Genomic DNA, 57,671 nt, shown 5'->3' with positions numbered 1-57,671 from the left:
CAATGGGATCTTAAAGTTATAGATAACGGGAAACGCTTCATGAATACGAAAGAATGAAAAAATAACGAACAGCGTGACAAGCCAAAACGTTTGGTTGAGAACGAATAGTAAAGCAAGTGGGGCGAAACATAGTGCGACAATCAAAATAGGGTGAGGCATAACAATCCAAAGCAGGCCGATACAGACGGTAATCGTCAGCGCTGCGATGGACTGCTTTCTTCTCACCTTGGTTTCAGTCATAACGAGTATCTCTTCACCTGTCCACGCCACTTCACCATGTATCGAGTGAGCGCATTTAGCGTCTCTTTACTCATATAGCGAGTGGCTATCCCTGCCAGCAAAGTGCATGTCAAAATGCAAATTGCGATGGCGATGCCTATTGATTGTGAAGAGTGAAGCAGGAACAGTGCCACACCGGAGATAATCTGCAATAAAACCATCAGACTTAGGTGAAAAGGCAACGGCATGCATTGTTGGCCTATCACATAAGTAAGGCCAAGCTTACACAGTTGAGCGTAATAAAGCGCAATGAAAACTCCATAGATACCCAGGGACGATAGGCCAAACAGCAAAGCAATTGCAACGCATGCTGAGACGACATTAATACCCAGTAACCAGCGAGTACGACGCTTGTACAAAATGGAAATATTAATGAGCTCGCTCCACTCTTTTAGCATAGCGATAGGCAGTAAGAACAAGCTGAACAGTACCGCCTCATGATAGGTTTCTGGTAACAGGTAAGTGATCATCACCATTGCTAATGTGCCGACTGCAACACTTAAACCTGTAATGTAAATCATGCCTAGATGAGTGATGCGCACAGCTTCTGTACTCTTACGCGCTTCTAGGTAATTAAATCGACGTGGCATCCACCACATGCCAAATGGCTGAACTAAAATACACATGCCAACCGCAAATTTTACGGCTATCGCGTAAATCCCTAATGTCGCAAGTGAGGCGTTCGCGCCGATGAACCAGCGTTCAGCGCCATTGAGACAAAACGCAACCAATCCAGCCATCATCATTGGCAGACAGTAGTTTAGGTATTGTTTCGCCACTGTCAGATTTGGCAGAGTCATGCTGTAGCGGTTAATGATGTGCAGCCAGAAAAACTGAGTAATAGCAGCCAACAAGCCACCCCATAAAACAGAAATAACATGTGGGTGAACAGACAGAGCCGTGATGATGAAAATGACCTGAAAAACAGTGGTAGTCACCATGACGTTAAGTAGGGTTCTTGCTTTGTCGTCCTGTGTTCTCAACCAAGCTGTGCCGATTGCGATACTGCCTTCTAGAACGATAGCAAACATAACAATAGCAAACTCGACTCGCGTAAAAGGTGCAGGAATAGGCGCGAGCATAATGATAGCGAGTAGGCATAAAGCCACGATGCCAGCGATGAACAAAGCAAGTGAGTACAGCTGGTTTAGAAGGCTTGTGCGCGTATTTTGATCCTTTTCAACCCCTACGAATCGATACAGCGCTTCATGCAAAGCGAAACTGACGAATAAGGTTGTGACAACGCCAAAGGTGGTAAGCAGTTCAAGCTTGCCCATTTGTTCTGGTGAGAGAAAGTGGGGCAATACAGGCAGCATGATTAAGCTGATGCTTTTGTTTATCACTAACGCGATAGCGAACAGCGACATATTGGTCATTGCTTTAGACATGGTCATATCCTTTGATGTATCGCGGTGTTTTGAGTTTACAATCGCCATTCGGTGCGGATTCTGCTGCAAGATGCTGAGCGATTGGCAGATAACAACGTTCGGCCGTATAAAGTTGAGAAACGTTGAGTGCTTCGATACCCATTGTCACTTTCATCCATGGAGACTCATTCAAAAGGCGAATTGCGTTATGTAACGACGCCACATTGTTTGGTGTGTACTTGATGCAATTGCGGCCATGCGTCAATACGCGATCCCAGTAGCTATCATCATGTGGGATGACGATGCACATGCCGGCTGCGAGAGCTTCTAAAATGGATAACCCAAAAGGTTCGTTAACACTGGTGGAAACAAACACACCACACTGAGAGCGTAGGTCATCTAGGTTATCTGGGCACTCATGCCATTCAACACCTTTTGTGGTGAAGTCTGGTGTTGAATATTCCACACCTGCCACATTTGGTTTGATGTAACACACGGTAGATTTGATCTCTTTTGTCTTATCAAGTGTTAAAGCATCAAGAAAAAGATCGATGTTCTTCCATTTTAGTAAGCTAGCTGCCCAGAAGACGCGGTTTGAAATCGGATTTGCTTGTTTTGGCCAGCGGTCTCTCGATAGTCCGTTAACAAACGTAGACGCATTCAAACCACACCAATAGCGTTCAGTGGCTGGCTTCTCTGTTTTGAGGTAGACCTGTAAGGCCTCTAGCATCGATTCTCGGGTGTTTGCCAAGTAATAAATTGCGGATGCTTTTACCAAGCAGTAGCCGGAAGATCTTGAACGACCAATTGGACCATGAACCATTTGTACCACAGGCTTTTTGCTGATTAATCTTAGTAAGTACAAAGGCATATCATTACTTGGGCAAGATAGACCTAAAAAGCTATCTATCTTTGGTAGTTTCATGCACGCAAAAATCAGTTGGATAAAGTAATACGCGTTCATTAACCAGTAAGTGAGGCCATGAGTGGAGCTCAATGGTGATGGTTTGATTTTGATAATCTGCACACGAGGCGTATCGCTAAGTAGTGACTCCCAATGCTCTGGATTCGTGGTCAGCAGGTAACCAATTACGTTCAGTTTATCGCACTGTTTGAGGAGCTCTGCATTCGCAATTTTAGAACCACCTTGCATTGGGATTGCGTCGAACATTAATACACGTTTCATGACTGGCCTCCTCAATTGATGCTCAACCAGCGTGAAAGAGGCTTCATGCAGTGAGTCATTGGCATTGGTGTAATACTGTTGTTCTCAAGCTCACCTTCATAAATACCTTCAATGGCGCTTATGGATGCTGCAGTCGTGAGGTTTTGGCTAGCATGAAGATAGGCGTTTTCAGCTAGCTTGTTTCTTAGCGCTGCATCTTGCATGACTTGTTGGATAGCGTTTAATAAGCTTGCCATTCCGCGATTCTGGTACAGTAGTGCAGAGTGATTGTGCTCGAACAACTCAGGGATGCCTCCTGTTTTAGGAGCCACGATAGGCAGTTGAGCTAAAGCCGCTTCCCCGAGCACGAGACCAAAGGCCTCTTCATAGGCGCCGCTAATAAAAGCGTCTGCATTCCCAGACATCCATGCACCAGCATTGCTTTTTTCCCCGACAAAGTGGACTCTGTCTTGGATACCGAGATCCGAAGCAAGTTGTTGCAATGTTTCTCTTTCCTCGCCATCGCCAACGATAACAAGATGAGGATTATCGTGATGGTAATTGTGCATGCGCATAGCGTGAATAAGGCGGTCGAATCCTTTTCTTTTAATCAACGAACCTACCGAGAGAAAGGTAAACGCTTGTGGAGGTATTCCGAGGTGAGCCTTGATATCAATGGGCGTATCAGAGTCCAGAAGCGATACACCGTTGTGCACAACATAAAGCTGGTCTTCTGGGTAACCATCCTGAATAATTTCACGACCGACATCTTTACTAACGCAAATCAATTTTGGGGAGAGGTGTAGCCCAAGAGAGAAGCGATCTCGCAATGTATAGTGACAATGAAGTTGGGTGACAAGCGGGATGTGATTCATGCGTGCAGCCAAACACATCCATTGACAAGGACCACCGCTATTAACGTGTACCAAGTCGATATTGTGTTTTTCGATCAGTGCTGAGCCCTGTTTGATAAGGCTATTCCATCCGCTAATATCCCAGCGAGGTACACTCCAGCCACCAACGAGATTGAAAACAGAATGTTCCGCTTCAATTCCGAGCGATTGACACTTATCGATTAGTGGCTGGCAATTTGACCACACGAATGGCTCAAACTTATCACGGTCAATCCCTGAGATGAGATCCAGAAGTACCACTTCACTGCCGCGAATCCAGTTATCACCATAATGAACATATAGAATGCGTTTTGGAGTAATCATAAGTCACCTCTGTCTCCTCATTAACTTGTGTTAACTGCTGAGTTGCAACAGAGATGCCAAAATATGCCATTAGTTTATGTGTTTGAATATTATTAGATATTTGTGCTTGGACTTAAGGGGAGAAGCAATATTCTCATATTGAGAACCAATATGGCTTATTGCTCCGTTTCAATTTGATATTTTCGTAGCAATACAGGAATAACGCTTTGCGCCGAGAAATCATCAATAATGGTCTGCCGAGCGTTTTGACGAATGAGAGATTGCTGCGCTTCATCAAGAGACATCCAATGTTTAAGGCATTGAGCGAGAGATGGGACGTCATCGACAATAAAGCCATTTTCGCCAGTTTGGATAATATCGGGCAAGCGACCCACGCGTAGGCTCATCACGACTATTCCTCTAGCCATTGCTTCAAGCGCCGCCATAGGCAGGCCTTCATAGCGAGAAGAAATTACCAGCACGCCAATGTTTTTCCAAACGGTCTCCATTTCAGTTTGATGACCGAAAAATGTCACATTTGAAGGGGCAATGTGGGGGAGTGATTCTCTTTCTGGTCCATCACCGTAAACACTAAAATGCAGTGTTGGGCAGAGCTTAGCTATTTCGATAAATTGGTCAGCCCCTTTTTCTTGGCTCAATCGGCCGACGAAAGCGATTTCTTGATAGTTGAGATTACGATCGGGAATCGACACAAAGTTATTCAGCAGTTCCGAAGGGAAAATGACTTTACGCTGAATGCTTGGGCTGACAGAAAAGCAGTGGTTAGAGAGGTAGCCTGAACTTCTATCAAGCCAATCATAGAGCCACAGTTTGCCCGAGGATGATTCTCCTGCATGATAAGTTGAAATCAAGCGAGGAAATGTGCGCGTGAGTAGCTTGGCACAGCGCGCTAAGATTGACGCTTTGTAACCGTGGGAGTGAATGACCGATGGTTGGTGATTGGCGACTGCGCTTGTTAGGTGTTTGATCTTTAATGCCTTATGTGGCTCATCAGACAAATGGTTCAAGTAACTCACAGGGATGGTAGATTCTTCTGCTTTTTCTACAATCTGTGCTGGTGGCGAGTACTCAGTCGTTAAGACAACACGTGCTTTGTGCCCAAATGTCATTAATCCACGGGCAAGCTCTATGACGTGACTTTCGATACCGCCAAACAGGCGGCTATCAAGAAAAATCCAAATTTCACCAACGGCAGGTTTCTCAAGATTGTTCGAGATTAATTTCATCCGCTTCCCACGCTTGTTTTTTTCGGTAAACCGTAGATGGGCTTAGCTCCAGCATTACGGCGGCATTGAGTACGTTGCCATCACAGTATGCGATTGCGTTTTGAATCGCCTCACGCTCCACTTGCCACATAGGGCGAATGGTTCCATCAGAGTTAAAGTACGGCGAGGCAGCCGCTGAGGATTGTATGTTAGGTTCCGGTGTCGGTATTGACGGTTCTCTAGCGGGGGCCGATTGTTCCTCAACATACACTGGTCGGGATGTTATTGTTGGAGGGGTTGCTGGCTCTTGAGTTACATGTGCGGGAGTGGATGTTCTCACTGTTTTAGACTTTCTAGTCAGTTGAGCGGGTAGGTGATTCACCGTGACTTTCTCGTCATTATTAAGCACCACAATGTTACGTATGATGTTTTGTAATTGCCTTACATTACCCGGCCATTCGTAGTGCTTGATGATATGTTGAGCTTCGTTGTCGATTGTTGAGAATTTCTTTTTGTCCTGTTTGGCATAAGTGGTCAAAAAGTGCTTGGCTAGCGTGACGATGTCACTTCCTCGCTCGCGCAGAGGGGGCATATCGATAGGTATTACGTGTACGCGGTAATACAAATCTTCACGAAAACGACCTTCTTCCACTTCTGTTAATGGATCTCGGTTGGTGGCGCAAATGATTCGGACATCCACCTTCATCTCTCGAGTGCCACCAAGCGGTGTGTAGGTTCCTGTTTGAAGAAAACGGAGCAACTTCTTTTGCATCTCAAGTTCCATTTCACACAGTTCATCGAGAAAAAGCGTTCCACCGTGAGCCAGCGTCGCAGCACCTTTTCGGTCTGTTGTGGCTCCGGTAAATGCGCCTTTAACGTGGCCAAAAATCTCACTTTCCATTAAATCTCGGGGGATGGCCCCGCAGTTAATAGCAATAAAAGGCTTGTCTTTACGATCGCTCTGACGGTGCACGGCTTCAGCACAGACTTCTTTACCTGTGCCGCTTTCACCCACAATAAAGACACTGGCAGATGTTGGAGCAACGGCATCAATGGTTTTATATACCGCCTGCATTGAGAGACTTGAACCGATAAATCCGTGATAGTTATGGCGATCAAACTTGGACTGAATGTTTTCTACTAAATCTTCCAGTTTGGCGCGTTTGAGGTGCAATGCAACAGAAGTTTTTAGGCGATCAGCGTTAATAGGTTTTTCTAAGAAATCTTCCGCGCCTTTTTGAATTAGGTTAACGGCTAAGTCTACGCTGCCATGCGCTGTAGCAATAATAACGGAGGTAGGAATGTCATTCTGGTTGATCCAATCCAACACGTCTTCACCAGACATATCGGGCAGTTTCAAATCGAGAATGATGAGCTGAGGTTTGCTTCTTTCAATAAATTGAATTGCTTCGCGACCTGTTTCGACATGAAAAATGTCATAAGGTTCGTCTTTGACATACTGCTTATAAAGTATGGCTAGTGAAGTAGAGTCTTCTACCAGTAACACCCTTGGTCTCATAGTCCTATCCCAACGTAGTTCGTTTCACTTTTATGATTTTTGTCAGCACTATTATTTGTATTTGGCGTGATGAGCGAGTTATATGGCTTAGTGCTCTCTAGTGCTGAATATTCTCAATTTGAGAAAAGCGTTATCTAAGTATTAGCACAAGGTGGGAAATTTGCGAAAAATCCATACTTTTTAATTGATTAAGTTAAATTGTAAATGTCTTAGATGATATCGGCATCGCACTTTAATAAGTGCGATGATTCATAAGATAATTTATTATTGAAACGGTTACTCGAACCCCTGATCTTTTCGCTTTTCTAGCGCGTCAAACGATTCAATTGCCAGCTGGGAAAGAGACTCACAGAGAGCCAATGCTTCTAGTGTTTTTCCTTCCACACAATATTTCTCAATCATTCTTGCTTGTCTGGAAAGCGTTCGGTTACCTAAAGCAAGGGCAGAGCTGCCGAGTGTATGAACTTCGAACTCTAATGTTTGGAGGTCTTTCGCGCTTAATGCTTGCTCTATTTTCTCCATGCGCTCTCGTGACTCTTCAATATAGTGTTCAATCAGCGTAGGGATGATTTCGGCGCACGTATCTTTGATCATTTGCTGGAGAATGTGTTCATCCACCAATTCTTGTTCGATAGTCGGTGTGTTATTTGCAGTCATATTGGCGCTCCCTATAACATAAACAGTTCACTTTTCTTAATTTGTTGAGATATCTTTTCTTTCCACTTTTTGGGTAAAAAGCGTAGCTTGGAAACTTGTCGGATCAACTCATCTTTCAGGCTAGGTGTATGCTTCATATTCAGCACGGACCCAATCAAATTCGCATCGCTAGCATCAAGTAGTTTTTTGGCTTGTTCGAGTTGGGTTGCCGTCGTAGAGCCATAATGTGCGACTAATAAGGTGGCATCACATACGCCCGCAATCACTTGAGGGGCAATATTGCTTCGGTTGACACTCAGAAGTGGAGATGTGTCTATCACGACGCGCTCGTACTGCGTTAACCACTCTGCAATATTGCGCTTCAGCATCGTCGGGTCTCGGTACGCCAATTGAGTGCTGGCGAGAGATGGAGCAGGGAGACCGACTAAGGTTTGATGCGTATTTTCTCTTGTGATCAGGTGTCCAACTTTTTCTGTATCATCAAACTCGTGAATGGTGCGATAAGCGGGCTTGAACAAGTTAAGATCCACATACAAAGTATTGTGTCCAGCTAAAACCAGACGCTCTGCTAGAGATGAAGCCACGGAAGTGACGCCGTCTTCAGACTTACAACCCACGACACAAATTGTTTTGTGGCCTTTCTGTTCACTCTGAAGATAAATTTGCTCAATCTCAGCGTGAGTGGCAGGAATAGTCATTACAACGCTCCTATTAACACGATGGTTGTGGTGATTTGTAAAATATCTCTTAATCCGGCTCTTGCTTTTTCAGCAAAGCTTTCGTCTTTATGTGGAATGTAAATAGTGTCACCTGCACGGATGACTGGTAAATCATAAATGTTGGCGGTTTTGCTAAAGTTCACCAAATCAAATGTTCGAGCTTGGCCCTGACAGCAAGACATGTTGACCACACTGATTTTTTCAAGATACGCATTGTTAGTCGGGCCTCCTGCTTCGGCCAGCAGGTCAAGTACCGTCATGTTGTCATTAAATACATAGCGCCCTGGGTCTCTTACTTCACCTAATACGCGCACGGTGGATTCTTTGGAGCGATCCAACCAGTTTTTGTTTTTTTCCGGAATGTAAATGGTATCGCCGGGACGAACGTGGGGCAGAATAGACTCATCGCCCGTTTCAAAGTACATCGACAAATTCAATTTACTCACTTTGGCATAGCCTAGGCCACGGTGCGTCACACGAATATTGTGAATATCGGCATCCATTGTTGGTCCATCGGCGGCAGATAAAATATCCAGAAAGTGCATCTCTTCGGTAAAGCGATAGCGGCCTGGGGCATTGATTTGACCGAAAACATATATCGAGGCATCAGAGCTCTGGCTTACCCATTGCGATTTGTTGTCTGATGGATCGTCAGGTAATGCATGGACTCTTACTACCGTACCAGCTGAAACTCGGGGCAGATTCGGTGTTGGTGAGCCATCTAAAATGTATTGATCTAAATCGAACTGTGTCATTTGACCATTATTGGCGACTTCAATTTTGGTTGTGTCAGCTCTACGTGTTGGGCCGCCAACATGCGCAAGCAGATCAATTAAATCCATTTCGTCTGACCATTCAATACGTCCCGGGCGCACGACTTCTCCCATCACAGCGACCGCTCGACTTGGCGCCACTTTTAGCCATGACTTCTCGTTGAAATCGGTTTTCTCAGGGACGAAAATCGCGTCTCCAGGTCCGACATTCGGCGGTCTAACCGAAGACAGCCCCTCGGTATGCGCGGTTAGGTCGAATTTGATGACCTTACCATCGGCTTTTATGACACGAATTTGGCGAGATTCTGCATAGCGAGTAGGCCCGCCTGCATTGGCGAGAATATCCATGAAGCTAGCGTCTTGCTTTCCTTCATACGCGCCAGGGTGGGCAACTTCACCCATGACATAAACCACATTTGCACCCGCTTTGATTTCTTCTTCCTGTTTTGGAACAAAAATGGTGGCACCCGGTAGGATTTCTGGTAGTAAGCTTTGATCACCCGTATCCAGATACTTTTTCAGATTAAACATGGTTGGGTTGTTATTTGTGATCACGCGAATTTGCTCAACACTGGCATATCGTGTTACGCCGCCAGCTCTCATCACGACATCAACGAGCGTGGTGTTCGGTTTGTAAGAGAATGAGCCGGGTGCATTCACTTCACCAAAGACTTTGATAGCACGAGCGGAGTCTGCGCTGTCGCCTGAGTTCGCGAGTTTTGCTGCATCAAATTCTTGCTCAATATTTCCAACGAGTGGAGATGCTGGAACAAACAGTACGTCCAGCGATTCCAATTTCGGGAGCTGGCTATTATCACCAGTATCAAGGAAACGTTTGTAGTCAAACTCGATGTTTTTGTCGCCGCGTTTAACGATCATTTTATCGAGCTGAGCACCAGCGCGAAGGCCGCCAGCTTCGTATACAAACATTTGAATGTTGGAACCTGAAGGTAAGGTATATTCCCCGGGTTTGACCACGTAGCCTTGGACCGACACTAATAACTGTTGTTGTTTGATAAAGACTCGGGCGTTGTTTACGTCACGATACACGGTTTTTAGCGTTTCGATAATCACGTCTTGGAGCTGTTGCTCATTATATCCAGCAACAAATACAGGGCCGACTTCCGGTAAGTTAATACGCCCACGGCGATCGACTTGAAACCCTTTATTTAAAGAAGCTTCTCCAGGTAGGTTAATCTGAATTAAATCGCCGACCTTAACAGTATTGTTTTCATCAGCTGACGAAGTAGGTATCCAAGCGACCAAGCACAAAAGAACTAAGGTGATAAATGGTTTCATCGTGTTCATAGCGCACCCCCTACAGATAGATTGCGATTTACTGAGGTATCGCTATCTGAATTAGGGCTAATAACCTCGATGCTTACGCGGCGATTGGTTAAACGCACGGCAGGTGTTTCACCCTCGTAAAGCGGCAGGCTATCTCCCACAGATTTGGTGGTTACGCGTTCTGATGTGATGCCAAATACAGTCAGGTAACGCTTCACTTGTTCTGCACGCGCTTGAGCGAGTTTCTGGTTGTAATCTGGTGAGCCAGTGACATCGGCATGCCCAGTCACCACAAGAGTTAGGTTAGGGTGGTCACGTAAAATGTAGGCAGCTTCTGCCAAATGTCCCATGTACTTTGGATTAATTTCTGCTGAATCGACAGCAAATTGATTATCAATATTGAGGAGTGCATAAATTTCAGCGACGACGTTCAAATCGCTACGCAATGCTTCAATATCATCGGGTGGCGTACAAGTGGTTTGGCTTAATACATAGTCGAGTTGCTGTTCAAGTTGGTTTAAACGTCGACGTTGAATCACCAGATCGTTAGCTGCATCGAGTAGAAGTCCGCCTTCTAGCTCACGTGCGATTCTGTTTTGCTTCTCAAGCGCTTGCACTACTGCTGCAGGAAAGCACCAGCGTGCGCCTTCTTGAATCAACGCGTCTAGGTGTAGCTTGGTGAGTTGCCAATCAAACCTCAACCCATGCTCTGGACCTAACGGTTCATCGGGCATGACTGGGGAAAACTGATAATTTTCAATTGAGATATCTTGATAGTTTTCCGCCAAGCCACCTTTTCCGTGGTCTGGGTAGTCAAACGACGAACAACCAAACATGCCGACAACAAGACCGCTTACTACATATCGTCGTATAAGATTTACCATGCCAACCTCCGTTTAAACCGGTATTTTTAGTGTCCTTTTGAGTTAACGGGAATAGCATGGTTAATACGAAGCAAGCTCATGATTTCTAAAGGTTGGCCTGATACGTTTTCAATACTCATGCTTCTTTCACGTTCAACTAGACGCTTATATAAGTAAACAATGGCACCAATCCCTGAAGAATCAAGAAATTGGACGTGCTGTAGGTTAATTTCGACTTCTTTGTGATGATTGTCGTGAATTACTTCATCAATGTGATGTTGTGCTTGTCGACAGCCACTTGCATCTAAGTCACCAAAAAACTCAATGGCTAATTTGTCTTGATTAATTTCTAGTTTGCGTAATTCCATGACTCTATCTCCGTTTGTTTTCTCTACTTGGATATAGAGCAGGTAACGTGCCAAATTTAAATGCAAATAAAATCAAATGGTTATGATTTTTGATTGATGTCATTCAAATTGAGAAGGAATAGGTTCTCAATTTGAGAATCAAAAACGCATAGACGAACGGCTTGTTCAGGAGAGATATCGAATTAATATCGAGCGCTAAAGCAAGAGTCTCATCGAGATTAGATTGCGACTTGATTTGAGACTCACTCATCTTATTGTGAACAATGTGTAAATATTAAATGCAAAATCTGTCTAAAGTTTATGATTGTCCTTGCAAATCATTACTTAAGTTGATTGTTCTGAGTCGAAGAATGACTAGTAACAAATAGGTCATCGAGAGGAGTTACGGTTCAATAAAGGCGCTTTTTTGTACAAGGTCTTCTTATGCCATTAAAAATGACATTAATCGCGCTGGCTGTTATGACAGCGTCTTCACAGCTTCAAGCTGATACTTCTCTCACGCCTCCAGTTTCTCTTGCTCAAAGCTATCAAGATGGTATCGATGTATCTGAATATTGGTATAGCGAAAAACTCGACGGCATTCGCGCCTATTGGACAGGACAACATCTCGTGACGAGAAATGGTAACCGAATCTACGCTCCAGATTGGTTTATCGATTCACTACCTGACTATCCGTTAGATGGTGAGCTATGGGCGGGACGAGGCAATTTTCATCTCGTACAACAAACGGTTTTGGATAAAACGCCTGTGGAGTCAGCTTGGCGAAACATTGATTTTATGATCTTTGATATGCCGTATTCTGCTGGTGATTACCGGAAGCGTTATTACAACATCAAAGACTTAGTGCTCGAAGTAGACCAACCTCATATCAAATATGTCGAACACCGAGCGATCCAAAATGAAGCTCACCTGTTTGCGCAATTGGATAAGATTTCAATATCCGATGGTGAAGGGGTGATGCTACGTAAGGTATCAAGCCGTTATCAAGCTGGACGTGGTAGTGATTTACTTAAACTGAAACGATACGCGGATGATGAAGCGCTAGTCGTGGGCTATAAGCCAGGCACGGGGCGTTTATTGGGTATGATGGGGGCGATGTTAGTTCGCTTACCAGATGGTACAGAGTTTTACATTGGTAGTGGGTTTACCGATGAAGTGCGTCGTCAGCCTCCGAAAATAGGTTCAACCGTCACGTTCAGGTACAATGGTTTTACTCATACTGGTAAACCACGTTTTGCCCGATTTTTGCGTGAGAGGCTGAAGGAATAGAACGCTCTGCACTTACTAGTTGCCAACGGTTACGCCGCACCGCTTGAAGAGACCCTGCCAAAACTGAACGTGGTTTAGGGTTTCTTGTCTAAAGGTTTTGTGTGCTTCTTTTATACCATATTGATGACCATGAAGTTGCATACGCTTTTCTATCAAGGTGGCGCCATCATGAAGTTGCTGATAGGTACTGTCTAAATAGGCTAAGTAAGGTTGCACTTCTTCAACGTAAATGGATTGAAAGACATTTCTTAGGTAGCGGAACTGGGTGGTGTCTCTGTTCGGCCCGCACAATACATTGCTCTGATTCTGCTCAAGTAACTGAGTCGTAGCTTTTAGCCAGTGAGAAGCGTTTATTATCGAATAGTAAAGTCGTCCGATTAAACGAGATTTCTCTAGCTCTTCTTGATATTGCACAACCTCAATATCGGGTAGACGTGAAATGGCGCGATGAGGCAAGCCGTACATTTCACTGAAAAGGCGATAGACGTCGTTAATACGTGCAACATCATTTGCTGTTTCTTGAGATAGCCAATCCGACGCCGTTAGCTGCTTTTGCATTGCATCACTCGCGAGTAGCAAGTTGTCAAGATGAGTACCTAAATGTTGCCACTTAGTCGAATAAAGCTCTGTCAATGTAGCGCGTTCTTCATCGCTGAGCTGAAATTCGGATAAACATCGATTCATAACTCGTAACAGTGAAGTTTGGTAATCAAAATCATGAAAGGCATCCTGCACCTTACCAAGCTGTGAGTTTTTTTCGGCAAGTAGATTGAATAATCCACACTGGCGTAATTGGTAGCTTTCTAGTAAACCAATCGATAGCCTTGGAAGTGGCTCGAATAAGTCACGCTTTGCAGGTATGGTCACCGTAGATTGCGACTCGATTGGAAGAGTAGGAGCGTCCAACACATTGGCGACACGTTGGTGATACTTGTCAAACATTGCGCTTTCTGGGTTGAACCAGTTATCGCAACCGTTAAGAAACAAGACTAGAAACAATAAAATAGACCGCACAAATATCCTTTTTATAACTTCGCATTCGTCACCAAAAGAGCAGGCTGAACTGGCTCACAAGTTTGTTATAAGTATACTCAACAGCGTTATTATTCGATCAAAAAAGCCAGCGTGTGCTGGCTTTTTCTTATTATCACTGAACTGAAAAGTTCAATTGCACCTCTGGTTCTTGGCGGTGCATCCAGCGCATTCTTACCCCTAACATAAGTGCGGCAGAAGAAAGGCCGATGATAAAGCCTAGCCAGAAACCTTGCGCTCCCATTGGCTCGACGATCCAGTCTGTGCGGCCAAGGACGTAACCCATTGGTAAACCAAGAATCCAGTAGGCGATAAAAGTACGATTGAAGATGGCTCGCATATCTTTATAGCCACGCAGTGCACCTGCCGCGATTACCTGAACTGCGTCCGTACATTGATAAACAGCAGCAAATACGAGCAGTTGCATCGCTAGAGTGATGACCTCTGGGTTGCTAGTGTAAAGTTCGGCGATCCATTCACGAGACAATACGGTTAATATCGCTGTAAGAACAGATAAACCTAGACCAACCATTATGCCCACTCGTGAAGCAACGCGAGCGCCATCTACGTTTTCTTCGCCAAGTCGATGGCCGACACGAATGCTCACTGCGGCACCGATACTCATTGGAAGCATAAATACCAACGAAGAGAAGTTAATCGCAACCTGATGCGCAGCAACGATGATTGGTCCTAATGGTGATACCAATAATGCAACGACAGCAAATAGTGTCACTTCAAAGAACAACGCTGCTGCAACAGGAAAGCCGAGTCTGAACAGACGAACTTGCGCTTTCCATTGTGGTCGATGCCATTCACCAAATAAGTTGATGCTTTTAAGTCGATCTGATGTCATTACATAAAGCAATAGTAGGGCAAACATGACCCAGTAAACAATCGTGGTTGCAACACCACAGCCAACACCGCCTAATTCAGGTGCGCCAAACTTGCCATACACGAAAATCCAGTTTAGAGGAATGTTGAGCAGTAAACCGATAAAGCCAATGACCATTGCTGGTTTCGTCAATGACATACCATCCGTAAAGCTTCTAAGCGTTTGAAAAAGCAAGAAAGCAGGGACTGCTAAGATAACAGCATGAATGTACCCCACTGTTTTTTCTGCCATCAGCGTTTCAACATCCATAAATCCGAGAATAAATTGGGTTTGAAGCAGCACTGCAATAATCGGCACACTGATCAACAATGCCAAAACGACGCCTTGTTGAATTTCAAACGGGATTTTTACTCGACGACCAGAGCCATTTAACTGTGCGACAACAGGGACTAACGCCATTAACAAACCCACACCAAATAAAATGGATGGAAGCCAAATACTTGAAGCGACAGAAACCGCAGCCATGTCGGTGGCACTAACGCCTCCGGCCATAACGGTATCAACAAACCCCATACCAGTTTGAGCAACAGATGCGATCAATACCGGGGTCGCCAATTTGATGAGACTTGATGCTTCTTCTTTATAGCGATGCACGAAAAATACTCCAGAGCGGAACAATAAGTTGAAAGAATGAGAGCGCTCGAGGACAAAAGATGTGGTGAACTGATCTGATGGTTGATTTTAGTCACGATAAGGTGAAAAAATGCCTCGGAGAAACTCCGCGCAAATGATAAACAATTGTATGTTTATATTCCATAGTTAGGTTGCGAATAGTGGATAACACTAACTTAATGCTTGCTAAGCTCAGGATACGCTAATACTGAGAGCTGTAATAAATCATGTTAATGTTAGAGGCATGTATGAGAACAAGGCTCCATTTTTCAATAGGTCGTTGCTCTATAATCTACAGGTTTTATCTCGATACACAGTGCTGTGCTTAAAGTTCTGTCATCGATTGCTGCTTGTATGAAATCAATAGGTAAAAAGAATGTTTACAGGAATAGTTCAGGGTACGGCGAAGGTCGTTAAAATTGATAAAAAAGAACGCTTTCAAACGCACGTTGTCGAGTTAAGCGATGAGCTTTGTAAAGGATTAGAAATAGGGGCATCTGTCGCTCACAATGGCTGCTGCCTGACCGTGACCAATATTAATGACAACCTTATCAGCTTTGATTTAATGCAAGCGACATTGGCTCTCACCAACTTAGGCGAGCTAGTTGAAGGTGACAGCGTAAACATTGAGCGAGCTGCCAAGTTTGGTGATGAAATTGGCGGACACAGCATGTCTGGCCATATTAGTTTGATGGCTGACATTGTCGAGATCATCGATACGCCTAATAACCGCACGATTTGGTTCCAACTGCCGCAAGAATCAATGAAATATGTATTAGCGAAAGGTTATATCGGCTTGGATGGTTGTTCTTTGACGATTGGTGAGGTTGAAGCGTGTCGTTTTTCAGTACACCTAATTCCAGAAACCTTGCAACGAACACTCTTTGGAGTAAGACAAGTAGGGGACCGCGTTAATATTGAGTTTGACCCTCAGACTCAAGCCATAGTTGATACTGTTGAGCGAGTTCTCACAGCAAAACAGCTTTAGAATGATAAAAAGGAGCCAAGCGCTCCTTTTTAATTCAAGTGACTTTGTGTTTCCAACGCTTACACGCTCGAGTTGTTATTCGTAATTGTCATCGATAAACAGTTCGACTTTATCTTGCAGCTCATCTACTCGCATATTTAAGTGAATGGCATGGCAACAAGCTGGGCAATCATCATAAAACTCTTGGTCACCATTACTTGCATCTAGTGTAATGCCGATTGAATGTCCACAATGGGGGCATTTGACATGCCTTTCGGTATAATTTTTCATACAACAACTCCTAATATCGCAGGGCTTTTAAACACTCTATTCTTTAAGGAAGTACAGCCCTTCACTTACTTTGCCTACAAGGAAAATAGGCACAATCCAAAGTTAAGTCTCCTTTGATATTAGGTGGAGTTGTTGCTAATTGAGTCGAAATAAGTATAAAACTTGACCCCAAACTCAACCTTGAGCTTAGGGTCATTTTCTGTAGTGATGTGCCTCGAGGTTTTACATCTTGAAATATGCAGTGGCTTCCAAATTAATAAGAAATAATTTTATTAATAACTTGTTGAGCCTGCTCCAAGTAATGGCCGCCAAATAAATTGCAATGGTTGAGAACATGGTAAAGGTTATAGATATCTTTACGCTCTTGATAACCAGCAGAAAGTGGCATAACAGATTCATAACCTTGATAAAATTCCGGTTGAAATCCACCAAAAAGCTCAGTCATCGCAATATCACACTCCCTGTCACCCCAGTAGCAGGCGGGGTCGTAACAGATAGGGCCACATGCCGTGAGAGCCGCATTCCCATTCCATAAATCGCCATGCAGCAAGGAAGGCTCTGGAGCATGGTTTGCTAGCAGTTGTTTTACGACATCTATAAAGTCGTCGATATCAACTAAAGTGACGCCTTTTTCTTTAAGGAGCTGTAATTGCCATCCTATGCGTTGTTCAGCAAAGAAGACACACCACTTCTTGTGCCACTTATTGGGTTGTAGAGTGGACCCGAGATAGTTATCCGTATCAAAACCAAATTCCTTTTGCTCGCCCCATTGATGAAGGTGAGCTAATTGCTGTCCTAATTTAAAGCTGTTTGGGCCATCTTCTAATGGCTTTGTTGGAAGGTAGTTAAGAATTAGGAATGAGGCATTTTTGGTTTTACCAACCAACACAACCTCTGGAACAAATAGGGTAGATGTCTCACGCAAAAGATGCAGACTTTCTGCCTCAACTTCAAACTTAGACAAAAACTCGCGATCGTTAATTTTCACGAAATAGCGCTGTTCGCCGTCATTGATCATGTAGCTTTCACTGATATCCCCGCCAGACAGTCTTACTTTTTCCGTGATCTGGTACTCGAATAATAAAGTATCAGAAAGCTGTTGCGATATTGCTTGCCACATACAAAACCTCGCGAATCTATTTGACCACCAACAGTTTAGGATAAAAAGCAAGGTGTTGGCGCTACGTTGAGCATACTTCGTAAAGAAACCTTCCTCTCAGTGTAGTCAATTTGTATAAATGTGAATCAAATCGCTTATAAGCCTCTGATTTGTCGGCATAGCATATGGAGATGAACGTATACAACAGGTATTATTATTTTTTTGACGTTAGTTCCATTGGTGACATGAAAATACTGATATGTGATGACTCGGCGGTTGCAAGAAAGCTCATTGCGCGCTCCATCGTACAAGATACATCATTGCACCTGATCGAAGCTCAAGATGGGTATGAGGCGCTAAATATTCTTGCGGAGCAAAATATCGATATTTTGTTTCTCGATTTAACGATGCCGATCATGGACGGTTTTGAAGTCCTCGAGTCATTACCTGTTAGTCATTACCAGACTAAAATCGTCATTATTTCTGGAGATGTTCAACAAGAGGCAAAACAGCGCTGCATAGAGCTAGGTGCTCAAGCTTTTATCGCTAAGCCTCTGACAGAAGAGCAGGTGATACCGCTCTATGAACAATTGGGGCTGCACTATGCGTTCAAGCCTAGCCATTCGATTGATCCTAAAAGCCAGATTTGCGAGGAGTTCTCCTCATTAGCCAAATTCCGCGAGATTGCAAACATTGCACTTGGTAAAGGGGCTGCGATTATGGCAGACCACTTACACGAGTTCATCCAACTTCCTGTTCCACATGTTGGTCCGTTATCCTATGGCGAACTTCATATGACGCTTGTCGACGTTGTTGGGCGTGATGGCTCCGTCGCGGTTGCGCAGAGGTTTGTTGGTGGCGGTATTCATGGTGAAGCTCTGGTGTGTCTACGAGGTAGAGACATCAATCAAATTGGCGAGAAGTTAGGCTATCTGCTTGAGTTTACACCTCATAATGAAATCATTTTGAATATCTCGAACTTACTGGTTTCGTCATTTCTCACATCGTTAGGGGATCAGCTCGACAAGCAATTCTCACTTCGTCAGCCAGGCATTGTGGATACGTTAACGCCTTATTGTGAAGAGCAAGGTGAGTTGGGTGAGCTGTTTACTATCGAATACACCTACATGGCAGAAGCGCTCGATTTTGAGTGTGAGGTACTGTTTTTAATTGATAAACCATCCGTAGAAATTATTTATGAAATCATGGAGCTAATCTAATGTCCGATATTACGCTGGACATAGCAGACTTTCATTGGGTCACACAAATTCTCGATACGATGGATTCAGGGCTTATCGTGTTGGATCAAGAGTATAAGGTCTGTGTGTGGAACAGTTTTATGCAGTCATACAGTGGCGTTCTGTCACAAGAAATCCTTGGCCAATGTTTATTTGATCATTTTGAAGAGCTGCCAAAAACTTGGCTAGAAACCAAGATAAAAACCGCCGCCGATCTGGAAACTCGTTCCTTCTCTAGCTGGGAAAACCGACCGTACCTTTTTAAATTCAACAATTTTTCTCCGGTTTCAAACAGCAGTGATTTCATGTATCAAGACATCGTAATCACCCCGTTAATCGGGCTCTCAGGAGAGGTCAGCCACATTGCTATTCAAGTGAATGATGTCTCTGAAACGGCAAGAAATCGCATTCATTTGAAAGAAACAAATCAACATTTGTCTGAAATCAGTCGCAAAGATGGTTTAACAGGTTTATTTAATCGTGCTTATTGGGAGCAATCGCTGAAAGAAGAGTTTGCTCACCTAAAAGTTATCGACGGACCATGCTCATTAGTAATATTTGATATCGACCACTTTAAAAAAGTGAATGATACCTATGGTCACCCGACGGGAGATGAAGTCATTCGTCGTACTTCTTCGTTATTAAGAAAGACAGCAAGAAGCAGTGATGTGTGCGGTCGTTTTGGCGGAGAAGAGTTTACGGTATTGCTTCCTCATACGAATCAAGAACAAGCTTGCTATTTCGCGGAGCGTTTACGTAAAAGAATTGAGCAAGAGATCGTGAAAGTGGAAGATTTTTTGATTAATTACACGATAAGTATTGGTGTTTGCGAGTATAAACCTTATTTTGAAACTCACACTCAATGGTTAAAGAGTGCCGATGCTGCGTTGTATCGTGCAAAAGAAAACGGTCGTAACCAAACTTGTTTGCATGAAAATGACTGAAATACAAAAAGGTTTGAAGAAACCCTGTATCCGAACGCAGTGAGGCAAAGCGCAATTGTTTGAAAAACATCCAGTTGGTTCGTGAATGTTTGTTAATATGAAATAAGTTAATGAAATTTTCTCGGCATGTCTTACTATTGAAACTATTCCGCTTTCAGCTTCGAAGGCTTGCAATAAACGGAGAAAAACAGTGGTTTTAGAAACCGATGGATATCTCGCTCTTATCGAGCACTTGTCGCTAAATCTAGATATTTTCACGACTGAAATTGGCGACACTGGATCCGAAAGCATCGAAGATGTCGTCACCGATATGGTGGCTTCAAACATCATGGCGATCTTTGAGCAAAACCCAGAGCTTCACTCAAGCGTACGCTTCAAATTACTAAAAGAAGCGGATGCGGTTGTTGAAGATCTTGGTGAGATATTGGCTGGTGTATGGCATAAAAAAGCGACTAATGAACAGATCACGTTCCTTGATGAATACATCGCTTTGGTTAAAAACCTATTCGATACTGCCGTTGCTACTTACGATTGATATTGTTTGATACCAGTCATCTCCAATTCTAAAAGTAAGAAGAGTTACATTGTAACTCTTCTTACTTGCCAAAACTTAGATGCCCAGTATGGGTTGTCGATTCTTGAAATGATCACACCTTTAGACGTTGACGCATGCATGAACTGCTTGTTACCCAAGTAAATCCCTACATGATAGGTCGTCCGTCTTGTCTTAAAAAACACCAAATCTCCTTGTTTGGCGTCCGTCCAATTTAATTCCACACCTTGTTTCGATTGTTGTCTCGTTGTCCTGGGTAACGATAGCTGATAAGCCTCGACAAAGGCTTTTTGCACAAATGCCGAGCAATCAATACCAGATTTTTGTGTGCCGCCTAAGCGATAAGGTGTGCCATGCCATTCTGTATAAAACTGGAACAAGTCAGGGTTATTGTCCAATAACTGATTTGTAGGTGTTGTCACTTGCACTTGCTCGCTAGGTTCAGGCCCAGAAGAGCAGGCGCTTAGTAGCACACTGATTATCAAAGGAAAATATACTCGACGCAAATCACCACCTGTCATCTCTACGACTCACAACTGAAATATTAGTGTCATAACCAATCCATAGTATGGGCTGCAAATCACGGTTTTGTCTCACAAATGTGACGGAATCACTACAAAACCGATTCAACCTTAAGAAAGAATAAAAATTGATTATGGCAAAGCGAAAACGCTCACGCACATCACTTTCACTGATTCAGGCTGTTAGTGCAACATTTTTAACTATCATAGCTCTTGTTATAGCCCTTTCTGTCTCAAGTTTCAAAGGAATGGAACAGGTAGGAGAGCAATTTGAAGACTTGTCGCAAAAAGCGTTACCAATCGCGATGGCGAACGCAAAGTTAACCAGGAATGTATTGGAGATGGTTAAGCTACTCAACCATGGTATGCAAATTACTGAGCCAAAAGAGTTGCCTCTAATAAAAGAGCAAATCGATTCACTTGCGACTCAAAGTAAAAGTTTGGTTGGAGAAGCTTCTGGTGTTGCTGAGCAACTCTCTGAGGAGTTAGATACAAATTTAGCGCGTTTACATAACATCACGCAGTCCATTTTACTGAAGCAATCTTCAGTGATAAAAATTCAAATGGATATTGATGCAGGAGTTGGCGGGTTCCGCTATGGACTCAGCTCTATCGGCCCGGAAATGAATCGAATTAGCTCGTTTCTTAGTGCCGAAAATCCTGAATCGAGTGATGCCGCCAACCGATTTATTGCCTCAGCGAGCTCAATGGAAAGCACGTTCTTAGTAATGATGATGCATTCTGAGCTGAGCAAAGCCGAAAAAGAATACCGAGAAATGCGTAACCGTATTGCAGGTATTAATCTCGCCTATGAAGATTTCCAGTCTTTACATCCAGAAGTAAGCGAATACGCAAGCCTAACGGCACCGTACGAGATGGTGAAGCAAGGCTTTAGTGAAAAGGGCGTGCTGCGTTTGATCCTCGCCAAACTAGAACAAGGGGAACTGCAACGTTCAGAGTTTAAACAGGCTTCGATTCTTGCGGATGAAACCATGCGGTTGCTTGATCAAATATCACAAGCTGCTGGTGAGTTGATTGCGGATAAAGAGAGTGTGGTCAATGACACTATTCAGTCAGTGAGTGTTATGATCGTTTTTGCAGCGTGTGTGATTTCTTTCATTATTCTGATCACTTGGTTCAGTCTGAAGTCATGGACAAACCGAGGGTTAAGGAATGTACTAACGCGTCTTTCTGCACTTACCGAGCATGACTTCCGTGACAATGCACAAGAGGTTGGTCCTTATGAACTAAAAGAAGTGGCACGAAAACTAAACCAAGTGATTGATTCAACAAACAACTCTATCCAAACAGTTACACGTAACTGTGAGACGCTTTATCAGACAGCCGAAGTAAGCCACAGTGCAGCTGAACAAACGAGCGATGGGTTGACGACACAAAATGAAGCGTTGGCGAGCATGATCACGACCATTACGCAACTTGAAGCCTCCATTCGTGAAATAGCAACAGTGACAAATGCCTCGTCACAGGACTCGATGCTTGCTACCAAGCACACTGAAAAAGGCGTTCAAGTTGTGGAACAAAACCGTGAACGTTTGGAATCACTTGAACGCTCTTTGGATATGAATGAGCAATCTATGTTAGAGCTAGACCAACGTGTTAAGCAGATTCGTGAAATGGTCGACATGATCAGTGGTATTGCTGACAACACAAACTTGCTTGCTCTCAACGCAGCAATAGAAGCCGCTCGAGCTGGTGAACAAGGGCGTGGGTTTGCAGTTGTCGCGGATGAAGTCCGCAAACTAGCAAGTGATACTTCTCAACAAACAACGAATATCCGAGCAATGATGAGTGAGCTTATTACCGCAGCAGAGCGTTCTCGCCAAGCGGTAAGTGATTCAAGAGAAGAAATGGCCCATGCGCTGCATTCCAGCAATGAAGTGAAATCGACATTCTCTGATATCAACCTTGCGGTTAAGCATATTCAAGAGCGTGTTGAGCAAATCTCTGTTGCCACGGAAGAGCAAGAACGTGCGACGGCGGATGTGTCTCAATCCATCAATAATATTTCCGAGCTTGGAGAGCGTACAAAGCTACAACTTGAATCCATGGTTGAAAGCTCTGAACAAGTGGCAGAAATTGCAGGGCATCAACAAGCGATGTTGCATAAATACGAGCTACATCAGTCCGCATAAGTGACATGTTTTCATCTTCTAAAAGCAGAACTTCGGTTCTGCTTTTTTGTTGCTTCTACGCCCCCTCTGATTGCTATTCAAATCGCAAAAGTGAGTTATATCGCATCTTGCTCATTTCTTAAGGGCTGAGTTATCACTACGTGGTGTTAATGGTATCTCGGTGAAACAAGATGACTAGAATGTTGTCCGAATTCAAAGGAATGAATCATGCAATTATTACAAAGAGCTAGCCTTATACTGGTTAATCATCAGCAAGAACTTTTGCTTATTCAGCGTTTTCAAAACGATAGACACTATTGGGTTTTCCCCGGTGGCAGTGTTGAGGTAGGAGAGCAGCCTGTTGAAGCCGCGAAAAGAGAAGCGCTGGAAGAAACCTCATTGAAACTCAATTGGGTTGAGAAGGCTTTTGAACTCGAAAATCAAGGGCGCTTAGAAACCTATTTTCTCTCTTATGTCGGGAACTCAAAAGTGAAACTGGGGGCTGGGCCAGAGCAAATCAGAAAATCAGATGTTAATCAGTACCATTTAAAGTGGGTGCGTGTAGAGCAACTTCATGCGATTCCTTTATATCCAGAACAAGCCAAAGCTTTCTGCTTAAACAACGAGGAGTGGTTTTGTGATCGATAAAGTTTGTCCCGTCGTTCTGCGTAAGCAAAACCAAGAGCTCCTACTTTTTAAACATCCGTTGGCGGGTATTCAGCTCGTCAAGGGCGCTATTGAGACGTTTGATGAAAGTTACATCACGGCTGCAAAGCGGGAGCTTGCTGAAGAATCTGGAATTACGCACGTTATCTCCGCTCGGTATTTATGCTCCTGGGACAGTGGCTTTCAAAATCAAGTATGGCACTTTGTTTTGTGCGAGTGTGCTGATTTAGCGGATTCATGGACGTTTCATACGCAAGACGATGGCGGACATGATTTTTCGTTCTTTTGGCACCATATAGGGAGCGATATTTCCTCACAAGCGCATACCGTTTTTCAGAACGCACTGGAAAAAGTTCGAAAACTGATAGACCAAGGAGCGGTGTAAGTGAAGTTGCGAGTTGGAGGTTTAACAAAGACGAATTTGTTAAAGCGCCTGAGTCAAAAGGGTGTTCAATTGAATGCCTTCGCCCAACAGCTATTCGATGATGACAAAGTCGAGTGCTCAGATGAGATTCAATCGTTCTTTTTAACGATAAAAACACCGTCTGACTTCGGACTTTATTTTGGCGCGACCCTTGGAGAAATGATTGAAGCGGCGTCGACACAAAATCTATCACCTTGTCCTTTAGCTGTTGCGCCATACCTCCGTTTGCAAGAAATTGATTTGGCGAAGGAAGAGTACCTTACTGTGGTGTCTTGCCTGCTTTCGAATGACAAATCTTATCCACGTGGTTTGTATCTAAGGGAGCTCGACGACGGATTCTGGCTACGAGGCTTTAGATGCTCGGAAGATTGTATCTTTCCGCCGTCGAAAAAGTTTGTTTTTGTGTCTGAAATAGTGAAGGAGAGTAGAGTGTGACAGACCTTTATCATCGCGCGCCTGACAACCTTTCTCACCTTATCACTTGGGAAAACTAGCGGATTTGAGCGAAATGCCAAAGCTAACACTATGCTTCTATCAGGAGCGAAAAAATTTCTTTCGCACGCCTCACGTACTGTTTAAAGGCACTGTCGATCTCAAAAATGGCTATGAGATTACAAATGTTTAACTGACTTCTATATGCTTTGCGCATTCATTCAGATAAGGAAACGATAATGGATAAATTCGTCGTGTTTCTCTTATGCCTTTTTATGACAGTTGGCGGTGTGGTTCATCTTTATGACAACATTGCTAACGGTTTTTTGCCTTATGATTTTGCGCCACGCTGGTTGAATATTTATTGGAGCGCATTGGGGCTGTTAGACTTACTAGCGGTGTATCTGTTGGTGAAGCACCGTCGTTCCGGATTAGTACTTATGCTATTGATTCTGACGACCAATGTTATTTTTAGCTCGCACGCTCACTATGCATTAGAAATATTGGACAACAATGCCGCACTTCAAATGAAAACACTCTTTTTAGGTTTTTCATTCGGCGTATCTATCTGGTTATGGAACGCGCGTAAACATCGACAATCACGCCAGATATTTCGTTAACTTTCACTTTTCATCACTCAATTAAGGATAGTAAACAGGGATTCGTTATGAACGATTTTAAAGACTTGGCCAGTTTCGCTGGTTTCAGCGTACTGACAGGTTTAAGCTTTGGTACCACTTTCTTCAGTCTGGCTTTTCTATACAGCTCAATAGAAGCACAACAAGTAATGAATACTAATGCTTTGGTGTGCACGGTGCTTGGTGTGGTTGGTTTATTTGTTGGTATTACTCAGTTAAACAAAAAACGTCAACTAACGGAGAGTGAATCCATTAGCTAGCATCGTAAGGATGAAGTGGTGTTTAACTGGTTGGTGTTTAGGTTTAGTCTATTCGCTTTGTTTACGCACTTCATCCACAAAAACTTTTCTTCAACTGTTGCGTCTTCTTCGGTTATAGCGAAAAGGTTGCGTTAACAGCTTGTCTAATCGTTGTTCTGCTTCATTCCTAATTTCCGGTATACCAATTACGACATCATCATGGCCAAGCTCAGGCTGAGCTCGATATGTCCCAAAAAGTCGATCCCAAACAGAAAGGAAGAAACCGAAATTCGAGTTGGTTTCTTTTGCTATCACGGAATGATGAACGCGATGCATGTCTGGCGTTACTATGACGTTTCGCAGTTTCTGATCCGCTAATAAAGCCAGTTTTGCATTACTGTGATTAAACATCGCACTGGCATTGAGCACTATTTCGAATACCACGATAGCGATAGGAGAAACGCCTAAGATAAATACGGTGGCAATTTTGACACCCATCGAGATGATGATTTCGATAGGATGAAAACGTGCGCCAGTGGTGACATCAATGTCGAGATCGGCATGGTGCATTCGATGAAGCTTCCACAGTGGCTTTACATAGTGAAAGACCACATGCTGAACGTAAATGACGAAATCAAGCAGAATAACCGCTAGAAGCACGTTTAACCAAGCGGGCAGGGAGAGCAAATTAAATAGTGCCCATTGTTGCTCCTGAGCGATAATTGCAGCTTGAAAGGCCGCGATAGGCATGACTAACGCAACAATCAAGCTATTCACAGCAACCAGTGATAAGTTATTGACCCAGCGAAACCCACGTGAAGCGGTAAGTGTTTTTCTCGGCAGTTTGTTTTCCCAAAGGGCACAAAGTAATAATACGCCGAGAAAAAAGCCTAATCTTATCCACGAGGGATCTTGAAACGTCGTTTCTGTCACTGTCATTTCCTTATTTATTACTTTATCTATGACCGAGGTAAGGGTGAAATTATTTCAACAAACAGTAAGGTGCTTTGAAGGGCTTATCTTGAGGCGAAACCATAATGTCAGTAGAATCGCGCTCTACTTTTTACTTGGCATTACTTACCATGAGAATTCACGCTTTCCACCGTTTATATCAGTACCGACAATCTATCTCAACCAAGCCTTTCAACGCGCGTGGATGTAAAGTGGTTCGTTGCCAATATTGCCAGGTTTCTGAGCAACACTGTTTGTGCGATCTTCAGCCAAACATCAAGGCTAATATTGCATGTATGTTGATTGTTTCTGAAAACGAAGTATTTAAGCCAAGTAATACCGGTCGTCTAATTGCTGATACGATTCAAGAGACTTACGTGTATCAATGGAACCGAACAGAACCGTCTGAGGAGATGCTGGAGCTACTACAGGATGACAACTACCAACCAGTGATTGTATTTCCTGCAGACTATGTGGATGACCCATCTCGTTTAATTGAAGATCTGGAGCCTGCGCGATTAGTAAACGAAGAGGCTCAGAACAAAAAATGGTTGCTGATCTTTATTGATGGTAGCTGGCGTGAGGCACGAAAGATATTCCGTCGTTCTGACTTTCTTAAATCTTTGCTTGTGCTTTCTATTGAGCCAGAATCTCTGTCTGAATACATCATGCGCCGTTCTGAGAATGAGCAGCATCTTTCAACCGCCGAAGTCGCGACGTTAGTTTTGAAACAAGCCGGTGAGAATAAAGCATCGGAATGCCTTCAGTTGTGGTTTGAAGCCTTTAGAGAAACCTACATGTTGACCAAGACCCGAGTCAAAAACGATCCCAACCGACCGCATTTAAAACGTTTCAAAGAGTGGGTGAAAACCGAGAGCTGACTCTAAGGAATGAACTTTTGTTGATGGCATGTTGTTCAACTGGCTGCGGTGAGGGGATAAATCTGCATTCGGTCACGGTTTGCAGGCGTACAGATATGGATAATGCCACTAGTTTATACTTTTGACTCCAGCCATTTTTGGAGTCGTTTAAGCATTTTTTAGGAGAGAAATACATGTATTACGGCTTTGATGTCGGTGGCACTAAAATTGAATTTGGTGCATTTAACGAGAAGCTTGAGCGTGTAGCGACGGAACGTGTACCTACACCAACAGACAACTACGAGCTGCTGGTTGATACCATTGCGGAATTGGTTAACAAATACGATGCAGAGTTTGGTTGCGAAGGCACAATTGGTCTTGGCCTACCAGGCATGGAAGACGCAGACGATGCAACGGTATTAACGGTTAACGTTCCTGCGGCGAAAGGCAAACCACTGCGCGCGGACCTGGAAGCGAAAATCGGTCGCAGCGTAAAGATTGAGAACGATGCGAACTGTTTTGCGCTATCAGAAGCATGGGACGAAGAGCTTCAAGATGAGCCTTCCGTACTTGGTTTGATCCTAGGTACTGGCTTTGGTGGCGGTTTTATCTACGATGGTAAAGTTTTCTCTGGCCGTAACCACGTAGCAGGTGAGGTGGGCCATACTCGTTTACCTATCGATGCTTGGTTCCACTTAGGCGAAAACGCACCTCTGTTGGGGTGTGGTTGTGACAAGAAGGGGTGTTTAGACAGTTACCTTTCTGGTCGAGGCTTCGAGCTTCTGTATGCCCATTACTACGGTGAAGAGAAGAAAGCGATCGAAATCATTAAAGCGCACGCAGAAGGTGAAGCGAAAGCCGTCGAGCACGTTGAGCGTTTTATGGAGTTGCTGGCTATCTGTTTTGCAAACATCTTTACAGCGACTGACCCACATGTTGTTGTGCTGGGTGGTGGTCTTTCAAACTTCGAATTGATTTATGAAGAGATGCCAAAACGCATCCCTAAACACTTATTGTCTGTGGCTAAGTGTCCTAAGATCATCAAAGCAAAACACGGTGATTCAGGCGGTGTACGCGGTGCTGCGTTCCTAAACATCAAGTAGTGACTGAAACCTTACTCGATATAAAGTAAGAAGAAATCTAAAGCCCCGTTTAGACCATCAAGGTAAAACGGGGCTTTTTACTTATATATCGAAGTAACTCATATACCCAAGTAACTTCTATATGCTGGGTATAGAGCACGAACAAAAATAGCATGTATAAAAAAACTCGCGACGAATCGCGAGTTTTCTGTTTACAGCTAAGCTTATTTGTTCTTTTTGCCTACGCCTAGGTTTTCTTTTTGAGCTAGGGTGACTTTACTAAAGCCTAATTTTCTGAAGTAGTTATCGCGGTAGTTTCGCACCGCTTTAGTGTCAGACACTGCTTCAATTTGTTGCTCCATCTTTAGGAACTCAGTGATATCGATACCTTCTGCTTCTGCAACCGCTTCTTGAATGTTGCGGTGCTGCTGGTATGAGAACGTCAGTTCTTTGTCTTGGTCTTTGTAAGTGTAAAGAATGGTGCGAGCCATAGCTGTCTCTCTGAAAAGGTTTCTGTATTAAACAAAAAGGCCAGACTCGCTGACCTTTGAATTTCTAGTTTGGGCTAGATTCTGCCTTGAAGTGGGATAATTGTCACGCTTTCTCCCGCTTTTACTGTATCAATAGCTGGGGAGATTTCGATTAAACAGTTTGCTTCACTCATTGAGCGCAAAATACCAGAGCCTTGCTTGCCTGTTGTACGAACGGTTAAACGGCCAGTGTCATCCAGTTCATAGATTCCTCGACTAAACTCGGTACGACCTTGTCGAGAGCGAAGATTCTCAGTTGCGATGGCATTCACTTTCAGAGGCTTCCAGCCTTGTTCGCCTTGCATCTTACGCAGTGCAGGCTCAACAAAATTAATGAAAGAGACCATCACGGCAACAGGGTTGCCCGGCAGACCAAAGAACGGCTTGTTGTTGATTTGACCAAACGCGAGTGGACGTCCCGGACGCATGTTGATTCGCCAAAAATCGATTTGACCAAGTTTATCCAAGGCAAGTTTGATGTAATCCGCATCACCAACGGATACGCCACCAGAAGTCATAACCACGTCCGCTTGCGCCGATGCGTTTTCCAACGCTTCAATCATTAACTGTTCGTTGTCTTCCAGAATACCGAAATCCAAGATCTCGCAGCCGAACTTTTCAAGCATGCCCATGATGGTAAAACGGTTGGAATCGTAGATAGAATTCGCTTTTTGCTCTGTTCCCGGCGCTTGTACTTCGTCACCGGTGGAGAACACGGCAACTTTCAATTTGCGGAACACATTCGCTTCACCAAAACCGAGAGAAGCGATCATGCCCATTTCTGGAGAGGCTAGGCGAGTGCCTGCGGTAAAGACGTCACTGCCGATAGCGAGATCTTCACCTGCTTGACGAACGTTTTGGCCTGCTTTGATATTCGCACCATTAAAGGTGACCTTGTCACCTTCTTGAGAGGCTTGCTCACGCATGACCACTGTGTCGCCGTTAAGTGGTGTTGGTGCGCCGGTCATGATCTTCACCGCTTGACCAACTTCCAGAGGCTGATCGTAAGCATGGCCCGCCATCACTTCAGCAACCACTTGGTAGCTATCGCGCTCAATATCATCACTGCGGATGGCATAACCGTCCATCGCGGAGTTGGTGTATTGCGGCACACTTACTGGTGAAATGATATGTTCCGCGAGAACGCGGCCATAGGCGTTTTCAATCTTGCATGCTTCTATTTCCGAAACCGTGTTCACCAAAGAAAGGATTTTTTCTTGGCCTTGAACCACAGAAAGGAAAGCAGGAGAAAGTGTGTCGCAACATGCGGCGTCTTTCTCTTTAGATTTTGGTGCTTTTGCATCTTGAACGTATTGGAGAACAAATTGAGCGATGGCATTCAAATCATTGATGTTCATTTGTGGCAGTTCAGAGTCCAACTCCGCACTGTCGGAAGCGATAGCAATGATGTTTTCATCGTGAGGGTAAAGCCAAGGCTTACCCACTTCTTCACGGTGCAATTCAATTTTAGGAAACGCGATGTTTTTACAGCCTTCGACCAAAACTACATCGAGGTTGTCTTCATCAAAACGTGTTAATAGGTATTCAAACTCTGCTTCGGCTTCTGGCGTTTCTGTCATTAACGCAAAACGGTTGCGAGAAGCAATCAGCATTTGAGACGCGCCAGCTTTGCGTAAACGGTAGCTGTCTTTACCCGGCTTATCGACATCGAAGTTGTGGTGCGCATGTTTTAGCATGCCAATGCGTAAACCTGCTTCAGTCAGCTTTGGCAATAGGGCTTCAAGTAGCGTGGTTTTGCCTGTGCCTGAATAAGCTGCAAAACCAAGAATAGGAATGTTTAGCGTGTGTTTCATGATTCTAATTGTCCAAATTGCGCCAGTTCTTCCGGGGTGTTCAAGTTGACGAAACAGTTTGGTGAGTCGCTAAAGTCAACGTAACTGGTGTTGCACTCTTTGTAGAGCAGAATGATTTTGCGGTCGCCACGTTCTAAAAATGCGGTGAGTTTTGGCAGTACGCGCTTGTGGTAGAGCGTGAAAACAGGTTGCTGATGGTCACCATCATGAGCGACCAAAATATCGCTGTCTTCTTTGACGGCCTGGCAGAAACGCTCGACAAGGTCGGTGTTAATTTGTGGACTATCGCAAGGTACAAATCCGACCCAGTCAGTTTCAGCATGCATCAAACCCGCGTGAATACCGCCCATAGGTCCAGGGAAATCTTTGAATTGATCACTAAATACGAAACCAAATTTGCTGTACGCATCTTGGTTTCGATTGGCATTAATTAAAATGCGTGGTGTTTGTGGAGATAAACGTTCAATTACGTGTTCGATGAGTGGCTTCTGATTTAATTCAATCAGACCTTTATCTTTTCCACCCATACGGCTGGCTTGGCCACCAGCCAAAATGACCCAACTAGTTTGTGTTGGTTGAAGCATATGCATTCTCTTGGGATGTTTCTTTTGGTATGACATACAACAGGGGAGACTCTATCAAAGTCTTGTCTTTAATCCACCACTGTTTTTTACATAAGTCGGTCAGTGCGTTGGTTTGATGGCTTGTCACCACGATACTGGAACCACGATCCAAAAGATCTTTCGCCATCACCACCAATCGCTCAATGGACTCTTGGTCTAAAGACGCACTTGGCTCATCCATCAATAAAATCGACGGTTTTAAGATCCAAGCTCTTGCCATGGCAACACGCTGTTTTTCACCGCCGGACAACACGGAGATATGTTCGTCCGCTAATGTTTCCAAACCTACCATGCGCAGCGCGTGAATAACTTGAGCTCGCTTATCTTTTGGTGTGTCTTGTTGATATTTCACTCCATAGACTACGTTCTCATAAACAGTGCCGTCAAAAAGGTAAGGAGATTGATGGAGATAAATCACATCGACACGGCCGTTGCGGCGCGTCAGTCTTTTCAGCCACGTATCTTTTGGTGCAACAACATCGCCAGTAGAAGGTTTTAGCAAGCCAGCAAGGATTTTGAGTAGGGTAGTTTTGCCCACACCATTGTCACCCTTGAGATAAATGGCATCATTTGGGCCGATGGCTAACTCAGGGATGTGAAAAAGCACACGCTCTTTAAAGCGCATGGATAACTGCTCGGCGGTGATTTTTATAGTCATAATGCGCCTCTACATGGGGTTAATGGTGAGTCGTTTGTTTGCTTCATGTTTTATGTTCTGAGGTAGCCTTTGCCTCTCATGCTTGATAAGAAGAAGTTTAGTGCCAACGCTAAAGATAGTAATACAATTCCTAATGCAACTCCTTGCGCAAAAGCACCTTTGCTGCTTTCCATTGCGATAGCGGTCGGAATATTGCGCGTCACGCCCATAATGTTTCCGCCTACCATCATTGAGCAGCCCACCTCGGTTACGATACGTGAGAACCCTGCAATGATAGCTGCAAGTAGAGGAAAGCGGGTTTCCCAAATCATCGTAGCTGCCACGCGCGGAATGGAGACGCCTAGGGTGATGGCGGTTTCCACTGCACGACGGTCGCTAGATTGCAATGCACCATGCATCATCGATACCAAAACAGGGAAGCAGATCACCATTTGGCCGAAGATCATCGCCTTCTGAGTGAACAGCATTTGCCAATCTCCCCAAGGGCCAGCGCGTGATAGCAACATATACAGCAAAAGGCCAATCACGACGGTAGGAACCGCTTGCAGCGTATTCACGATCGACAGCAAAAACCATTTACCACGAAAGTCGGTATACGCCAGTACAAAGGACATCAAAATAGCCGGCAATACCACTAAAGATATTGCCGTGATAGAAACACTAAAGGAGACCGCAACGATCTCCCATAGGTCTGCATCAAAATTCACCAGTAAGCGAAGCGCTTCCAGTGTTGTATCAGCAAGATTCATATTGCGTTATTTGCTCTCAGCATTCGCAACAAACAGTTGTTTACCGTTTAGGCGGAAACCATTGATAAGCTCCTGTCCACGAGGGTTCACCAACCAATCACTGAATGCTTTCGCGCCTTGGTAGTTGATTGTTGGGTAACGCTCAGGGTTAACAAGAATAACTTGGTACGGGTTAAACAGTTTTTCATCGCCTTGGAACAGAATTTCTAGATCCAATTTGTTTTGATAAGCCAACCATGTGCCGCGGTCTGTCATGGTGTAGCCTTGCATTTCAGACGCCATGTTCAGAGTTGGGCCCATACCCTGACCTACACTGCGGTAACCGCCAAAGTTTGGTTCGATTTTAGTTTGAGCCCAGAAGCCCATTTCTTTTTTGTGCGTACCAGAATCATCGCCGCGAGAGATGAACGTTGCGTTTTTGTTTGCGATCTCTTTGAATACATCTAACACGCCTTCGTCATTTTTGATTTTTGCTGGGTCAGCTTTCGGGCCAACAATTACAAAGTCGTTATACATCAGTTTACGAGGTAGAACGCCGTAGCCTTTCTCAACGAATGTGCCTTCGGCTTTTGGTGCGTGTGTCATCACCAAATCTACGTCACCGTTTTCGCCCATTTTTAAGGCCTTGCCAGTACCCGCAGCGATAACATCGACTTTGTAGCCCGTGTCTTTTTCAAATTGTGGAAGCAGGTAATCAAGTAACCCTGAATGGTACGTACTGGTAGTGGTTGCTAGGCGAACGTGCTCGCCATCTTGAGCGGAAAACGCAGAGTAACTTACAAGCGTGATTGACGTCGCAGCCAGAGTTAGCGCAATTTTTTTCATTTTATGTGTTCCTTTCCAATGATTTTTTGGCTTTTCTCCCGGTGTATTGGGAGAGGCCTCTTGGGCGAGAGCGATTAGTTCAAAGTGCAAGTTGTCTTAGGGTGTTGGAATAACAAACACCAACATCCTGAGATCACTTGAATACGCCCCGTAGCCACCTTATAGCAAACAAGATGCCAACCTTTTACAAGCGAAAAGTGCTCGATTTATGCACTAAATCATGGGGTTATTTGCACAAAAGTTTGCGTTGGTACAAAATGTCGCACTTTTTGTAGGGTATCTCTGTTTAAACTTGGTACACTCTGTCCCATCCGAAGCCATCTGGGGTAAATATGTCTACTCAATCCCATATTAGTACAAACCAACAATATAACGCCTTTTCCGTACTGGTCGTTGATGATGAATTGGGCATGCAAGCCATTTTGAAAAAGGCATTGGGGAAGCTTTTCTCACATGTCGACACTGCTGGCAGCATCGAAGAAGCAGAGCAACTGCGTAATTCTCGACATTATGATCTGATTTTACTGGATATTAATCTGCCGGGGCGCTCTGGGATTGAGTGGGAAGAAGCGTTTGAAGATGACGACAAACGTGCCGATGTGATCTTCATGACGGGCTATGCGGATTTAGAGATTGCTATTCGCGCACTTCAACTTGGTGCTTCTGACTTTATCCTAAAGCCCTTCAACCTAGAACAAATGCTAAAAGCGGTCAGTCGCTGCATGGACCGACGTCTAAACGAGCGCATGCAGTACGCCATGAAGCGCGATTACCAACGTCACAATACCTCCGAGATCATCGGTGGTTCAGAAAAAACGCGTCAGCTTAAGCAGCTGATTAACCAGTTTGCACCATCGCGAGCTTCTGTTTTGGTGGAAGGTGAGTCGGGTACGGGTAAAGAGCTGGTTGCGCGAGGTATTCACCAGGCGAGTGGGCGAACGGGCCCATTTGTGCCTATCAACTGTGGAGCAATTGCGCCAGAGCTACTTGAAAGTGAGTTATTTGGTCATACATCGGGCGCGTTTACCGGTGCGAAAAAATCTCGTGAAGGTTTGTTCCGCGTAGCAAATGGCGGCACCTTGTTCCTCGATGAAATTGGGGAAATGCCACTTGCAATGCAAGCGTCGCTGTTACGCGTTTTGGAGCAACGTACTATCCGTCCTGTTGGTTCAGAAAAAGAAATCAGCATTGATGTCCGTATCGTTGCTGCCACCAACCGAAACCTGCAAGAAGAGGTCAACCAAGGCAACTTCCGCAGTGACCTGTATTACCGTTTGAATGTGCTCAAAATCGAAGTGTGTCCTCTGCGTGAGCGCAAAACCGATTTGTTTGAGCTCGTGCCATTTTTCAGCAATATGCTGACGCGCGAGCTCGGTATGCCTGCGCCAAAATGGGCGCACGAGGACATGGAAGCTATGAGTGAGTACGATTGGCCGGGAAACATTCGTGAGCTGAAAAACTTGATTGAGCGATGCATTTTGCTTGGCAAACCGCCTGCGCATTATTGGCGAGAGCTAAATGGTGGACACTCATTGCCTAATGTGTCAATTACTGTTTCTCACTCTGCTGAACTACCGACATTTAAAGAAGGTAGAGAGTTCACCGGTGAGGGGTATCCAAACAACTGGACTCTGAAAGAAGTCGAAAAAGCGCATATAAAACAGGTCGTTAATTTGCACGAAGGCAACAAGTCAGCCGCTGCTCGTGACTTAGGCGTTGCGCGTAAGACCTTAGAACGTAAGTATAAAGAATGGGATTCTGAGGATGAGGAATATGCCGACTAACGGCCCGCAGCACAAAGGATTGTCGAAATGGACGCACCGTTTTAAAACCATGGTGCGTTATCGCTTATTATTTTTAACCTCCGCACCTATCTTCCTCACTTTGATAGCCCTGATCGGGATTACCATTTATTGGTCCATCCATTATACGTGGCAAAATGCACTGTTTGATGTTTCTGAACGTCTTGGTGTTGCGAATAACAGCGTAACGTTGTTACAGCAAAAGCAATCGAATTACGTACGTGCGTTTGCTGACTCATACGATTTTCGTATTCGCATCAATCAAGGGATACCGCAAGATGAGCTGCAAAAGTGGGTCACTGAGCAGAAGAAAAGATATGCTTTAGATTTTCTCTCTTTCCAACGCGTCAACTCTATGGAAAACAAATTCCGCTTTATGGATCTCACTAAGCGAGAATCGTTTTTTGATGTACTCAATAAAGAAGAACTCGAACGCCTCGATCCTGAACTCGCCAAACGAGCAGAAGTGCCTATTCTTGCTGATGGAGACAGGGAGGCGCGTGGGTTAGTCAGTCGAACCGTGATTCCTGTGTATAGCCAAACGAATGATTTGATCGGCTTTCTTGATGGTGGTTTGCTTCTCAATAACAGCACTGTATTGGTAGATCAAATTCGCGACTTAATCTATCTCAGCGATAATGATCGCCTTCGTCCGGTTGGCACATTGACCGTATTTCTTGATGATTTGCGTGTAAGCACCAACGTTCCTCTAGACAGCGAGCATAGGCTAGGGCGCGCCATAGGCACTCGCGTGAGCGCAGAAGTGTATAACCAAGTACTTTCAAAAGGTGAGCAGTGGGTTGACCGAGCCTATGTGTATGACGCTTGGTATATTACGGCGTATCAACCGATCAAAGACCAATACGACAACGTCATTGGTATGCTTTATACCGGTTACCTAATGTGGCCATTCGTTAAAGCCTACATGACCAACATTGCAGAAATTAGCTTGATTACGGTTATGTTATTGCTGGTTTCCGGCGTGATGGTATATCGCGGTTCTTATGATCTGTTTCGACCGATCGAACGCATCCATAAAGTGGTGAAGCAGGTCCAACAAGGAAAAGAAAAACGGATTGGTCCGTTGGGATTGGATGCCGATCATGAACTTGCGCAGTTAGCCAGACAGTTTGATGATATGTTAGACGCGCTAGAAGAGCGCAAAATTGAACTGAAGAACTCCGCAGCGCAACTTGAATGCAAAGTTCAAGAGCGTACGGCAAGCCTTAGAGAAAAAACCCAAGATCTAGAGCTGCATATTCAATTGCTTAACCAAACTCGCGACAAACTCGTTGTTCATGAAAAACTGGCAGCATTGGGAGAACTCACCGCGGGGATTGCTCACGAAATCAATAACCCAACCGCCGTGATCCTTGGCAACGTGGAGTTGATCCACTTTGAGTTGGGTGACGATGCAAGTCGAGTACAAGAAGAGATTGATGCGATTCACGCGCAAATCGACCGTATTCGCAATATCACGCGCAGTTTATTGCAATACAGTCGCCAAGGTGGTGTTCAAGATGAAATCACTTGGCAACATGTCAATCCTATCATTGATGAAAGCATCACCTTGGTTAAAACGGGCACCAAGAAACGCGACGTCGAGTTTGTGACTGATCTACAAGCGCATACGTCCGTTGAGATAAACCGTCACCACTTGCTACAAATCTTAGTTAATTTGCAAATGAATGCCATTCACGCAATGAACGGCAAAGGCACGTTAACCGTAGTCAGTGAAGACTGGATTGACGAGGGCGAAGTGAAAGGAGCCGCGATTCATGTTATTGACGAGGGTTGCGGTATTAAGCCAGAAAACTTGAATCGAATCTTCTCACCATTTTACACGACGAAGCGAGAGGGTACTGGATTGGGACTGTCGGTCTCTCAAAGTATCCTCAGCCAAACGGGTGGTGAGCTAAAAGCCGAGTCGGAATGGGGAAAGGGCAGTAAATTCAGTATTTATTTACCTAAAAAAGCCGAGCTGATCCTAGAGGTGACGAATATCGCTTAGTCACTTGTTGTAAGCATTACGGAAGAAAGAGCCAGTTATAATACTGGCTCTTTTTTGTATTCAATGACGCATTTGTGCTTGAGCTTTTTGCTTTGAAGAAGCACTGCGATGGTTTCACTAGCGATGAATTAATAAAAACAACACTTGCAGTATGTAGCATGAACAAGTACCGTTGCCCGGTTTTTCTAAATACACCCCAATTGCTAAGGTAAAGGTTTTGATCTCCACAGCGAATATTACTCAACAATTCGGCGCTAAGCCGCTATTCGAAAACATTTCAGTTAAGTTCGGCGAAGGTAATCGCTACGGCTTAATTGGAGCTAACGGTTGTGGTAAATCAACCTTTATGAAGATCCTCAGCGGCGAGCTTGAGCAAACCAGCGGTAACGTGAGTTACGATCCAAACGAGCGCGTTGCAAAACTAAACCAGGACCAGTTCGCTTACGAAGAATTTACGGTAATCGATACCGTTATCATGGGCCATAAAGAACTATGGGAAGTGAAGAAAGAGCGTGACCGTATCTACTCACTTGCTGAGATGAGCGAAGAAGACGGCATGAAAGTGGCTGACTTAGAAGTTCAGTTTGCTGAAATGGACGGCTACATGGCAGAAGCCAAAGCGGGCGAGCTTCTTCTTGCGGTGGGTATTCCAATGGAGCAGCACTTCGGCCTAATGAGTGAAGTGGCGCCGGGCTGGAAACTTCGTGTGCTTCTAGCGCAAGTTCTATTCGCAGACCCAGACGTTATGCTGCTTGACGAACCTACCAACAACTTGGACATGGATACGATCCGTTGGTTGGAAGACACGCTAAATGCGCGTAACTGCACCATGATCATCATCTCGCACGACCGCCACTTCCTAAACTCAGTATGTACGCACATGGCTGACTTGGATTACGGTGAACTACGTGTGTACCCAGGTAACTACGATGAGTACATGACAGCAGCTTCTCAAGCTCGTGAACGTCTATTAAACGACAATGCGAAGAAGAAAGCACAAATTGCAGAGCTACAAACGTTCGTTGCACGTTTCTCAGCAAACGCATCGAAAGCAAAACAAGCGACATCTCGTGCGAAGCAAATCGACAAGATCAAACTGGATGAAGTTAAAGCGTCTAGCCGTCAAAACCCATTCATTCGTTTCGAACAGTCGAAAGAGCTGTTCCGTAACGCTCTGATTGTTGAAAACCTAAGCCAAGGTTTCGAAGAGGACTTGTTCTCAGACTTCAATGCAATTTTTGAAGTGGGTGAGCGCGTTGCGATCATCGGTGAAAACGGTGTGGGTAAAACAACACTTCTAAACACGCTTGCTGGTGTGCTTGAACCGCGTGCAGGTGAGTACAAATGGTCTGAAAACTCAAATATCGGTTACTACGCGCAAGACCACGCGCATGACTTTGCAGAAGACATGAACCTAACGGATTGGATGGGTCAATGGCGTCAAGAAGGTGATGACGAGCAAGTCGTTCGTGGTTTCCTTGGTCGTATGCTGTTTGGTCAAGACGACATTAAGAAGTCAGTAAAAGTACTGTCTGGTGGTGAGCAAGGTCGTATGTTGCTTGGTAAGCTGATGATGCACAAGCCAAACATGCTGCTAATGGACGAACCAACCAACCACATGGACATGGAATCGATTGAATCTTTGAACACCGCGCTTGAGCAATACAAAGGCACGTTGTTCTTCGTCTCTCACGACCGTGTATTCGTAGACTCGCTAGCAACGCGTATTATCGAAATCCGCGATGGCAAGATCACGGACTTCAAAGGCACGTACTCTGAGTTCCTAAAATCTCGTGGCGTTGACGCGTAATTACTCGCAAAGCGTTTAAAAAGCAAAAGCCTCGCTATTTAGCGAGGCTTTTTTAATTGGTCTTAATCCTTAAACTGACCGGTTATATACGCATATATGCCGACGACACCAAATGTAATGATCATTGAGAGCATGATGCCACTGGGCGTGAGCAAAAAATTCCACAGTTGGTCATTGTCCATAGTTCACATCCTTTGTGAATGAGCTGTAGTTAGCATCAATTAAAGCAAGCGTTGTTATTGCTACAACACATGTTGCTATTTCTGACTTATATCGTTTAATTAAGCCTTCATAACGTGATGATTTACTTATCCCAATTGTTATAAGTTTACACGAATCGACGGTTTTGTATTATTTTCTCGTTAACGAGATGCACTTTCACCTTTCACATCAAACTCAATCTTGTCGGCTCCGGTAAATACTTGGAAGCGTAAACCTTTTGCTCGCGCAATGGTCGTAATGCCAAATTGTTTCGCAAGATCTAACCCCATTTGAGTAACGCCAGAGCGAGAAAGCAGAACAGGAATGCCCATTTGGGCCACTTTAATCACCATCTCTGAAGTAAGGCGACCAGTTGTGTAGAAAATTTTATCTTCACCTGTTTCTTCTTTGAGCCACATCTCACCTGCAAGCGTATCCACTGCGTTGTGACGGCCGACATCTTCCACAAATGACAATACCTCATTGCCTTTGCAAACCGCACAGCCATGCACCGCGCCCGCTTTTTTGTAGGTGTCGTTGTAATGAGTCAACGCTTCTAGTGCGGAGTAGATTTCTGATTGCTTAATCGGAACTTGAGGCACTTGGTAGTTCTCAAGTTGTTTCATCACATTGCCATACATGGTGCCTTGACCACAGCCAGATGTGACGGTTTTCTTTTTCAGAGCGCCTTCTAAATGTTCGGTATTTTCTTTAGTAATCACTGCTGCGGAATGCGTTTCCCAGTCAATAATGACGGATTCAATCGCTGCTGGATCGGACAGGAAGCTTTGGTTTTTCAAATAACCTAGTACTAACGCTTCTGGACGCGAACCTAGCGTCATGAGCGTGACTACTTCTTTCCAGTTCAGCATGACCGTAAGAGGGCGCTCGCACGCGATTTGCTTTGTCAGTTTTTCGCCGTACTCGTCGTACACGTCGACTTCAATGGTTTGCAGGGGATTTTCACTGGTTTTAATAATATTTGGTTTCAGCACAGTCGTGTCCTAGTGATTAAGAGCGTTAGGTTGCTACGCATTTAGCTTGCTAAGTGGTTAGCAAAGCAAATCTCGTTCCAAAATAGCGGTTCCCACAAAAATTGCGAGGTTTTATGTCAACAATGCATTAAAACTGCGAGTTCGCAGTAATGACACATCAGTACATTTGAGTTTCGGCTAGTTTGGTACTTATAGCCAGAGGACATGAATAGGCTAAGCTTTATCAGTGTGGCTCGTTTATTGCTTATAAGTCAATAAAATGGTCGAAAGTAAGGTCAAAGTGTCCTGATTGCTTTCAGACCAAAATAGAAAAACTGGGTGAGTTATGTCGGATAAGAAAGATTTCGAGAACAATTACTACGAGAAGACCGAAGACGCATGGCCAATTGGCGTAGAGCTTGTTGAGCATGAGATCAGTACAGGGATTTGGGTAACAACCCAATGGCAGTTGACGGGGTTTGCGCTAAATCCGACGGAAGAGACTCCCGATGTTTGTCTGTTGCAATTACATAAAGACGAGCGTACAGACTACCGCTTTAACTTAAGCTCTCAGCAACCTAAACTTTTTTTAGTGATGGATAACGTCGAGTCTGGTGAAAAACCAGCGATACAGTTACTAACGGCTTCACAATCTGTCGCGGCGCAATATATGGATGGCGACAACCTTGTACTATCCAACGATATGCCGTTAGCCGTTCAGGCTTGGATGGAAGCCTTTATTGGTCGCCACGGTGAGTTGTTAGAAGTAAGACGTAAGAAACGCAAAGGAGCGGGCAGAGCGAATGGCAACTAGTTTTTTAAGCCGTTGGTCGAAACGTAAATTAGAAGAATCTTCCCAACATGACGAAAAGATCACGCCGATAGCAAAGACGGAGCAATCCGAAGATAGTGTCACAGCGCTTTCAAACGCTGACGAAAGCTCAGACGCTTTGAACGTCAATGAGGTTAGTCAGGCTCCAGAGATTACCGCGAGTGTAGAGGCTGAAAAGCCCGAAGAAATGTCTGTGGCGCAACTGCTGGTTTCTGAAGCTTCAGAAAGTGTTAAGAAAGCCGCGCTGCGCAAAATGTTCTTGTCCGAAGAATTTAACGTGCGTGATGGCCTAGACGATTACGATGATGATTACAGTAACTTAAAGTCACTTTCTAAAGACGTCGCAGAGACGCTGCGTGATTGGGTTAAAGAAAAAGTGGAAGAAGAACCAGACGCTGAAACGGCGCAAGGATCTGAACTTAACGCTGACGATATCGCATCTGAGGTGGTTGAAGACTCAGAACTAAACGCCGAAAAAAGTGCCGGAATTACCCAAGATGAAAATGAACTGTATATAAATACAGCATCTGGTGAAAGTGATACTTTTGCTGAGGAATCACCGCCTAACGAGGTGAGACAAAATATACCACACAAAGAATAGGTACATTTTGACTAAACACTCAATGAACCGGCTGGGACAAAATGTCTCAACCGGTTTTTTTATCCCTACTATTTGTCGGTAAAATATATAAGTGATTGAATTTTAATTGATATTTTATTGGCATGACATTTGCTATTTGTTGCTCAATACCAATCTGGTTGAAGTTAGCACGGACGCACTGCGTAGTATTCATCGCCTATAGATGGCGGAATAAGAATGCTCATTGATAAGTTAATCAGCAGAATCTCCGGCGCTAACTACACTAAGAGATGGAAAAGACTATCCATGTTCATAAATGGAATTGAGCAATGCTGAAACAATTATTAGAACAAGCAACTTCCAATAACGGTAAAGCGAGGCTGTACGCTTTCGAAAATACCGTAGAGTTGACCAATCTTATTCCACCAACCGTAAGCTATGAAAGCGGCGGTAATACTTTGATTGTGGGCCCAACGGCAATCATCGAAAGTGCGGCAGCGCAATTGTCGCAAATGAACAGCCTAACGCTGCTTTCTACCGATGGCGAAAAGGGCACAAATCCCGAGCTTTATTACGCCAATTCGGTTCAGGTTTCAGGGTTCTTAGGTACGTTTGAAGTTCTGATTGAAAATCATGGTTCGACCAACAATCTTGCCAAGGTCGCGATCAATAGCGATTGTTTCGATATCGTACTCGATCTTTGCCTTAACAGCTGCATGTCGGAAGAAGTCCCAGTACCGGGCTACTACCCAGTAGGTCGTGGCTATCCGAAACTGGCTGAAGCGTTGGAAGAGATTCCAACTTTAATGGGGACGTTCGATAAACCGAAATTCTTCCGTTTAGATACCGATTTATGTGCACACAGCTCTCGTGGCGTAAAAGGTTGCGAACGTTGTGTGGATGCTTGTCCGGCAGGGGCACTATCGAGTGAAGGCAGCGACAAAACGGGCCATCGCATCGAGATCAACCCATACCTATGTCAAGGCGTCGGTACTTGTGCTACAGCGTGTCCGACAGAAGCGATTCATTACGCACTGCCAAACCCTGAAGATACGCAAAAGTTTATTGAACGTACGCTCGCCAACTATGAGCAAGCGGGTGGTTTAGAGCCTATCGTATTGATTTGCAGTTCTCGCCACGAGAGCTACAACGTGATGGCACTAAAAGCACTGCCAGATAATGTGATTCCAATTGTGGTGGAAGAACTGCCTTCGGTTGGTATTGATACTTGGTTCGCTGCGCTTGTGAACGGTGCCACTCAGGTGCTGTTTGCGGCTTCGCGTTTTATGCCTCAAACAATTATTCGTGTGCTTAATAGCGAAGTAGGTATTGCTCAAGAGTTGCTCGACCAGCTTGGTATCGCCAAAGAAACCATCGACATTCTGTATCTAGAATCACTACGTGAAGGTGCTCCGACACTTTGTACCGAGTCTTTTGATTTGGCATTAGGTGATTTGCAAGGTAACAAACGTCAGCGTCTATTTACGGCGTTGGATGCGTTGTCATCATCGCGTATTCCAGTTGAGAACATTGTTGAACTGCCAGCAAACGCACCTTACGGCACGGTCTCTTGTGAAAGCAAAGATTGTACGTTGTGTATGAGCTGTGTGGCGGTGTGTCCAACGCGTGCATTGCATACGGACGGCCAATCTCCGTCGCTTAAATTCGTCGAGCAAGACTGCATTCAATGTGGGCTGTGCGAGAAAGCGTGTCCAGAGAAAGTGCTGACGCTTATTCCTCGTATGAACTGGGTGAAAGAAGAACGCCAGAAAGCGGTTGTGATTCATGAAGAAAAGGCAGCCGAGTGCATTCGCTGTCACAAGCCTTTTGCTCCGCAATCGATGATCGACATGCTGCAAAACAAGCTTCGTGGTCATTCTCATTTCTCTGATGAAGCTGCCATTAATCGCATCGCCATGTGTGAAGACTGTCGTGTGATCGACATGTTTGAATCGATGGCTGCTGATCCAATGAATCAATTGAAATACTAGGAGCTCGCAGTGGATACACAACAAGAACAAACACTGAGAACAGACATTTATCTCGTTCTATCCGCACTTTTTCGTAGTGCGCCAAGTGATGAAATGCTGGCGTTCTTGAAATCGCTAGAAATTGAACCGTCTGAGAGCGCGATGCAAAAAGCTTGGCTCGCACTGCAACAAGCCGCGAACGAAGCGCAGCGAGAAGCGTTAGAAGAAGAATATCAAGATCTGTTTATTGGCATTGGACGTGGTGAAGTTGTGCCATTCGGGTCTTGGCATCGCACTGGCTCGATGATGGAAAAACCGTTAGCAGAAATTCGTCGCGATTTGGATCTTTTAGGCATCGAACGAGAAGAGAACGTGAAAGAGCCTGAAGACCATATTTCTGCACTGTGCGAAGTGATGGCAATGCTGACGGGTGAAGAGGAAGAACTTCAACAAGCGGTGTTTAACAAACACATCGCCCCTTGGTTCCAATCTTTTACGCGCCAACTAGAGAACGCCGAAAGCGTGAACTTCTACAAGCCAGCTGCGCAGCTTTGCGATGCGTTTTTAACGCTAGAGCAAGTGCGCTTTAGCGTGAACACCAAAAGCAGTAAGAGCAAATTAAAAATTGATGTGAAAAACGTCACTGATTACGAGTAATCGAGCAGTACTTGGTCATATCGATAGAGAGGCATGAGTCTCCAAAGATCTACCGTAAGGTAAGGAAGCAATGATGAAAGATAATAAAGAAATAAACACAAGCCGTAGGGATCTCCTAAAAGGCTTCACAACCGCTGCCGTTGCTGGTGCTGTTGTTGCGGGAACCACGAAAGTGGCCGTTGCTTCAGAAACGGTTGAGCCTTCTGAAAAAGACGTGAAGAAAAAAGGGTATCGTGAAACTCAACACATTCGCGATTACTACGACACACTTTAGGAGATAACGGATGAAACTTGTCAAACGCTCCGACAGTGTGAGCAAAGAAACGAACCAGCTTGGCGTATCTCGTCGTGCATTCATGAAAAACACTTCGCTTGCCGCTGGTGGCGCAGTGGTTGGTGCTAGTCTATTCGCACCGGGAATGATGAAAAAAGCGCAAGCAAAATCAGTCGATCCAGAAGCGAAAACAGAAGTAAAACGTACTATCTGTTCTCACTGTTCAGTGGGTTGTGGTATTTACGCAGAAGTTCAAAATGGTGTTTGGACGGGTCAAGAGCCTGCATTCGACCACCCATTTAACGCCGGTGGTCACTGTGCAAAAGGCGCCGCACTGCGTGAACATGGTCACGGTGAGCGCCGCCTTAAATACCCAATGAAGCTTGAAAACGGTAAGTGGAAAAAGCTTTCTTGGGATCAAGCGATCGAAGAAATCGGTAACAAGGTGATGGACATCCGCAAAGAGTCTGGCCCTGATTCGGTTTACTTCTTGGGAAGCGCAAAGCACAGCAACGAACAAGCGTACTTGTTCCGCAAAATGGCATCACTTTGGGGCACTAACAACGTTGACCACCAAGCGCGTATTTGTCACTCAACAACCGTGGCGGGTGTAGCGAACACTTGGGGTTACGGTGCGATGACCAACTCTTTCAATGACATGCACAACTGTAAGTCGATGCTGTTCATTGGTTCAAACCCAGCTGAAGCACACCCAGTAGCGATGCAGCACATTCTGATCGCGAAAGAGAAGAACAACTGTAAGATCGTCGTAGCGGATCCTCGTCGTACACGTACGGCAGCAAAATCGGATCACTATGTCTCACTTCGTCCTGGTTCTGACGTAGCATTCATTTGGGGTGTGTTGTGGCACATCTTCGAAAACCAATGGGAAGATAAAGAGTTCATCCGTCAACGTGTATTCGGTATGGATGAAATCCGTGCTGAAGTAGCGAAGTGGACGCCAGCAGAAGTTGAGCGTGTAACAGGCGTAAGCGAAGAAGACGTTTACCAAACAGCAAAACTGCTTTCTGAAAATCGCCCGGGCTGTATTGTTTGGTGTATGGGTGGTACTCAGCATACTACTGGTAACAACAACACACGTGCTTACTGTGTGCTTGAGCTAGCGCTTGGTAACATTGGTAAATCAGGCGGCGGCGCAAACATCTTCCGTGGTCACGATAACGTACAAGGCGCAACCGACCTTGGCGTACTTTCTGACACGCTACCGGGCTACTACGGCCTTTCTGAAGGTGCTTGGCGTCACTGGTCAAAAGTGTGGGAAATCGATTACGAATGGATTAAAGGTCGTTTCGATGACAACGCTTATAGCGGTCAGAAACCAATGCACAGTGCAGGTATCCCAGTATCTCGTTGGGTTGATGGTGTATTGGAAAACAAAGACAACATTCGTCAACGCGAAAACATCCGTGCAATGTTCTACTGGGGACACGCAGTGAACTCTCAAACACGTGGTGTTGAGATGAAAAAAGCGATGCAGAAGCTGGACATGATGGTGATTGTGGACCCATACCCAACTGTTGCTGCGGTAATGAACGACCGTACCGACGGCGTTTACCTGCTTCCTGCAACAACGCAGTTTGAAACATACGGCAGTGTTACCGCTTCTAACCGCTCTCTACAATGGCGTGATCAGGTGATTGAACCTTTGTTCGAATCAAAACCAGACCACGAAATCATGTACCTGCTTTCGAAGAAACTGGGTTATTCAGATCTTCTGTTCAAAAACATCCGTGTTGAAAACAACCAGCCGGTGATTGAAGACCTAACGCGTGAATTCAACAAAGGTATGTGGACGATTGGTTACACAGGCCAAAGCCCAGAGCGTTTGAAAGCGCACCAACAAAACTGGCATACGTTCCACAAAACCACGTTGGAAGCGGAAGGTGGCCCTGTCAACGGTGAAACCTACGGTCTACCTTGGCCATGTTGGGGTACACCGGAAATGAAACACCCAGGTACACACATTCTGTACGATACGTCTAAGACGGTTGCAGAAGGTGGCGGTAACTTCCGTACGCGCTTTGGTGTGGAATTCGAAGGCAAGAGCCTTCTTGCAGAAGACAGCTACTCGAAAGGCTGTGAAATCAAAGATGGTTACCCAGAGTTCACTGACAAGTTATTGAAACAACTTGGTTGGTGGGACGATCTAACTGCTGAAGAGAAAGCGGCAGCAGAGGGTAAAAACTGGAAGACTGACCTTTCTGGCGGTATTCAGCGTGTCGCGATCAAGCACGGTTGTATTCCATTTGGTAACGCGAAGGCGCGTGCGATTGTTTGGACGTTCCCAGACCGCGTACCACTGCATCGTGAACCACTGTACACACCACGTCGTGACCTTGTAACGGATTACCCAACTTGGGACGACAAAGATGCAATCTTCCGTGTTCCTACGTTGTATAAATCAATTCAAGAGCAACACAAATCGGGCGAGTACCCAATCGTTCTGACTTCAGGTCGTCTGGTTGAATACGAAGGTGGCGGTGAAGAGACGCGTTCAAACCCTTGGCTTGCCGAGCTTCAACAAGAAATGTTTGTTGAAGTGAACCCGAAAGACGCGAACGATCTTGGCTTCAGAGATGGTGATGATGTTTGGGTTGAAGGTGCAGAGAAGGGACGAATCAAGGTGAAAGCGATGGTAACACGCCGTGTGAAACCTGGCTTGGCGTTCATTCCGTTCCACTTTGGCGGTAAGTTCGAAGGTGAAGACCTACGTCCTAAATACCCAGAAGGTACACAGCCTTACGTTGTTGGCGAATCGGCCAACACGGCAACCACTTACGGTTACGACCCGGTTACCTTGATGCAGGAAACCAAAGTAACCCTATGTAACATTCGTAAAGCGTAAGGAGTCTGACAATGGCACGAATGAAATTTCTATGTGACACCAAACGCTGTATCGAGTGTAACGGCTGTGTTACTGCATGTAAGAACGAAAACGACGATGCTCTTGAATGGGGCATTCAACGTCGCCGCGTGGTAACACTGAACGACGGTGAAGCTGGTGAAAACTCCATCTCTGTTGCTTGTATGCACTGTACCGATGCGCCTTGTATGGCAGTTTGCCCAGCAGACTGTTTCGAGCATACCGAAGACGGCATCGTACTTCACAATAAAGATCTGTGTATCGGTTGTGGTTACTGTTTGTTTGCTTGTCCGTTTGGCGCACCTCAGTTCCCTAAACAAGAAGCGTTTGGTGAACGTGGCAAAATGGATAAATGTACTTTCTGTGCGGGCGGCCCTGAAACAGAGCCTGGCTCTGAGGAAGAGCGCCAAAAATACGGTGCGAACCGTATCGCAGAAGGCAAGTTACCAATGTGTGCATCGCTTTGTTCAACCAAAGCGCTGCTTGCGGGTGACGCAGAGAAAGTCTCTGACATTTTCCGTCAACGTGTGGTAGAGCGCGGCGCGAAAAACGCAGGTTGGACAGACGGAAACGATCTTTCTTACGATGCGACGAAAAGCTAAGTAAGGAGAGGCACATGTTAAACACGCTTAAACGTGCGTCTCTAGCAATGCTGTCAATGATGACAGCATTGCTGCTGACTTTCGCAATGCCTGCTTCAGCAGAGGAACAATCTTCTAAAGTTATTCAACAGGAGATCACGCAACTCGCCGGGGCAGACTATTGGCGCGAGGTCAGAGAGGGGCAAGAGGGCTATACCACGTCTCAATCGCCAGAACATGGCGTATTGATCAGTAAACCTGGTGAGACTTGGTACATTCTAAAAGAGAAATGGATGTCTCCAGCGGGTGCTGTCGCGATTTTCGGCAGTATTGCAATGGTAATCATGGCTTACGTACTCGTTGGCCCTTTAATGCTTAGCAAGCCGCGTACTGGCAGAAAGATGAAACGTTGGTCTCGTTTAGACCGCGCGCTTCACTGGAGTATGGCGTTTACATTCTTAACGTTGGCATTCAGTGGTTTGATGCTGGTTTACGGTAAGCACTTCTTAAAACCGTACGTTCCTACTGAGTTCTGGGGCTTTATCGTCATGTTGGCGAAGCAGTACCACAATTACATGGGACCATTGTTCTTCATTTTGCTGATGCTCGTGCTCTTTAAATGGTGGCGCAAGTCGATTCCAAACATGACTGATGTTCGTTGGTTCATGAAAATGGGCGGTATGGTTGGTAAACACAAAGGCACACATCCGTCAGCTGGTTTCTCAAACGGTGGTGAGAAGGCAATCTATTGGTTATTGATCTTCTTTGGTGCTATCGCGGCAGTGAGTGGCTTAGTTCTGGACTTTCCTATCTTTGGCCAAACTCGCCGTGACATGGAGCTTTCTAACTTAGTTCACGCGATTTCGGCACTGATTCTAATCTGTGGCTTTATCTTCCACATCTATATTGGTCTATTCGGTATGGAAGGTGCGCTAGAAGGCATGGTTACAGGTGAAGTTGATGAAACATGGGCGAAAGAGCATCACGATCTTTGGTATGAAGAAGTGAAATCCAAAGAAGCGATGGGCGAAACAGATACGGCACAAACGGAAGCAAAAGGAGCGAAAGCGAATGAACAAACCTCATAACGGGATTTGGGTTGCGTACATCCTGAGCTGTCTGACCCCGTTTACGTTTCTGATCTCAGGCGTTATCGCAATTATCTATGCTGGTTACCGATTAGATAAGGGAGAAGACAGCGACGTAGTGATTTCTCATTACTACGGTTTAATTCGTACCTTCTTTCTCTACCTGACGTTTTTTGTTGTGTTGATCGTCACCGTCGCGACTTCTAATGGTGTACTCGTTGGCGTGAGTGATTATTGGTTGCATAGTACTTTGCTTGAAACCATCGCTTACTTTATTCCTTGGGTAGGGATGGTGTTTGCTGCATTAGCCATCTTGGTGTGGTTTATGCGAATGTTTCAAGGGATGCAGCAACTGCGCAATAACCAACCACACAGACCATCGACAGGTCCAAACCTTTAATCAGTATTCTTTAAGCAAAACCGCCGTAATAGGCGGTTTTTTTGTTGCTGTCATGTCTCAAATATGAAGCGCTGAGTCCCACAGGTGATACTTGATGCAACTTATTGAGTGAATTTACGTAACTGGGCAGAAAATCATAGTTAAGTGAGAAACATGTAAAAAAATCGCGTCGCGATGAGACATTAGTCTCACTCACGCTATTGTTCATTTACTCAGGATTCATCGTCCCGTTAAAGTACGCTGCGCTCAGAAACTCAAAGAGTTGCATACGTGAAAATTGCCATCAATACATTCAGTCTACGCATACAGAGGAATCTCTATCGGAGGATGTTTGATTAAGGCATCTTGCTCTCACAAATAAAAAGAGCGAAACGAGCATTAAATGATGCGGCAAGGTAAGAAAAGGACAAACACGTTACGGCTATGATCCCTCAATTCGTCATTCCTATCACGAATCGCTTTGGCGAAAGCTATCACTTTTCAGGTCAGTTACTTACTAGCGGCGAACCTAAAATATTCGTGACCAAACAAGAGGCAATAGAGTTTCTTGAGAGCTTTGGTGAGCTTGACCTTCGCTCTGTCGAAGACTTGTTCTATGCGATTGGTCAATTCAAGCCAAACATACCTGACGGTGAGCTTACTTCCCAACACTATAATTCAACGTTTGCCAATGCTTTGGCGAACGGTGACTTGCATGTCGCTCGAATTGTACCGACCGGAGAAAACTACGCACTCTCGTCAGCGGTTACGCCTCCACCGACTCAAAATACCGTCAATGCAAAACCATCGAAGGGAAAGGGGAAGTCGAATAAAAAGAGTGGCAGAAGTGCCGCATCCGCCAAGCCTCAGCAACAAAGCAGCGAAAAACATGAGAAAGCCGGTGATCCTGTATCACTTGTGACGGGTGAAGAAATTCTCGAACTCTATGATATCGAGCTACAACAAGGTACTACTTGGCAGCGTACTTACCGCTCATCGCAGTCGGATGTAAATCATGGAATGGGCTTTGGTTGGCGACATGCATTTCAGTTTGAATTGCACGAGAAGACCGACGAGAAAGACAATGTTATCGCTTGGAAGTTTGTTGACGATAAGGCAGATATCACAGAATTTGAGCCAGTAGATATTGGAGCGACAAGTTACCAGATATACGCTGGTGCGAGCTGTTATTTCCTAAATTCAGCAACTCGGATCGTGACGCTCGCTAATGGGCATCAATATCGATTTGAACAGAAAGATGATCGTTGGCTTGTTAAACAAGTCAGAAATGGCACGTTTTCAACGTTTCAACTGCAGTATTCTCGAAACCATCGATTGATCGAGATTGCATATAACAAGCGTCCGGTTCTTGAATGTCAATATGATAAGCAAGGACGCCTTGTAGAGCTGCTTAATGCAAAGTCCCAAAAAGTTCTGACAACTTATACCTATGATGAGCACGATGATTTGGTCAGTGCAACCAATCATTTGGGCTTGAAGGAACAGTATCAATACCGCGGCCATTTAATTGTTAAGCGTGTACGACCAACTGGCTTTACTCATTATTTTGAATGGGATGGCGAAGGTGCCAACGCGAAATGCATCAGGAACGTTGGGGACGCAGGAATTTATGACTATCGCTTCCATTATCAGGGAAATCATTCTTCCTATTCTGACTCGTTAGATCATCAATGGTCTTTCTTGCATGACGAGCAGGGTAACTTACTCGAGAAAATAAGCCCCACCGGTAAAACTTGGCGATGGCAATATGATGAATTAGGACGAAAAGCACAAGCTATCTATCCTGATCAGTCAACGGTCAATTATCAATATAATCAGCATGGTCAATTAGTTTCTAAGTTTCATTCCTCTGGCAAAGAAGTTCAATATGGTTATGACGGCTTAGGTAAGTTAGTTAAAACGGTTTCACCTGACGGGGATATCGAGAAGGCTTACTACAATAGCCTTGGTCAAAGAGTTTGGGATACCGATCAGTTCGGCTGTGTCACGGAATATGATTACGATAAACACGGTCAAGTCGTCAAAAAAGAGTCTGAAGATGGTAAGAAAAGTCAGTGGTGGTGGGATGAACAACAAAGACTTATCGCGAATGAAATAGACGGTACATTACTTCGTTACAGCTACAACGAAGAAGATCTGGTGAATGGCGTCGCTTATCCCGATGGGTGTATTGCTCAACTCGCTTATGATCAATTTGGCAGGCGTACATCAGTTCGTTATTTTAACGACGAAGACAAAGTCGGTTATAGCGAAGAATATTCTTACGATGAGCACAGCCGTGTTGCTCAGATTCGAACGCCAGCAGGCATTACCTCGTATCAGTGGGGAGCACTCGCGCAACAAGAAGCAGTCATCTTCCCCGATGGCAGCCATATTTCTTATGAATACGATCAACAACGTAACCTGACTAAATTAGTTCGGAGTGACGGCTTAGAATTCGAATTCCTGTATGACGATGAAGGCCAGCTGTCAGGAACTGTTGGGTTTGATAATCTACAAAGCCAATTTGATTATGACGATATGGGGCGCATCCATCGTAAGCAAGTCGCCGATAGGACTGTGCTGTACCGCTATGACGCTGCGGGTTATCTCAAGCACGTCAAAGCAGGAAATGGTAGCAGTATTGTAGAGAACCACTTCAATTATACGTTTGGTGGGCGACTTACTTTCGCATCCAATCGCCATCAAACATTGCAATACCAATACTCTTCATTCGGGCATTTAACAAAGCGCATTCAAGGCCAGTTTGAGATAGCGCAGGAGTTTAACAGAGTTGGCCAACGCGTATCTCAGGTACTGCCAGATAATACGGAGCTGAACTTCTCTTATGATCGATATGGGCGTTTTTCAGCGATTCGGTTTGGAAACCTAGATTTACCTCAAATCAAATTTCATTACGATGAAATGGGACGAGTTTCCCAAATTGAAACGGCACATTTTAATGAGCGCATCATTTATGATGGTGTTGGTCGTTTGGTCGAACAACATTGGCCAGATAGAGAGAAAAAGTACGTTTACAACGCACAAAACCGCATTTCATCAATCATTGATAATACGGCAGGAGCAACGCATTATCAGTACGATGCCTTAGGGCAACTGAAACGAGTCAATGCTTCCGGAGAAGTGACTAAGTTTGAATACGATAGTTTTGGCAATCCTACTTTGCCAACTTCAGAGGTATTCGCTGATCGTATTGAAGTACACGATGGTGTCCGGTTCAAATATGACGCGCAAGGAAACCAGACAAAACGTGAGGGGCAAGGACAAGTTCAGACTCGAGTGTTTGATGCGTTAAATCAGCTCATTGAAGTTCACACCGACGATGGCATCAGTCAATATGAATATGATGCTCTAGGGCGCAGAACGAAGAAAATTACACAAAAAGGCGTTACAGAGTTCTTGTGGGAAGGTGAACGTTTAATTGGTGAACGCTCTTCAGGTGCTTTCCGTTGGTACCTATATCAACCAGAAACCTACACGCCAGTGGCACTGCTAGAAAATGACGTTATTTATTGGTACCAGTGCGATCAAGTTGGTAAACCAGAGCGACTAATCGATTGCGAGGGGAATGTTGTATGGAGTGCAAGTTACGATGCTCACGGCTTTGCTCATGTACATATTGAAAAAGTAGTAAATCCATTGCGTTTTCAAGGGCAGTATTTCGATCAAGAAACCAACTTACATTACAACCTCGCTCGGTATTACGATCCTAAGCTAGGACGCTTTATCCAACAAGATCCGATATCTATTGCTGGTGGCATTAACCATTACCAATATGCAGTCAACCCAATTCAATGGATTGACCCAACAGGTTTCCTATGTGAAGAAGGGCTAAAACGCTTGGGTCAAATGTTGGCAGAGTATCAGGCGCAAAGCGATGTCCCCCAAGAGGTTTGCGATCAGATTTTAGAAGCTGCAAAAGAGTCATCCGTCGGAGAAGATGGCGTTCGCTCGCAAGTCAAAATCCGAAAACCCAATGGTAAAAACAATATTCGATATGAATACGATTTAGACCATATTGATTGCGAGAGAAACGAGATTACTTTTTATCGTCATATCAATCATTCAGATGGCAGCAGACACGAAGTGCAGTATGTTGTTGGGATTGAGGAATTTGTCAATGCGCATGTTTTTGACTCTGAGAAAGTTGGCGGGGAAGAAGGTTGCACGATCTTCACTGAAGATCTTGTGCTGAATAAAGCAGAGTATAAAGAAAACTCAGAACTCAATATGAGTGATTATGAGCTAACAGAAAGAAACAAAGCAAGAATTGAAGAATGTTTGAAAGAGCGTCAAAAGGCTATGGGCGCTCGAACTGGCGAAGCGGGATATAACGCTCAAATTGGTAATATTAACCAACAGTCTGCAAAAATAGGTGAGTTGGCCGCGGATGATTTTGTCCGGAGTAAACGTCCTAATGCTAAGCTGCTTCATCCCAAAGATATTGGAACCTCAATTTCGAAGCCGGGCGATTTTGATATGGTTTATGAGGTGGAAGAGCCACCACCAGGTGAAATTATCATTGTTGAGGCCAAAGGTGGCAGCAGTTCGCTGGGTAGCCGCAAGATCGGAAATATGGCATATCAGCAAGGGACAACGGAATACACTGCAGAAATCACCAAGCTAATGTCGAAAAATAAAGAAGGAACGACTGAACAATTAGCTGCTGACGAAATTCAATACGCCGCTTTATCCGGCAGAACTATTCGATATATACATACTCAAGCGAATATCCCTGAAAGTGAGAAGGCCTCTGACGTAAAACTAGAAGTAGCAGAGTTTAAAATTGATTCAAAAGGATTAAGTCAAAATGCAAAGTAAAAAATCGGTCAAATTTTTAGAGCGAAAAGCAAATCCTGAACTTGACACACAAGCCATTGTGAATCGGAAAAAATTTATAAACCGGGTTTTAGATAACAGAAAAGAAGGCCTTAAAGTCAGGCGGGAAAACCTCGTCAGTCTTGGCGATTTCGCCATTGACCAGGTTCGCTGGTATACCTGGTTTCAAACCTCGCATGAAGACGAACAAATTTGTACATTACGTCTTTACGAAACTTCTTTAATGGGAACCTGTTATCATCAACTTGTTATGAATCCCAGTGATGAATTAACTATCAAGATTCTCGACTATCCTGAAGTAAAGTGGGACGGGGAAGGCATTTTAAAAACGGGGTGCATAAATCCTAATAGATGGATTGATATGTATTTCATATCGACAATTGTGCGTGACAGGCCAAGTATGGACGTATTGGCGAACTTTCCAATTTCTTTGATGAGGCAGAGCTCTACCAAAGCGGGTGAGCTGTCTTATATGTTAGTAGACGTCATTCAGTCGTTCCATCACCGTACAGCAGACTACCCTGATAAACTGGTGGCCGCGATGGACGCGGCAGTTGCTCAGGGTGATGATTGGGCGTTAGAAATCGCCATGGGTATTTTGGAAACTTTTGCTGCCCTGACAACTGACATCGGTTATGACTTTGAAGAAGTACTCATTAAGAACCTTCAGTTCCAAGAGAAATACCAAATGAGGCTCGATAAGCCAGAGGACTTGATTTCTATAGAAACTTTCATCTCTTTCCCTTTGCTTGGTATGGCTTGTATGTGGTACGACAAAGGCAACCGTCTATCTGTTGAAACCGGTTGGCTTCCACCCTATCTTGTTGAAGGGCGTTGGCTAGAAGATGTAAAAGCAGGGAAGATCACTCGATAAACTCCTTTAGTTAGCAATTCAGTATATAAGCCACCTCTCATGAGGTGGCTTTTACGTTTTGTTGAGCTATATGGTGCGCATTATGTTGGTGCACTAAAACCATATTGGTGCATTTATTAGCGTGTTAAGCACCATTTCAAGAATGCCTAATTTTATTAAAGTTCATACAAAACAATAAATTAAAGTGTAAGTGTTAGAAATGTAAATTATGGAATGAGAATTGCTCTGTTAGACGCTCTATAAATTAAGTTCACCAAATTGGTGATGAGCCTAACTTTGATGCACAGGATAAGTGCGCTACAGATCAACGGAGACAATCATAATGAGTGTAACTGCCAATCAGGTACACGGCGCTGTACAAACTCTCACGCAAAGTTCCGACACACTTTTCTTACTACTTGGCGCAATCATGGTTTTTTTGATGCATGCTGGTTTCGCTTTCCTTGAAGTAGGAACCGTGCGCCAAAAGAACCAAGTTAATGCTTTAGTTAAAATATTGGCTGATTTCGGTATATCCGCCATCGCGTATTTTTTTATTGGATACTGGGTCGCTTATGGCGGCACCTTCTTTGCTGATGCAGAGACATTATCTCAAGGCAATGGTTACGAGTTAGTGAAGTTCTTTTTCTTGCTGACCTTCGCTGCAGCGATTCCCGCTATTGTTTCAGGTGGTATCGCAGAACGAGCTCGTTTTTATCCGATTCTAATCGCAACATTTTTTACTGTCGGCATCGTATACCCGTTATTTGAGGGAATAATCTGGAACGGAAACTTTGGTGTTCAAGCTTGGTTTGAAAGTACCTTTGGTTATGGCTTTCACGACTTTGCAGGTTCAGTCGTTGTACATGGTGTTGGCGGCTGGATAGCGTTGGTTGCCGTTGTGTTTTTGGGCATGAGAAAAGGCAGAGTTCGAGCAGGAAAGCATACCAACTTTGCACCTTCGAATATTCCGTTTTTGGCTTTGGGAGCTTGGATCTTATGTGTGGGGTGGTTTGGCTTCAACGTCATGTCAGCTCAAACCGTGTCAGGCATAAGTGGCTTGGTGGCTATGAACTCATTGATGGCAATGGTCGGAGGCATTGTCGCGTCATTGTTGGCTGGTAAGAATGACCCCGGCTTTATTCATAATGGCCCACTAGCTGGCTTGGTTGCTGTATGTGCGGGTTCAGACTTAATGCATCCTATCGGTGCTTTAGTGACAGGTGCGATTGCTGGCGTTCTATTTGTTTATCTTTTTACCTACCTACAAAACAAAACCAAGATTGATGATGTGCTAGGTGTCTGGCCTTTACACGGTTTATGTGGTGCTTGGGGGGGGATTGCAGCAGGGATCTTTGGTCAAAGCGCGTTAGGTGGGCTAGGTGGCGTGAGCTTTCTCGTTCAGCTTCTAGGAACGCTTTTGGGCATTTCTATCGCAGTGATTGGGGCACTTGCAGTCTACGGCGCGATCAATGCCAGTATGGGACTAAGGCTTTCGGAAGAAGACGAATTCAATGGCGCTGACCTAGCCATTCATAAAATATCTTCTACCAACGAGGATTGAGGCCAATGTGGGAGCGGCGTAAAGCCGCTCTTTTAGCAATTGCCTTTTTTTGCTTGGCCAGGGGGACAGAAATCTCCATTACCACGATGGTTATCGTCATTGGTGCTGACTCTTACTTTTACGTCGTCCACTTCGCCTTCAACATTGGTTAGTTGGCAACCTGCTAAAGTCGTAAGTAATATAAGCGCTAGAGATACTTGTCTCATTGCTGTTCCTCTTAAATTGTAATTCTAATAGTGACCATTACGACCATGGTCTAATCCATATTACTACTGTTGCTATTCTTTCAGTGTTAAGCTAATGAAAAAACAGCAAGGATGAGTTATGAATTTCCCTTATAGAAATATTGTAGTACTTACTGGTGCAGGTATCTCGGCCGAATCTGGTATTCAAACATTTCGTGCGCAAGATGGCCTTTGGGAGAATCACCGTATTGAAGATGTAGCAACACCTGAAGGGTTTGCTCGCGATCCGGACCTTGTTCAAGACTTTTACAACCAACGCCGCAAGAAACTTCAAGACAATGCGATACAGCCGAATGCCGCGCATAAGGCACTGGGCCGCCTAGAAACCGAGTTAGAAGGTAAAGTGACGGTCATCACTCAAAATATAGACAACCTTCACGAAAGAGGCGGCAGCCATAACGTCATTCATATGCACGGTGAGCTTTTAAAAGCGAGATGCAGTGAATCAAACCAAGTTATAGAACATAGTGAGGACATTAAGACTGGTGAGCTTTGTCACTGCTGTCAGATCCCTTCACAAATGCGACCACATATTGTTTGGTTTGGTGAAATGCCACTACGAATGGGGGATATCTACGCAGCATTAGAAGAAGCAGATTTATTTATTTCTATCGGGACTTCTGGCGTTGTATATCCCGCAGCAGGT

Annotated in this window: 54 protein-coding genes (2 of these 54 only partly in view); 29 read left to right on the top strand and 25 right to left on the bottom strand. The window is 44.6% G+C overall.

Annotated features, from left to right (window positions below):
- From CBX98_RS00785 to CBX98_RS00735, 11 genes are all read right to left on the bottom strand, one after another.
- Positions 1–240 carry the 5' portion of an O-antigen ligase family protein gene (locus CBX98_RS00785; protein WP_006742945.1) on the bottom strand. The gene continues 1,125 nt to the left of window position 1, outside the view, so the window shows 240 of its 1,365 coding nt (coding positions 1–240); the start codon lies at positions 238–240; its stop codon lies off the left edge, out of view.
- Positions 237–1,667, bottom strand: a complete 1,431-nt coding sequence (locus tag CBX98_RS00780) for a lipopolysaccharide biosynthesis protein (RefSeq protein WP_046875247.1) — start codon at positions 1,665–1,667, stop codon at positions 237–239. Before CBX98_RS00780 ends, CBX98_RS00785 begins: the two co-directional genes overlap by 4 nt.
- A complete protein-coding gene (locus tag CBX98_RS00775; protein ID WP_047008757.1) occupies positions 1,660–2,832 on the bottom strand; it encodes a glycosyltransferase family 4 protein in 1,173 nt (390 codons plus the stop codon). Before CBX98_RS00775 ends, CBX98_RS00780 begins: the two co-directional genes overlap by 8 nt.
- An 11-nt stretch (positions 2,833–2,843) precedes the next feature.
- Positions 2,844–4,028, bottom strand: coding sequence for a glycosyltransferase (locus CBX98_RS00770; RefSeq protein ID WP_109168363.1), 1,185 nt, complete (start codon positions 4,026–4,028; stop codon positions 2,844–2,846).
- A 155-nt stretch (positions 4,029–4,183) separates the two neighbouring features.
- Positions 4,184–5,254 (bottom strand): glycosyltransferase family 4 protein, encoded by a 1,071-nt coding sequence (locus tag CBX98_RS00765; protein ID WP_109168362.1) that lies wholly within the window; start codon positions 5,252–5,254, stop codon positions 4,184–4,186.
- The gene (locus CBX98_RS00760) at positions 5,229–6,752 is read right to left on the bottom strand and encodes a sigma-54 dependent transcriptional regulator (RefSeq protein ID WP_109168361.1); all 1,524 of its coding nucleotides are present in this window, start codon (positions 6,750–6,752) and stop codon (positions 5,229–5,231) included. Before CBX98_RS00760 ends, CBX98_RS00765 begins: the two co-directional genes overlap by 26 nt.
- Positions 6,753–7,028: 276 nt before the next feature.
- Positions 7,029–7,409, bottom strand: coding sequence for an Hpt domain-containing protein (locus tag CBX98_RS00755; RefSeq protein WP_012841848.1), 381 nt, complete (start codon positions 7,407–7,409; stop codon positions 7,029–7,031).
- Between the two features lie 11 nt (positions 7,410–7,420).
- Positions 7,421–8,107 carry an AAA family ATPase gene (locus CBX98_RS00750; protein WP_047008761.1) on the bottom strand — a complete coding sequence of 229 codons (687 nt, stop codon included), beginning with the start codon at positions 8,105–8,107 and terminating at the stop codon, positions 7,421–7,423.
- A complete protein-coding gene (locus tag CBX98_RS00745) occupies positions 8,107–10,209 on the bottom strand; it encodes an SLBB domain-containing protein (protein ID WP_109168360.1) in 2,103 nt (700 codons plus the stop codon). Before CBX98_RS00745 ends, CBX98_RS00750 begins: the two co-directional genes overlap by 1 nt.
- A complete protein-coding gene (locus tag CBX98_RS00740; RefSeq protein ID WP_046875254.1) occupies positions 10,206–11,072 on the bottom strand; it encodes an OmpA family protein in 867 nt (288 codons plus the stop codon). Before CBX98_RS00740 ends, CBX98_RS00745 begins: the two co-directional genes overlap by 4 nt.
- A 26-nt stretch (positions 11,073–11,098) precedes the next feature.
- Positions 11,099–11,419, bottom strand: coding sequence for an STAS domain-containing protein (locus CBX98_RS00735; protein ID WP_005394270.1), 321 nt, complete (start codon positions 11,417–11,419; stop codon positions 11,099–11,101).
- 423 nt (positions 11,420–11,842) lie between these two features.
- Here CBX98_RS00735 and CBX98_RS00730 point away from each other — a divergent pair, with 423 nt between their 5' ends.
- Positions 11,843–12,688 (top strand): DNA ligase, encoded by an 846-nt coding sequence (locus tag CBX98_RS00730; RefSeq protein ID WP_046875255.1) that lies wholly within the window; start codon positions 11,843–11,845, stop codon positions 12,686–12,688.
- 15 nt (positions 12,689–12,703) lie between these two features.
- Here the strand turns inward: CBX98_RS00730 and CBX98_RS00725 are convergent, their stop codons facing one another.
- Both CBX98_RS00725 and CBX98_RS00720 read right to left on the bottom strand, forming a co-directional pair.
- Entirely contained in the window at positions 12,704–13,702 is a 999-nt protein-coding gene (locus CBX98_RS00725; protein ID WP_109168359.1) for a DUF3080 domain-containing protein, read from the bottom strand.
- Positions 13,703–13,835: 133 nt separating this feature from the next.
- Positions 13,836–15,206, bottom strand: a complete 1,371-nt coding sequence (locus CBX98_RS00720) for an MATE family efflux transporter (protein ID WP_005396222.1) — start codon at positions 15,204–15,206, stop codon at positions 13,836–13,838.
- Between the two features lie 394 nt (positions 15,207–15,600).
- Between CBX98_RS00720 and CBX98_RS00715 the strand changes: the two genes are divergently transcribed.
- Complete coding sequence (locus tag CBX98_RS00715) at positions 15,601–16,212, top strand: riboflavin synthase subunit alpha (protein ID WP_109168358.1); 612 nt, start codon at positions 15,601–15,603, stop codon at positions 16,210–16,212.
- 75 nt (positions 16,213–16,287) lie between these two features.
- Here CBX98_RS00715 and CBX98_RS00710 read toward each other — a convergent pair whose 3' ends face one another.
- A complete protein-coding gene (locus CBX98_RS00710; RefSeq protein WP_005396219.1) occupies positions 16,288–16,482 on the bottom strand; it encodes a CPXCG motif-containing cysteine-rich protein in 195 nt (64 codons plus the stop codon).
- A 253-nt stretch (positions 16,483–16,735) separates the two neighbouring features.
- Entirely contained in the window at positions 16,736–17,602 is an 867-nt protein-coding gene (locus CBX98_RS00705; RefSeq protein WP_005396217.1) for a fructosamine kinase family protein, read from the bottom strand.
- 224 nt (positions 17,603–17,826) lie between these two features.
- On the opposite strand from CBX98_RS00705, the gene CBX98_RS00700 reads away from it, so the two are divergent.
- The 3 genes from CBX98_RS00700 to CBX98_RS00690 all read left to right on the top strand — a co-directional run bounded on the left by CBX98_RS00700 (position 17,827) and on the right by CBX98_RS00690 (position 20,298).
- On the top strand, positions 17,827–18,801 hold the full coding sequence (locus tag CBX98_RS00700; RefSeq protein WP_005396215.1) for a response regulator: 975 nt from the start codon (positions 17,827–17,829) through the stop codon (positions 18,799–18,801).
- Positions 18,801–19,763 carry a diguanylate cyclase gene (locus CBX98_RS00695; RefSeq protein ID WP_005396213.1) on the top strand — a complete coding sequence of 321 codons (963 nt, stop codon included), beginning with the start codon at positions 18,801–18,803 and terminating at the stop codon, positions 19,761–19,763. The genes CBX98_RS00700 and CBX98_RS00695 overlap by 1 nt, the downstream gene beginning before the upstream one ends.
- Positions 19,764–19,953: 190 nt before the next feature.
- A complete protein-coding gene (locus CBX98_RS00690; RefSeq protein WP_005396212.1) occupies positions 19,954–20,298 on the top strand; it encodes a DUF3802 family protein in 345 nt (114 codons plus the stop codon).
- A 44-nt stretch (positions 20,299–20,342) separates the two neighbouring features.
- Here the strand turns inward: CBX98_RS00690 and CBX98_RS00685 are convergent, their stop codons facing one another.
- Positions 20,343–20,837 (bottom strand): NlpC/P60 family protein, encoded by a 495-nt coding sequence (locus CBX98_RS00685; RefSeq protein ID WP_005396208.1) that lies wholly within the window; start codon positions 20,835–20,837, stop codon positions 20,343–20,345.
- Between the two features lie 134 nt (positions 20,838–20,971).
- Between CBX98_RS00685 and CBX98_RS00680 the strand changes: the two genes are divergently transcribed.
- From CBX98_RS00680 to CBX98_RS00655, 6 genes are all read left to right on the top strand, one after another.
- Positions 20,972–22,990, top strand: coding sequence for a methyl-accepting chemotaxis protein (locus tag CBX98_RS00680; protein ID WP_109168357.1), 2,019 nt, complete (start codon positions 20,972–20,974; stop codon positions 22,988–22,990).
- A gap of 207 nt (positions 22,991–23,197) precedes the next feature.
- On the top strand, positions 23,198–23,617 hold the full coding sequence (locus CBX98_RS00675) for an NUDIX domain-containing protein (protein ID WP_069524617.1): 420 nt from the start codon (positions 23,198–23,200) through the stop codon (positions 23,615–23,617).
- Positions 23,607–24,020: an NUDIX domain-containing protein gene (locus CBX98_RS00670; protein ID WP_109168356.1), complete on the top strand. Its 414-nt coding sequence runs from the start codon at positions 23,607–23,609 to the stop codon at positions 24,018–24,020. Before CBX98_RS00675 ends, CBX98_RS00670 begins: the two co-directional genes overlap by 11 nt.
- Complete coding sequence (locus CBX98_RS26255; protein ID WP_172605903.1) at positions 24,021–24,494, top strand: hypothetical protein; 474 nt, start codon at positions 24,021–24,023, stop codon at positions 24,492–24,494.
- 236 nt (positions 24,495–24,730) lie between these two features.
- Positions 24,731–25,111 carry a hypothetical protein gene (locus tag CBX98_RS00660; protein WP_054867073.1) on the top strand — a complete coding sequence of 127 codons (381 nt, stop codon included), beginning with the start codon at positions 24,731–24,733 and terminating at the stop codon, positions 25,109–25,111.
- 47 nt (positions 25,112–25,158) lie between these two features.
- A complete protein-coding gene (locus CBX98_RS00655; RefSeq protein WP_104974115.1) occupies positions 25,159–25,389 on the top strand; it encodes a hypothetical protein in 231 nt (76 codons plus the stop codon).
- Between the two features lie 90 nt (positions 25,390–25,479).
- Here the strand turns inward: CBX98_RS00655 and CBX98_RS00650 are convergent, their stop codons facing one another.
- Positions 25,480–26,301, bottom strand: a complete 822-nt coding sequence (locus tag CBX98_RS00650) for a sterol desaturase family protein (RefSeq protein WP_109168355.1) — start codon at positions 26,299–26,301, stop codon at positions 25,480–25,482.
- Positions 26,302–26,450: 149 nt separating this feature from the next.
- On the opposite strand from CBX98_RS00650, the gene CBX98_RS00645 reads away from it, so the two are divergent.
- Together CBX98_RS00645 and nagK are read left to right on the top strand one after the other, a co-directional pair.
- Positions 26,451–27,200 carry a tRNA-uridine aminocarboxypropyltransferase gene (locus CBX98_RS00645; protein WP_109168631.1) on the top strand — a complete coding sequence of 250 codons (750 nt, stop codon included), beginning with the start codon at positions 26,451–26,453 and terminating at the stop codon, positions 27,198–27,200.
- A gap of 173 nt (positions 27,201–27,373) precedes the next feature.
- Positions 27,374–28,282: an N-acetylglucosamine kinase gene (gene nagK / locus CBX98_RS00640; protein ID WP_109168354.1), complete on the top strand. Its 909-nt coding sequence runs from the start codon at positions 27,374–27,376 to the stop codon at positions 28,280–28,282.
- A gap of 203 nt (positions 28,283–28,485) precedes the next feature.
- Here the strand turns inward: nagK and CBX98_RS00635 are convergent, their stop codons facing one another.
- The 6 genes from CBX98_RS00635 to CBX98_RS00610 all read right to left on the bottom strand — a co-directional run bounded on the left by CBX98_RS00635 (position 28,486) and on the right by CBX98_RS00610 (position 33,460).
- Positions 28,486–28,752: a DUF2960 domain-containing protein gene (locus CBX98_RS00635; protein ID WP_109168353.1), complete on the bottom strand. Its 267-nt coding sequence runs from the start codon at positions 28,750–28,752 to the stop codon at positions 28,486–28,488.
- A 74-nt stretch (positions 28,753–28,826) separates the two neighbouring features.
- A complete protein-coding gene (locus CBX98_RS00630) occupies positions 28,827–30,605 on the bottom strand; it encodes a bifunctional molybdopterin-guanine dinucleotide biosynthesis adaptor protein MobB/molybdopterin molybdotransferase MoeA (RefSeq protein ID WP_109168352.1) in 1,779 nt (592 codons plus the stop codon).
- Positions 30,602–31,189 (bottom strand): molybdenum cofactor guanylyltransferase MobA, encoded by a 588-nt coding sequence (gene mobA / locus CBX98_RS00625; protein WP_005453897.1) that lies wholly within the window; start codon positions 31,187–31,189, stop codon positions 30,602–30,604. Before mobA ends, CBX98_RS00630 begins: the two co-directional genes overlap by 4 nt.
- On the bottom strand, positions 31,167–31,886 hold the full coding sequence (locus tag CBX98_RS00620; RefSeq protein WP_005396189.1) for an energy-coupling factor ABC transporter ATP-binding protein: 720 nt from the start codon (positions 31,884–31,886) through the stop codon (positions 31,167–31,169). Before CBX98_RS00620 ends, mobA begins: the two co-directional genes overlap by 23 nt.
- 50 nt (positions 31,887–31,936) lie before the next feature.
- Positions 31,937–32,635 carry an ABC transporter permease gene (locus CBX98_RS00615; protein ID WP_005396188.1) on the bottom strand — a complete coding sequence of 233 codons (699 nt, stop codon included), beginning with the start codon at positions 32,633–32,635 and terminating at the stop codon, positions 31,937–31,939.
- 6 nt (positions 32,636–32,641) lie between these two features.
- Entirely contained in the window at positions 32,642–33,460 is an 819-nt protein-coding gene (locus CBX98_RS00610) for a substrate-binding domain-containing protein (protein WP_005396187.1), read from the bottom strand.
- 332 nt (positions 33,461–33,792) lie between these two features.
- On the opposite strand from CBX98_RS00610, the gene CBX98_RS00605 reads away from it, so the two are divergent.
- From CBX98_RS00605 to CBX98_RS00590, 3 genes are all read left to right on the top strand, one after another.
- Positions 33,793–35,244 (top strand): sigma-54 dependent transcriptional regulator, encoded by a 1,452-nt coding sequence (locus CBX98_RS00605; protein WP_005396186.1) that lies wholly within the window; start codon positions 33,793–33,795, stop codon positions 35,242–35,244.
- Positions 35,234–37,273 (top strand): cache domain-containing protein, encoded by a 2,040-nt coding sequence (locus CBX98_RS00600; protein WP_109168351.1) that lies wholly within the window; start codon positions 35,234–35,236, stop codon positions 37,271–37,273. Before CBX98_RS00605 ends, CBX98_RS00600 begins: the two co-directional genes overlap by 11 nt.
- A gap of 217 nt (positions 37,274–37,490) precedes the next feature.
- Complete coding sequence (locus tag CBX98_RS00590; protein WP_017634911.1) at positions 37,491–39,083, top strand: ABC-F family ATPase; 1,593 nt, start codon at positions 37,491–37,493, stop codon at positions 39,081–39,083.
- A gap of 362 nt (positions 39,084–39,445) precedes the next feature.
- Here CBX98_RS00590 and CBX98_RS00585 read toward each other — a convergent pair whose 3' ends face one another.
- Complete coding sequence (locus tag CBX98_RS00585) at positions 39,446–40,279, bottom strand: formate dehydrogenase accessory sulfurtransferase FdhD (protein WP_109168350.1); 834 nt, start codon at positions 40,277–40,279, stop codon at positions 39,446–39,448.
- 325 nt (positions 40,280–40,604) lie between these two features.
- On the opposite strand from CBX98_RS00585, the gene CBX98_RS00580 reads away from it, so the two are divergent.
- From CBX98_RS00580 to CBX98_RS00520, 12 genes are all read left to right on the top strand, one after another.
- On the top strand, positions 40,605–41,072 hold the full coding sequence (locus CBX98_RS00580; RefSeq protein WP_025499918.1) for a DUF3305 domain-containing protein: 468 nt from the start codon (positions 40,605–40,607) through the stop codon (positions 41,070–41,072).
- Complete coding sequence (locus CBX98_RS00575; protein ID WP_109168349.1) at positions 41,062–41,691, top strand: DUF3306 domain-containing protein; 630 nt, start codon at positions 41,062–41,064, stop codon at positions 41,689–41,691. Before CBX98_RS00580 ends, CBX98_RS00575 begins: the two co-directional genes overlap by 11 nt.
- Before the next feature lie 308 nt (positions 41,692–41,999).
- Positions 42,000–43,661: a 4Fe-4S dicluster domain-containing protein gene (locus CBX98_RS00570; RefSeq protein ID WP_109168348.1), complete on the top strand. Its 1,662-nt coding sequence runs from the start codon at positions 42,000–42,002 to the stop codon at positions 43,659–43,661.
- Between the two features lie 9 nt (positions 43,662–43,670).
- A complete protein-coding gene (locus CBX98_RS00565) occupies positions 43,671–44,297 on the top strand; it encodes a molecular chaperone (protein WP_005495048.1) in 627 nt (208 codons plus the stop codon).
- A gap of 73 nt (positions 44,298–44,370) precedes the next feature.
- A complete protein-coding gene (locus CBX98_RS00560) occupies positions 44,371–44,571 on the top strand; it encodes a twin-arginine translocation signal domain-containing protein (protein ID WP_005396171.1) in 201 nt (66 codons plus the stop codon).
- Between the two features lie 10 nt (positions 44,572–44,581).
- Positions 44,582–47,437, top strand: a complete 2,856-nt coding sequence (locus CBX98_RS00555) for a formate dehydrogenase subunit alpha (protein WP_109168347.1) — start codon at positions 44,582–44,584, stop codon at positions 47,435–47,437.
- Positions 47,438–47,448: 11 nt separating this feature from the next.
- On the top strand, positions 47,449–48,057 hold the full coding sequence (gene fdh3B / locus CBX98_RS00550; RefSeq protein WP_005377536.1) for a formate dehydrogenase FDH3 subunit beta: 609 nt from the start codon (positions 47,449–47,451) through the stop codon (positions 48,055–48,057).
- Positions 48,058–48,071: 14 nt separating this feature from the next.
- Positions 48,072–49,124 (top strand): formate dehydrogenase subunit gamma, encoded by a 1,053-nt coding sequence (locus tag CBX98_RS00545; protein WP_047008778.1) that lies wholly within the window; start codon positions 48,072–48,074, stop codon positions 49,122–49,124.
- On the top strand, positions 49,108–49,524 hold the full coding sequence (locus CBX98_RS00540) for a membrane protein (protein WP_012841836.1): 417 nt from the start codon (positions 49,108–49,110) through the stop codon (positions 49,522–49,524). The genes CBX98_RS00545 and CBX98_RS00540 overlap by 17 nt, the downstream gene beginning before the upstream one ends.
- 423 nt (positions 49,525–49,947) lie before the next feature.
- Positions 49,948–54,345 (top strand): RHS repeat-associated core domain-containing protein, encoded by a 4,398-nt coding sequence (locus CBX98_RS00535; RefSeq protein ID WP_172605902.1) that lies wholly within the window; start codon positions 49,948–49,950, stop codon positions 54,343–54,345.
- Positions 54,335–55,237 (top strand): immunity 49 family protein, encoded by a 903-nt coding sequence (locus CBX98_RS00525; RefSeq protein WP_109168345.1) that lies wholly within the window; start codon positions 54,335–54,337, stop codon positions 55,235–55,237. The genes CBX98_RS00535 and CBX98_RS00525 overlap by 11 nt, the downstream gene beginning before the upstream one ends.
- A 322-nt stretch (positions 55,238–55,559) precedes the next feature.
- Entirely contained in the window at positions 55,560–56,780 is a 1,221-nt protein-coding gene (locus tag CBX98_RS00520) for an ammonium transporter (RefSeq protein ID WP_046875293.1), read from the top strand.
- 32 nt (positions 56,781–56,812) lie between these two features.
- On the opposite strand, the gene CBX98_RS26250 is transcribed toward CBX98_RS00520, so the two are convergent.
- Positions 56,813–56,986, bottom strand: coding sequence for a hypothetical protein (locus tag CBX98_RS26250; RefSeq protein ID WP_012841833.1), 174 nt, complete (start codon positions 56,984–56,986; stop codon positions 56,813–56,815).
- Between the two features lie 118 nt (positions 56,987–57,104).
- Here CBX98_RS26250 and cobB point away from each other — a divergent pair, with 118 nt between their 5' ends.
- Positions 57,105–57,671 carry the 5' portion of a Sir2 family NAD+-dependent deacetylase gene (gene cobB, locus CBX98_RS00515; protein WP_005396469.1) on the top strand. 165 nt of this gene lie beyond the right edge of the window, so only the first 567 of its 732 coding nucleotides appear in the window; it begins with the start codon at positions 57,105–57,107; its stop codon lies off the right edge, out of view.

Origin of the sequence: Vibrio sp. T9 (genome assembly GCF_003123985.1) — a bacterium.
GTDB classification, from domain to species: domain Bacteria; phylum Pseudomonadota; class Gammaproteobacteria; order Enterobacterales; family Vibrionaceae; genus Vibrio; species Vibrio diabolicus.
Note: the sequence above shows the minus strand (reverse complement) of the source record. Positions and strands in the feature narration are given on the sequence as shown.

Excerpts from the sequence above, each read along its gene's own strand:
- CBX98_RS00780 (WP_046875247.1), bottom strand. The coding sequence starts at position 1,667 with ATGTCTAAAGCAATGACCAATATGTCGCTGTTCGCTATCGCGTTAGTG.
- CBX98_RS00775 (WP_047008757.1), bottom strand. The coding sequence starts at position 2,832 with ATGAAACGTGTATTAATGTTCGACGCAATCCCAATGCAAGGTGGTTCT.
- CBX98_RS00770 (WP_109168363.1), bottom strand. The coding sequence starts at position 4,028 with ATGATTACTCCAAAACGCATTCTATATGTTCATTATGGTGATAACTGG.
- CBX98_RS00765 (WP_109168362.1), bottom strand. The coding sequence starts at position 5,254 with ATGAAATTAATCTCGAACAATCTTGAGAAACCTGCCGTTGGTGAAATT.
- CBX98_RS00760 (WP_109168361.1), bottom strand. The coding sequence starts at position 6,752 with ATGAGACCAAGGGTGTTACTGGTAGAAGACTCTACTTCACTAGCCATA.
- CBX98_RS00755 (WP_012841848.1), bottom strand. The coding sequence starts at position 7,409 with ATGACTGCAAATAACACACCGACTATCGAACAAGAATTGGTGGATGAA.
- CBX98_RS00750 (WP_047008761.1), bottom strand. The coding sequence starts at position 8,107 with ATGACTATTCCTGCCACTCACGCTGAGATTGAGCAAATTTATCTTCAG.
- CBX98_RS00745 (WP_109168360.1), bottom strand. The coding sequence starts at position 10,209 with ATGAACACGATGAAACCATTTATCACCTTAGTTCTTTTGTGCTTGGTC.
- CBX98_RS00740 (WP_046875254.1), bottom strand. The coding sequence starts at position 11,072 with ATGGTAAATCTTATACGACGATATGTAGTAAGCGGTCTTGTTGTCGGC.
- CBX98_RS00735 (WP_005394270.1), bottom strand. The coding sequence starts at position 11,419 with ATGGAATTACGCAAACTAGAAATTAATCAAGACAAATTAGCCATTGAG.
- CBX98_RS00730 (WP_046875255.1), top strand. The coding sequence starts at position 11,843 with ATGCCATTAAAAATGACATTAATCGCGCTGGCTGTTATGACAGCGTCT.
- CBX98_RS00715 (WP_109168358.1), top strand. The coding sequence starts at position 15,601 with ATGTTTACAGGAATAGTTCAGGGTACGGCGAAGGTCGTTAAAATTGAT.
- CBX98_RS00710 (WP_005396219.1), bottom strand. The coding sequence starts at position 16,482 with ATGAAAAATTATACCGAAAGGCATGTCAAATGCCCCCATTGTGGACAT.
- CBX98_RS00705 (WP_005396217.1), bottom strand. The coding sequence starts at position 17,602 with ATGTGGCAAGCAATATCGCAACAGCTTTCTGATACTTTATTATTCGAG.
- CBX98_RS00700 (WP_005396215.1), top strand. The coding sequence starts at position 17,827 with ATGAAAATACTGATATGTGATGACTCGGCGGTTGCAAGAAAGCTCATT.
- CBX98_RS00695 (WP_005396213.1), top strand. The coding sequence starts at position 18,801 with ATGTCCGATATTACGCTGGACATAGCAGACTTTCATTGGGTCACACAA.
- CBX98_RS00685 (WP_005396208.1), bottom strand. The coding sequence starts at position 20,837 with ATGACAGGTGGTGATTTGCGTCGAGTATATTTTCCTTTGATAATCAGT.
- CBX98_RS00680 (WP_109168357.1), top strand. The coding sequence starts at position 20,972 with ATGGCAAAGCGAAAACGCTCACGCACATCACTTTCACTGATTCAGGCT.
- CBX98_RS00675 (WP_069524617.1), top strand. The coding sequence starts at position 23,198 with ATGCAATTATTACAAAGAGCTAGCCTTATACTGGTTAATCATCAGCAA.
- CBX98_RS00660 (WP_054867073.1), top strand. The coding sequence starts at position 24,731 with ATGGATAAATTCGTCGTGTTTCTCTTATGCCTTTTTATGACAGTTGGC.
- CBX98_RS00655 (WP_104974115.1), top strand. The coding sequence starts at position 25,159 with ATGAACGATTTTAAAGACTTGGCCAGTTTCGCTGGTTTCAGCGTACTG.
- CBX98_RS00645 (WP_109168631.1), top strand. The coding sequence starts at position 26,451 with ATGAGAATTCACGCTTTCCACCGTTTATATCAGTACCGACAATCTATC.
- nagK (WP_109168354.1), top strand. The coding sequence starts at position 27,374 with ATGTATTACGGCTTTGATGTCGGTGGCACTAAAATTGAATTTGGTGCA.
- CBX98_RS00635 (WP_109168353.1), bottom strand. The coding sequence starts at position 28,752 with ATGGCTCGCACCATTCTTTACACTTACAAAGACCAAGACAAAGAACTG.
- CBX98_RS00630 (WP_109168352.1), bottom strand. The coding sequence starts at position 30,605 with ATGAAACACACGCTAAACATTCCTATTCTTGGTTTTGCAGCTTATTCA.
- mobA (WP_005453897.1), bottom strand. The coding sequence starts at position 31,189 with ATGCTTCAACCAACACAAACTAGTTGGGTCATTTTGGCTGGTGGCCAA.
- CBX98_RS00620 (WP_005396189.1), bottom strand. The coding sequence starts at position 31,886 with ATGACTATAAAAATCACCGCCGAGCAGTTATCCATGCGCTTTAAAGAG.
- CBX98_RS00615 (WP_005396188.1), bottom strand. The coding sequence starts at position 32,635 with ATGAATCTTGCTGATACAACACTGGAAGCGCTTCGCTTACTGGTGAAT.
- CBX98_RS00610 (WP_005396187.1), bottom strand. The coding sequence starts at position 33,460 with ATGAAAAAAATTGCGCTAACTCTGGCTGCGACGTCAATCACGCTTGTA.
- CBX98_RS00605 (WP_005396186.1), top strand. The coding sequence starts at position 33,793 with ATGTCTACTCAATCCCATATTAGTACAAACCAACAATATAACGCCTTT.
- CBX98_RS00600 (WP_109168351.1), top strand. The coding sequence starts at position 35,234 with ATGCCGACTAACGGCCCGCAGCACAAAGGATTGTCGAAATGGACGCAC.
- CBX98_RS00580 (WP_025499918.1), top strand. The coding sequence starts at position 40,605 with ATGTCGGATAAGAAAGATTTCGAGAACAATTACTACGAGAAGACCGAA.
- CBX98_RS00575 (WP_109168349.1), top strand. The coding sequence starts at position 41,062 with ATGGCAACTAGTTTTTTAAGCCGTTGGTCGAAACGTAAATTAGAAGAA.
- CBX98_RS00570 (WP_109168348.1), top strand. The coding sequence starts at position 42,000 with ATGCTGAAACAATTATTAGAACAAGCAACTTCCAATAACGGTAAAGCG.
- CBX98_RS00560 (WP_005396171.1), top strand. The coding sequence starts at position 44,371 with ATGAAAGATAATAAAGAAATAAACACAAGCCGTAGGGATCTCCTAAAA.
- CBX98_RS00555 (WP_109168347.1), top strand. The coding sequence starts at position 44,582 with ATGAAACTTGTCAAACGCTCCGACAGTGTGAGCAAAGAAACGAACCAG.
- fdh3B (WP_005377536.1), top strand. The coding sequence starts at position 47,449 with ATGGCACGAATGAAATTTCTATGTGACACCAAACGCTGTATCGAGTGT.
- CBX98_RS00545 (WP_047008778.1), top strand. The coding sequence starts at position 48,072 with ATGTTAAACACGCTTAAACGTGCGTCTCTAGCAATGCTGTCAATGATG.
- CBX98_RS00540 (WP_012841836.1), top strand. The coding sequence starts at position 49,108 with ATGAACAAACCTCATAACGGGATTTGGGTTGCGTACATCCTGAGCTGT.
- CBX98_RS00535 (WP_172605902.1), top strand. The coding sequence starts at position 49,948 with ATGATCCCTCAATTCGTCATTCCTATCACGAATCGCTTTGGCGAAAGC.
- CBX98_RS00525 (WP_109168345.1), top strand. The coding sequence starts at position 54,335 with ATGCAAAGTAAAAAATCGGTCAAATTTTTAGAGCGAAAAGCAAATCCT.
- CBX98_RS00520 (WP_046875293.1), top strand. The coding sequence starts at position 55,560 with ATGAGTGTAACTGCCAATCAGGTACACGGCGCTGTACAAACTCTCACG.
- CBX98_RS26250 (WP_012841833.1), bottom strand. The coding sequence starts at position 56,986 with ATGAGACAAGTATCTCTAGCGCTTATATTACTTACGACTTTAGCAGGT.